This is a genomic window from Methylorubrum rhodinum (assembly GCF_014199935.1).
In the GTDB taxonomy this organism is placed as follows: Bacteria; Pseudomonadota; Alphaproteobacteria; order Rhizobiales; family Beijerinckiaceae; genus Methylobacterium; species Methylobacterium rhodinum.
Window position 1 is genome coordinate 111,962 of the sequence record NZ_JACHOP010000005.1, and the last position, 56,351, is coordinate 168,312.

A 56,351-nucleotide genomic window follows, 5' to 3' on the forward strand; every position below is an offset into this window, starting at 1 on the left:
TGGAGGGCCGCGTTCACCGTGATTGCTTCGATTTGCGCGCAATTGGTAACCAGTTGGTTAACCTTGACGGGACGGCGGAAACGGCCGCGGCGAGATCGTGACGCGCCGATGGCAGATCGGCTTCGGCGTCGTGCTGACGGCGATGGCCGGCTTCGTCGACGCGCTCGGATTCATCCGCCTCGGCGGCCTCTACACCTCGCTCATGAGCGGGAACACGACGCAGATGGCCGTGGCGCTCGGCCACGGCGAACCGATCCATGCGGTGCTGCCCGCGCTGCTGATCGCCGCCTTCCTGGTCGGCGCGGTGACCGGCGGGGCGCTCGCGGCGCTGACCCCCGCGCGATGGGTCACGCCCGCGGTGCTCGCCTTCGAGACGGTGGCGGTCACGGCGGCCCTCGTCACTGCGGTCGAGGGCGCGCGGCTCGGCATCGCCGCCCTGTTCCTGGCGCTCGCGATGGGCGGCCAGAACGCGGTGCTGGCCCACGTGCAGGGGTTTCGCGCCGGCACCACCTTCATCACCGGGGCGCTGTTCTCGTTCGGGCAGAAGGCGGCGCTGGCGCTCGCCGGCCGCGGCCCCCGCTTCGGCTGGTTCGGCGACGCCGCGGTCTGGATCGCCCTCCTCGCCGGGGCGGTTGCCGGCACGCTCGCCCATGCGCATCTGGGCGTCGCGGCGCTGGCGATCCCGGCCGCCCTGGCCGGAATGCTCTGCCTCGGCGCCGGTTTCGTCACCCTGGCGAGCCGGCCCGCCGCCGGCCCCGCCCGTCAACGGTCTCTATGAAGGAAGGTCGATCCGAATGAGCGTTTCCGCCCCAACGCTGGCCGAGCACGTCGTGCCGATCACGGCGGACGCCCACGTCACCGCCGCCCACTGGCTCGGCGACGTTTTGGCCCTGGCCCTCGGCGACGGGCAGGTGTTGCTGACCCGCGACGGCGCCTCCGAGGCGGTGGCGGCGCACCCTGAGGGCGCGATCCTGTCGGCGCTCGGCGACGGCAAGCGGCTCGTCAGCGCGGGCGACGACGGGCGCGTCGTCGCCACCGACGCGAAGGGCACGGCTGCAGAACTCGCCAGCGTCAAGGGCTGGGTCGACGCGCTCGCGCTCCACCCGGACGGTGCGGTCGCCTTTGCCAGCGGCCGCAACGTCGTCGCCCGCGATGCCAAGGGCCGCGAGAAGACGTTGGCCGCCCCCTCGACGGCGCGCGGCCTCGCCTTCGCCCCGAAGGGCTACCGGCTGGCCGTGGCGCACTACAACGGCGTCAGCCTCTGGTACCCCAACCTCGAGACCCCGCCGGAATTCATCGAGTGGAAGGGCTCGCATCTCGACGTGACGTGGTCGCACGACGGGCGCTTCGTCGTCTCGACCATGCAGGAGAACGCGCTCCACGGCTGGCGCCTCCAGCCCGACCGCGGCCACATGCGGATGTCGGGCTACCCCGCCAAGGTGCGCTCGCTGTCGTGGTCGTCCGACGGCAAGTGGCTCGCCACCAGCGGGGCGGAGGCGGCCATCGTCTGGCCGTTCGACTCGAAGGAGGGGCCGACCGGCAAGGCCCCGCGGGAATGCGGCGTGCGCCCGGCCCGGGTCTCGCAGGTGGCGTTTCATCCAAAGTCGCCCGTGCTGGCTATCGGCTACGAGGACGGCTGCGTGCTGCTGGTGCGCTTCACCGACGCCGCCGAGCTGCTGGTGCGCCCGGCGACCAAGGGCGGCGCCATCTCGGCGCTCGCCTGGGACGCGGCCGGGCGCCGCCTCGCCTTCGGCAGCGCCGGCGGGCAGGCCGGCGTGCTAACCCTCCCGGCCTGATCCGGCATGGCCCTGTTCGGACGCCGCGAGCGCCCCGACGCCCCCGCCCGCCGCCGGGTCGAGGCCTGGGCGCGGGCGGCCGGCGGCTACGGGCCGGACACGGCGATGACGGTGAGCGAGATCGTCTGCGCCGACCCGGCCTGCCCCGGCTTCGAGACGGTGATCCTGATCCTGGCACCGAACCGGCCGACGCGGGCCGTGAAGGTGGCAGGCGCCGTGGACGCGCTGGACGAGGCGAGGGTCGCGGCGGCCGTGGTGTCCGCGGGTGCATGAGCGGCTGCGCTCTCCCCGTCCGCGGCGAGTGCGCTAACTGCTCGCTCTTCGGCTCACACATCTCCGTGTAAGCAGAACGGAGCGCTCTCCTCCCCCTTGCGGGGAGGAGGTAGGAGGTGGGGGTGGTGCCGGATGAAGCTCGGCGATCCATCCTGAACCACCCCCACCCCTGACCCCTCCCCGCAAGGGGGAGGGGACCCGCGCTCGATCGGCCCTCGGTAGGGAGGTGAACTCGTGTTCCGCGTCGTCCGCACCCTCGGTCTCGCCTTCGGGCTCCTCGCCGCGGTCCTCGCGGCGCAGGGGCCGGAATTCGCGCAGCAATACGCCCAGCGCCTCGGCGGGGCGCTCGACGAGCTGCGCCGCTCCATCGCCGCCCTCGACGCCGATGCGCAGGCGACCGGCAGCAGCCGGGAGGCGGCGCTGGAGCGGCTGCGCCGGAGCCCCGACGCCTTCGCGGCCCGGCGCGGCGAGGCGGCCCGCGCCGACATCGAGCGTCTGAAGAGCCTGGAGGCGCAGAAGCAGGCGCTCGACGCGGCCCAGAGCCCGCTGGGCCGCCTCTTCGTCATCACCCGCGACCCCGACATGGGCATCGCCCGGTCAGCCTATCGCGACTACCAGCCGGCGGTGCCGACGACGACCGACGGCATCGTGGCGGGGCTGCTGGGCTTCCTCGCCGCCTGGGGCGGCTGGCGCGTCACCGCCGATTTCGGCCGCCACATGGCCCGCCGCACCCGCCGCCGGCGGCCGGAGACCACGCCGATCTGAGCCGAAGCGCTCCGAGGGCTCGCCGCAGGGGTGTTGCACGACGCCTACAGCCGCCCAACCGCGGCTGCACTAGGTAGGTTGAGGGCGAGCGCGCTGCGCGCTGTCGCCGGACCCGGTCCCCTCGCATGGCGCGCGCACCCAACACGATCGTGGATCCCGCCCTCGACGCGGCGGCCTTGCTGCGGCGCATGGGCTTCTTCGGCCTGTTCGTGGCCCTGCCGGTGGCTGCCCAGGTGTCGCGCCGCGCCACCGTGGTGCTGGCGCCCATCGCCGTGGTCCTGCTCATCACCGCGAGCGCCATCGACCGGCGCCAGCGCGCGGTCCAGCCCTCCGTGCGGCGGCTCCTGACCGCGCCCTCGTTCCTGGCCGGACTGCTGGTGGTGTTCTGGTGCGGCCTCAGCCTGGTCTGGACGCCGTTTCCGGGACCGGCGAGCGAGCGCTTCGGCAACCTGATCGCCACCGTCGCGATGACGCTGCTCGCTTATCTCGCGCTGCCCGACCGGATGCGCTCGGCCAATCTCTACCTGCTGCCGCTCGGCGTCGGCGCGGCGGCCATCGTCGCGATCCTGATCGGCCTCGTCGGCGACGCGATGCTGAGGGGCAACCCCGACGGCGACAGCGCGCTGGAGCGCGGCGGCGTGCTGCTCGCCCTGCTGGTCTGGCCCGCGGTCGCGTGGCTGCGTTCGCGGCGGCGCGACACCGAATCCCTGGTGGTGGCGGTGCTGGTCGCGGGCGCGCTGCTGACGGCGCCGGCCTCGACGCCGCTCTTCGCGCTCGCCATCGGCGCCCTCGCCTTCGCGCTCACCAACTGGCGCCTGTCGCTCGGCGTGAAGGTGACGGCGCTCGCCGCCGCCGGCCTGCTCGCGGTCGCCCCGCTGCTGCCCTTCCTGGCCCGGCCGATCGGCGCGGCCCTGTTCGGCCCGGTCTCGCCCGGCGTGCTGGCGCTGAAGGCGTGGCAGAAGCTCGTGACCCTGGAGCCGGTGCGGCTCATCACCGGCCACGGCCTGGAGACGGCCTTGCGCGGGCGCATCTACGGCATCGTGCCGGCCAACGCCCCGACCACGATGCTGTTCGAGTTCTGGTACGAACTCGGCATCGTCGGCGCCTTCGCCGCCGCCTTCGCGCTCCACGGCGGGATCCGCCGCGCCGGCCGCGACGCCACGGCGCTCGTGCCCTGCGCCATGGCGGCCTTCGCGGCGGCCTTCGCGGTCGGCTGCCTCGGCGTCGGCCTCACCTTGGTCTGGTGGCTGACGACGCTGGCGTTGACGATCCTGACCTTCGTGGCGGTCGAGCGCGGCCAGTTCCGCCACAGCCGGCCGAAGGTCGGGCTGATCCCGCGCCTGCCCGTGCGGAGCTGACCCTCAACCGTCGGTGATGGCGTCCGCCGCGGCCTCGATCTCGGCCATGTCGTCGTCGGACAGGCCGAAATGGTGGCCGATCTCGTGGACGAGGACGTGGGTGACGAGATGGCCCAGGCTCTCGTCGTGCTCGGCCCAGTAGTCGAGCAACGGCCGGCGGTAGAGCCAGACGGCGTTGGGCATCTGGCCCGTGGCGACCTCGCCGGATTGCGCCAGCCCGACGCCGCGAAAAAGCCCGAGCAGGTCGAATTCGGTGGCGCAGTCCATCTCGGTCAGCGTCTCCTCGTCGGGGAAATCGTCGACGTGGATGCGCACGCCCGCGCAGAGGTGGCGGAATTCTTCCGGCAACGCCGCGAAGGCGGCATCCGCCAAAGCCTCGATCTCGGCGAGGCTTGGGGCGCGCAACCCTGCCCAGTCGGTCGGCGTGCTCACGGCGTCGCGGCCTCGGCCACCGGCAGCACGCAGGACTGGAGAAAGCCCGCGAGATCGCTGGTGATGTGGTCGATATGCGGCTCCTTGACCGCCTCCTGCTCGAACCGCTCGCGAAAAGGATCGGGCGTCGGCGGCACGACGAGCACGGTGCCCATGCCGAGATCGTGCGGCACCGCGAGGTTGCGGGCGATGTCCTCGAACAGCACCGCGCGGCGGGGATCGACCCCGTGCCGGTCGAGGAAGCGCTCGTAGGTGACCTTCTCGGGCTTGGGCACGAAGTCGGCGGCCGCGATGTCGAACACGTCCTCGAAATGGTCGAGGATGCCGAGCTTTTCCGCCACCCGCTCGGCGTGGCGGCGCGAGCCGTTGGTGAGGATCAGCTTTCGACCCGGCAGCCGTTCGATCGCCGCGCCGAGCGCCTCGTCCAGCAGGATGGTCGAGTGGTCGATGTCGTGGGCGAAGTCGAGGAAGGCGTGCGGATCGATGCGGTCCTCCACCATCAGCGCCTTCAGGGTCGTGCCGTAGCGGTGGTAGAAGTATTTCTGGAGTGCGCGGGCCGAGAGCCCGTCCAGCCCGTAGAGCCCCATCACGAAGAGCGTGATGCGCTCGTCCACCTGCGGCCAGACCCGCGCGTCGCTCGGGTAGAGCGTGTTGTCGAGGTCGAACACCCAGGTGTCGACATGGGCGAAGCCCGGCGCATCGGGTGCGGTGAAATGGGTCGTCGGCGACAGAGGCACGAAGGGCGGAGCCTGCTCGGGAGCGGGGCGAAGGGCGCCCCCGTCTCATGATGTAGGAGGGGAAGCACGGCGGAACACCGCCGCGCTTCGTCGCGCGCAAATGCGCTCAGGTGCGCCGGATCAGGGTGCCGGCACCGAAATCGGTGAACAGCTCCAAGAGCGCGGCGTGCGCCACCTTGCCGTTGAGGATGACCACCGCCTCCACGCCCTGCTCGAGGGCGTAGATGCAGGTCTCGACCTTCGGGATCATGCCCGCCGTGATGGTGCCGTCGGCGATCAGGCGGCGGCAATCCTCCACCGTCAGCTCGGGGATCAGGTTCTTGTCCTTGTCGAGCACGCCCGGCACGTCGGTCAGCAGCAGCAGGCGCTTGGCCCTGAGCGCGCCTGCGATCGCACCGGCAAACGTGTCGGCGTTGACGTTGTAGGTCTTGCCGTCGGCGCCGTAGGCCACGGGGGCGAGCACCGGGATCAGCTCGGCCTTCAGCACCGCGTCGAGCACGCCGCGCTCGACATGCTCCGGCTCGCCGACGAGGCCGAGATCGACCTCCTGCTCGGTGTCGCTGTCGGGGTCGCGGATCGTGCGCAGCGCCCGCTTGGCGCGGACCATGTTGCCGTCCTTGCCGCACAGGCCGATGGCGCGCCCGCCCTCGGCGGCGATCCAGCCGACGATCTGCTTGTTGATCGAGCCGGCCAAGACCATCTCGACCACCTCGACGGTGGCCTCGTCGGTGACGCGAAGCCCGCCCTTGAACTCGGACTCGATGCCGAGCCGCGCCAGCATCCGGCCGATCTGCGGCCCGCCGCCGTGGACGACGATGGGCTTCAGGCCGGACTGCTCCAGCAGCACGATGTCCTCGGCGAAGTCCTCCGCCGCCGCCGGGTCGCCCATGGCGTGGCCGCCGTACTTGATGACGACGATCTCCTGATCGTAGCGCTGCATGTGGGGCAGCGCCTGGGTCAGGATTTCGGCGCGTACGTGCACGTTCGGCAGCGGATCGGTCATCGCCAGCTCGTTCGCCTCAAGTTCAGGTGCCTTTCCCGGACGCCCGCTGCGAAGGGACGCCCCGCGAGGCACGCTCGATCGGATTCGCGCCCGGCTTCTAGCCCAGCCGGCCCGCGGCGCGAAGCCGCCGGCCCCAACCGGTTGCAGGCCACGAGGTCGTGAACGCCTAAGGGCCGATTGCAACACTTCGTTAACCACGCCGCGCCGATGATCGACCCCGTCACCAGGGGGCGACACACCATGCTCAACGCCGATCTTCCGGAACCGCGTCCCAGCCTCACCCATCCCGGCCTCATCGCCCGCGTCGTCGAACGCCTCGGCCAGGGCGCCGGCTCCTCGGCCGACGTCTGGCGCAAGCTGACCGACGCCTATGCCGTCGATCTCGACGCCGTCGCCGCGCTCCTGCCCTGCGCCGAGCCCGAGCCGCTCTGGCTCACCGCCCGCGCCGCCCAGCGCCGCCGGGGTTGAGCCGGTCGGACGCCAGCGCCGTGCCGGTTGTTCGGATCGCGGCTGCAGCCGTCCTCGGCTTGTTCCTCGCGATTGCTTCCGGCTCGGCGCGGGAGGAACGGCCCACCGAGACCCCGGCCGTCCCGGCCTAGCGTGTCTTGCGCCCTTCCTCGCCGAGCGGCCCGTCGAAGCGCCCCGGCCGAGGCGACAAAGCTTTCCCGAAGTAACGGAGGCCATTGGCGCTCCCTCGCTTTACCGAGGGACGAGGCCGACAGCTGTCGTCCCGACCGACGCCGTCGACGTCCATGAGGCGCGAATCGTGGCGCAGCCAGGAGCCGAGCCCGAACTCGGGTTGACGGAGCCGTCGCCCTTGGTCCGACGTCCCGACCCCGTCATTCCGGAGCCGCTCGGCGGAACCCGGATCCGGAGGGACGCGCCGGAGGCGTGTGATCCACCCCAGATGCGCCGCTAGGGCATGAAGGCGAGGCCGGTCGCGGAGTCCGAGTTCGCCTGGGAGCGCCCCAGAATAACGGCCTGAGGGTGTTCCGGTCCGTTCCCGCTTGAGTGCGACGAGGACGGTCCGCCCGCAAGCTTCCTCGTGCAACCGGACGGTCAGAGCGGCAGGCCGCGGGCCTGCGCCTCGGTCCGGACCGTGTCCAGGAGGGCGCGGGAGGCGATCAGGCGCCGGTCGAGCATCGGATCGGTGAGGCGGTCGATGAAGATCGGCGCCGTCCTCCGGGCCTGCCGCGTGCGCCGTTCGAGATCGTGGCGCAGCACCCGCAGGTAGGGGAGCCCCATCGGGCCGAGCCGGTCGAGAGTGGGGCCGAGTTCCGTGCGGAACTCCCGGGACAGGCCGGCGAGCCCGACCTGGGCGCTCTCGTAGGCGCCGATCAGGCTGTGCGCGCGCCCGACGGCTTCCTGGGGGAACGAGGTCCGGAACATTTCTGGAATGCTCCCGATGGGACGAGGATCACGAATCGAACGCGCGGAATCCCCGCCGGTTCGAGCGCGGCCGTGGCCGTCGGCGGCTTCCCTCGTGGCGCGCGGTCTTGTGCGTTGCATTGTTGACACCCGCTGTCCGCGGTGCCAGTCCGCCGCACCTCGGACCGCCGGGCGTTCGCTCCGGAGGTCGGAAGACGACAGGGGCGACGGAGCGGCATGACGCGGGCCTTCATCTTTCCGGGGCAGGGCAGCCAAGCGGTCGGCATGGGCAAGGCGCTCGCCGAATCCTCGCACGCCGCCCGCGCGGTCTTCGCCGAGGTCGACGAGGCGCTCGGTGAGAGCCTGTCGAAGCTGATGTTCGAGGGTCCGGCGGACGCATTGACCCTCACTGCCAACGCCCAGCCGGCGCTGATGGCGGCGAGCCTCGCGGTTCTGCGCGCCTTGGAGGCCGAGCGCGGCCTCGACCTCGCCCGCGACGCGGCATACGTGGCCGGCCACTCGCTCGGCGAATATTCGGCGCTGGCGGCGGCCGGCACGTTCTCCATCGCCGACGCGGCGCGCCTGCTGCGCATCCGCGGGCAGGCGATGCAGAAGGCGGTGGCGCCGGGCGTCGGCGCCATGGCGGCCCTGCTCGGGCCCGATCTGCAGACCGCCCGCGCCATCGCCGAGGAAGCTGCCGAGGGCATGGTCTGCGGCGTGGCCAACGACAACGGTGCCGGGCAGGTCGTGCTGTCGGGCCACAAGGAGGCGGTCGAGCGGGCGATGGCGCTGGCGCAGGGCCGCGGCGTGCGCCGCGCGGTGTTGCTCAACGTCTCCGCTCCGTTCCACTGCGCCCTGATGGCGCCCGCCGCCGAGACCATGAAGGCGGCGCTGGCCGAGGTGACGCTGAATCCGCCGGTCGTGCCGGTCTACGCCAACGTCACGGCGGGCCCGCTGACCGATCCGGCGGCGATCCGCCAGGCGCTGGTCGCCCAGGTCACCGGCACCGTCCGCTGGAGCGAGAGCGTCGCCGCCATGGCCGAGGCCGGGGTCGATCGCTTCCATGAACTCGGCGCCGGCAAGGTGCTGACCGGCCTCGTCAAGCGGATCGCGCCGGGCGCCACGGCCTCCGCCGTCGGCACGCCCGACGACGTCGCCGCCTACGCGTCTTAATTCCGAGGGGACTCCATGTTCGACCTGACCGGCCGCAAGGCCCTCGTCACCGGCGCGACCGGCGGCCTCGGCGGCGCCATCGCCCGCGCGCTGCACGCCCAAGGCGCCCACGTCGCTCTCTCCGGAACGCGGAGGAGCGTGCTGGACGACCTCGCGGCCGACCTCGGCGGCGAGCGCGTCGCCGTGGTCGAGGCCAACCTCGCCGACAAGGCGGCGGTCGAGGCGCTGCTGCCGGCGGCCGAATCGGCCCTCGGCGGGCTCGATATCCTCGTCAACAACGCCGGCATCACCCGCGACAACCTCTTCATGCGGATGAAGGACGAGGAGTGGGAGGCCGTGCTCGACGTCAACCTCACCGCCGCCTTCCGGCTGTCGCGGGCGGCGCTCCGGGGCATGATGAAGCGCCGCTACGGCCGCATCATCGGCATCGGTTCGGTCGTCGGCACCACCGGCAATCCCGGCCAGGGCAATTACGCGGCGGCCAAGGCCGGCCTCGTCGGCATGACCAAGGCGCTGGCCGCGGAAGTCGCGAGCCGCAACGTCACCGTCAACTGCATCGCGCCGGGCTTCATCACCTCGGCGATGACCGACGCGCTGAACGAGAAGCAGCGCGAGACCATCCTGACCCGCGTGCCGGCCGGGCGCCTCGGCACCGGGGCCGAGATCGGCGCCGCGGCGGTCTATCTGGCATCGGAGGAAGCCGCCTACGTCACCGGCCAGACGCTCCACGTCAACGGCGGCATGGCGATGGTCTGAGCCCGTCCACAAACAAGGTTTCCAACCGGAAAACCACGCCGCTGAACGCTTTCTGAACCGCCTCTCGCCAGCACGGAAACCCTGTGTTAACACCCGGCTCAGCCGTGCAGGGGAGTTGACGGTTCAGCGGGTTGCGGCTTTCCAAACCACGCGCGATCGAACAACGGCCGACCTTGAAGAACCCCGAAGCGGGAAGGCGGCCACGGCGCTTTCGTCAAGCACAAAACCACCACGATCGAGAAGACGAGGACCAACAACGATGAGCGATATCGCCGAGCGCGTGAAGAAGATCGTCGTCGAGCACCTGGGCGTCGAGCCGGAGAAGGTCACCGAGGCCTCCAACTTCATCGACGATCTCGGCGCCGACAGCCTCGACACCGTCGAGCTGGTGATGGCGTTCGAGGAGGAGTTCAACGTCGAGATCCCGGACGACGCCGCCGAGACCATCCAGACGGTCGGCGACGCGATCAAGTTCCTGGAAAAGAACTCCGCCTGATCGGAGACGTCCTCGTGCGGGCGGGGTCGATAGACCCCGCGCGCCGTTTTATCTTTCAGTTCAATGGAGCCCCGGTCACCGGGCCGGGTCGCGGATCGATCGGGAACGTGCGATGCGTCGGGTGGTGATCACGGGTCTGGGTGCGGTCACGCCGCTGGGAGGCAGCGTCGAGCACACCTGGAGCCGGCTCATCGCCGGCGACAGCGGCGCCTCCCAGGTCACCGCGTTCCAGACCGACGACCTCGCCTGCCGCATCGCCTGCACGCTGCCCTTCGGCGACGGCAGCGACGGCACCTTCAATCCCGACACGTGGATGGAGGCGAAGGAGCAGCGCAAGGTCGATCCCTTCATCGTCTACGCCATGGCTGCGGCGGGCCAAGCGCTCGACGACGCCGACTGGCACCCGAAATCGGACCGCGACCAGGAGGCCACCGGCGTCCTGATCGGCTCCGGCATCGGCGGCATCGGCACGATCTACGACGCCTCCGTCACCCTCCACGAGAAGGGGCCGCGGCGCATCTCGCCGTTCTTCATTCCCGGCCGCATCATCAACCTCGCCTCGGGGCAGGTCTCGATCCAGCACGGGCTCAAGGGTCCGAACCACGCGGTCGTCACCGCCTGCTCCACCGGGGCGCACGCCATCGGCGACGCCTCCCGGCTGATCGCTTTGGGCGATGCCGACGTGATGGTGGCCGGCGGCACCGAGGCGCCGGTCAACCGGCTCTCGCTCGCGGGCTTCGCGGCCTGCCGCGCGCTCTCCACCGGCTTCAACGACGATCCGACCAAGGCCTCGCGCCCCTACGACCGCGACCGCGACGGCTTCGTCATGGGCGAGGGCGCCGGCATCGTCGTGCTGGAGGAATACGAGCACGCCAAAGCCCGCGGCGCCAAGATCTACGCCGAGGTAATCGGCTACGGATTGTCGGGCGACGCCTACCACATCACCTCGCCCGCGCCCGACGGCGACGGCGGCTTCCGCTGCATGAAGGCGGCGGTCAAGCGCGCGGGCATCGACCCATCCGAGATCGACTACATCAACGCCCACGGCACCTCGACGCCGCTCGGCGACGAACTGGAACTCAAGGCGGTCGAGCGGCTGCTGGGCGATAATGCCGGCAAGGCCTCGATGTCCTCCACCAAGTCCGCCATCGGGCACCTGCTGGGGGCCGCAGGCGCCGTCGAGGCGATCTTCTCCGTGCTCGCGATCCGCGACGGGGTTATGCCGCCGACGCTCAACCTCGACAACCCGTCGGTCGAGACGGCGATCGACCTGATCCCGCACGAGGCCAAGCGCAAGCGCGTCGACACCGTGCTGTCGAACTCCTTCGGCTTCGGCGGCACCAACGCCTCGCTGCTCATGCGCCGGGCGGATTGAGCGTCCACCGCGACCGTTAACGCCATTTCGCCACAAAACCGCATAAGGGTCCGGCCCGACACGCGCGGCCGGCCGTGAGCCTCGTGCTCCGGGCGTTCCGGCGACGATTCCCGCTGGGATCGTGCGCGGCTCGCCAGCAGGGTCCCGATGTTCCGCAGACGACAAGCGCCGCCCTCGCCGCCGCCCGCTCCCGAGGAGCCGTCGCTGCCCAACCGCCTGTCGCCGCGCAGCCCGAGCGAGGCGCTCAAACCCACGGTGGCGCCGCCCCCGCCCGAGAAACCCGAGCGCCGCCGCGGCGGCCTGCTCGCCGCCGTCAGCGGCTTCCTCACGCTCGCGGTGATCGTGGCGCTCGGCGCCCTCGTCGGGATCACGCTCGTCACCCGACAGGCCAGCGAGCCCGGGCCGCTCCAGGCCGACAAGGTGGTGGTGATCCCCAGCCGCAGCGGCACCTCCGAAATCGCCCAGATCCTCGCCCGCGAGGGCGTGATCGACCATCCCAACCTGTTCGAGCTCTCCGCCCGCTTCGGCGGCAAGGGCCCGCTCAAGCATGGCGAGTACGTGTTCAAGGCCCATGCCAGCGTCCGCGACGCCATCGACACGCTCGCGACCGGCCGCCAGGTCCAGCACGCCATCACCTTTCCGGAGGGCCTGACCTCGGAGCAGATCGTGGCGCGCCTGAACGAGAACGACGTGCTGTCCGGCGAGATCGCCGAGACCCCGCCCGAGGGCTCGCTCCTGCCCGACACCTACAAGTTCGAGCGCGGCGCCACCCGCCAGCAGATCGTCAACCTGATGCGGGCCAAGCAGCGCGAGGTGCTCAACCAGATCTGGCAGCGCCGCAGCCCCGAGGTGCCGGTCAAGACGCCTGCCGAGATGGTGACGCTCGCCTCCATCGTCGAGAAGGAGACGGGGCGCGCCGACGAGCGCCCGCGGGTGGCCGGCGTGTTCGTCAACCGCCTCCAGAAGCGGATGAAGCTGCAATCCGACCCGACCATCGTCTACGGCCTCGTCGGCGGGCGCGGCACGCTGGGCCGCGGCATCCTGCGCTCCGAGATCGACCGCCCGACCCCCTACAACACCTACGTGATCGAGGGCCTGCCGCCGGGGCCGATCGCCAATCCGGGCCGCGCCGCGCTCGAAGCGGTGGCCAACCCCTCGCGCACGAAGGACCTGTACTTCGTCGCCGACGGTACCGGCGGCCACGCCTTCGCCGATTCGCTGGAGGGCCACCAGCGCAACGTCACCCGCTGGCGTCAGGTCGAGCGCGCGCGCAAGGAGGCGCCGCAGCCGGAATCGGGCAGCGTCGACAAGGTCGATCCCAACACCGCCGAGCCGAACGCGACCCAGCCCGCCGGTACCCCCGGCCGCGCCTCGGCCTACGCGCCGGGCGGCGGCTCGTCGCTGGCGCTCGACGGCGCGACGATCGACGGCGCTCCCGGCCAGCGTCCGAAGGCCTTCGACGCCTCCGAGGGCACCCGCCTCGATCCCCTGCGCAACAAGACCTACGACCTCGGCTCGCCCAAGACCGTGCCGGTGCTGCGCAATCCTTGATACGCGGCATTCCGGGAGCCGTTCCTGTAGGATCGCGTCGCGACTCGGCGTCTCCGGGGATCGGCTCCGGACCCAACCGCGAGCGAAGTGCGATCGTGGATGCATGAGGATCTGATCGACCGGGCCTACGAGGCCGCCTTCTTTCCCGAGCTGTGGCCCGCGATCCTCGACGAGATCGGCGCACGCTCCGGCTCGGCGAGCGGTGCGCTCCAGATCATCAAGGCCGGCCATCCGCCGCTCTGGGCCGCGACCGACGCGATCCGCGCAACGCTCTCCGACTTCATCGCCAGCGGGCTCTGGCGGACTTGCGAGCGTCCCGCGGCGGTCGCCGTCCACGACCATGCCGGCTTCGTCCATACCCTCGATCTGCTCACGCCCGTCCAGATCGCCCGCGATCCGGTCATCCCGCGGCTGGAGCAGATCGGTCTCGGCGCCCAGCTCGCGACCCTGATCGCGATGCCGAGCGGCGAGGCGGTGGGACTCACCTTCGAGCGTCGGCTCGACAAGGGCCGTCACCCGCCGGAGGCGGTCACCGTCCTCGACGGTCTGCGTCCGCACCTCGCACGCTCGGCCCTGATCGCCGCCCGGCTCGGACTGGAGCGGGCCCGGGCGGCCGTCGCGACTCTCGAAGCGCTGGGACTGCCCGCTGCGAGTCTCGCCTTCAGCGGCCGGGTCCTGGCGACCAACGGGCTTCTCGACGAGACGCCGGAGGTGGTGCCCGCCGCCCACGGCCGTCTGGTTCTCGCCCACGCGCCTGCCGACGCCCTGCTGCGAGCCGCCCTCGACGCCTCGGAGCGCTCGGGCGCGGCCCGCTCGATCCCGGTGCCGGGCGCGCCCGAGCGCCCGCCCGCCATCGTTCACGTCGTTCCCGTGCGCGGCGCGGCCAACGATGTCTTCGGCGGGACCACGCTCCTCGTCGTGACGCCGGTCGGCATGGACGGCAACGTCCCGGATCTCGCCTTGCTGCGCGGCCTGTTCGATCTGACGCCGAAGGAGGCGCGGCTCGCCGCCGCGCTCGCAGGCGGGCGGTCCCTCAAGGAAGCGGCGGCGGGCGAATCCCTTCGCCTCAACACCGCCCGGTCCTACTTGGAGCGGATCCTGCACAAGACCGGCACGCACCAGCAGAGCCAGCTCGTCGCGTTGATCAAGGGCAGCCGCATCGCGGACATGCCCTGAGGCGACTCGGCCGCACTCAGCCGAACTGCTCCCTCAAGATCCGCTCTTCCAGGCTGTGGCCGGGATCGTGCAGCAGCACGAGGCTGGTGGCGTGGTCGAGCCATGTTTCCACCGTGCAGACCCGGCGGAACTCGGTGTGGTCGGCCACCGCCGCCACGGGGCGGTAGGTGGCGTCGATCACGTCGATGCGGATGCGGGCGTGGTTCGGCAGCAGGGCCCCGCGCCAGCGCCGGGGGCGGAAGGCCGAGATCGGGGTCAGCGCCATGAGCTGCGCGTTGAGCGGCAGGATCGGCCCGCCGACCGAGAGGTTGTAGGCGGTCGAGCCCGCGGGGGTCGCCGCCAGGATGCCGTCGGCGATGAGTTCGGGCAGGCGCACGTGGTCGTCCACCGAGACCTTGAGCTTCGCCGTCTGGTGGGTCTGGCGCAGCATGTAGACTTCGTTGATCGCCCGCGCCGTGTGGCTGCGCCCCTCCGTGTCGGTCGCCACCATGGTCATCGGGTGGATCGTCGAGCGCTTGGTCGCCTCCAGCCGCTCCGGCAGGGCATCCTCGCGGAACTCGTTCATCAGGAAGCCGACCGTGCCGCGGTTCATCCCGTAGATCGGCTTCGGGTCGTTCATGAAGCGGTGGAGCACCTGCAGCATCAGGCCGTCGCCGCCGAGCGCCACCACCACGTCGGCCTCTTCCGGCGGGACGTGGTCGTAGCGGCGCATCAGCAGGTCCGCCGCCTCCCGCGCCTCCGGCGTGGGGCTCGCCACGAAGGCGATCCGTGAAAAACGCCGCGGCATCGGTCTGTCGGCCCCGTTGACGGATACAGGCCGCACCGGCTCCACTGCCGGACCCACCTGCTTCAGGAGAGCCATAGCATGGAGCGCATGCTCCTCGTCTACACGACCTTCCCCGACGCGCCGACGGCGCTCTCCGTCGGCGAGGCGCTGGTGCGCGCCCGGCTCGCAGCTTGCGTGAACGTGCTGCCCGACATGCAGTCGGTCTATGCCTGGAAGGGCGCGGTCGAGCGATCGACCGAGGTCGTCGCCATCCTGAAGAGCCGCGAGGGGCTGGCCGAGGCGCTCGGTGCCGCCCTCAAGGCGCGCCACCCCTACGACACGCCGATCATCCTGTACCTGCCCGCGGCGGGCGCCGACCCGGACACGGCGGCCTGGATCCTGGCGGAAACGACGCCCGAGACGTGAGAAGGGCGCGGCACCCTCCGGCGCCGCGCCCTCGACGGTCCAGTGATGAGGCCGCCGGTCAGCCGGCGACCACCGTCGAGGCCGCCCGCTGCCGGGCGATGCTGGCCTCGTAGCGTTCGGCTTGCAGCCGAGTGAGGCCCGACACGAGGGCGAGCGGGCCACGGTAGACCGTGTAGGTGCCGTCCTGGGTCGGTTTCACGCGAATGTGCTCGGACATGGGACCACTCCCTGCCTTGGGCCAATCTTCGAACGCGTCGGAACGGGGCACACGTTAATCAGTCGTTCCGGTCTGGCAAGGGGAAAATCGACTTGCGTGCAGCGCATTTCATGTTGCAACGCAAGAGAAACGATTGCTTTCGCTGTGCAGCAATGCGCGCATTCCGGAGCGCCGCGCGGCACGGTTCGGCCACGCGGCACGATGGCGCGGCCGGAGCGGGGATGGACGCTAAAACCTTGTAGAAACGCATTTCCGCTAATGGCTATGAGACGGACCCATCACGAACTGCCCCATGCCGGATCAACGCAGCCAGGACGTCCCGCCTTCGTCCGCCCTCGGGGCCGCTTCGGACGACGACGCCGCTCCGGGCGGCGTCGTCCCGCGGCGCGAAGCGCGCATGGCCACCAACTGGATCGCCATGATCCGGCTGTTCGACGGCACCGAGATCCCCTGCAACGTCAAGGATATCTCGAAATCCGGGGCCAAGCTCGGCGTGCCGAGTTCCTGGGAACTGCCGGCGACCTTCATGCTCAAGATCGTCGGGCGCGATTTCGTCATGCGGGTCACGTTGGCGTGGCGCCGCGGCAATTACGCGGGCGTGCATATCGACCGGATCGCGAAACTGCCGCCCGCGGCCGAGGCGCCCTCCGAACCCTCCGCGACCGCGACCGCCGAGTACAACTCGATCGGAAGTCGCGCCCGCCGGGCCTATGAAGAGTGATGCGGAGCCGCAGGATCGACGACGTTTCGAGCGGCGTCCGATAGAGTCCGCGACTGCCGGTTCATCCTGTGATGAGATTTCTTTCAAAGAGCCGGAAGCGAATACAGGCTCATTTCACGACGGGTGCGCTTAATTTCAGTGGAAGGCTCGGCGCGCCGGTTCGCCAATGCAGTCTTTCGGCCGCCTGCCCGCCGCGGAATGCCCTTGCGGAGCGGGGCCGCCCATAGTAGGTGCGATGCGGAAGTGTGCTCTACGCAGTGCTCTGCGGCAAGCCCCTTCGCGGAACGGCATGATCGTGCGCCTCCCGAGGTCGCGTCACCGCAATCCGCCCGCCGGCGGCTCGGTGCGGCAAACCTCACGTTTCGAGGCGCTACGTTAAAGACACCGGAGAAGCGTAACGATGGTGAACGTCAATCGGTGGTTCGGGCGTCCAACCGCTTCGACACCCGCCGCCGAGTCCGAAACGCCATCGCCCGCTCCCGCAGCACCCCCGCCTCCCGCCGCCGCGGCACCCGCGCCCGCTCCCGCCGAGAAGCCGGCCGCAAAGAAGGCGCCGGCCGCGAAGCCCCGCGGCGACATCCGCCTGTTCGCCTTTCCCGACTACTCGCCGAGCAACCCCTACCAGACCGGACTCTACAGCGCGCTCGCCAAGGCCGGCGACTATTCCTACGGGACGATCCAGGAGGCGATCGCGGCGCTCGCGACCGAGACACGCCAGGTCGTCTACCACCTGCACTGGCCCGAGCCGCTCTTCGCCGGCTCGGCGGACATCCACGATTATCAGGCCAAGGCCGACGAGTTCCTCTCGGCGGTGCGTCTGTTCAAGGCCGGCGGCGGCCTGTTCGTGTGGACGATCCACAATGTGGTCTCGCACGACCGCCGGCTCGGCGACTTCGAGGTGGAGTTCTCGGCGCGTCTTTCCGAGGCGGCGAGCCTGATCCACCTCCACAGCGAGGCGGCGATCGAGGCGGTCAACGCGGTCTATCCGGTCGATCCCGCCAAGGTCGTCGTCGTCCCGCACGGCAGCTATCTCGGCTACTACCCGCCGGCCATGCCGAGGGACCGCGCCCGCTGGCTGCTCGGCGTGCCCGAGGACGCGTTCGTGTTCGCCTTCGTGGGGCAGTTGCGGCCCTACAAGGGCATCGACGTGCTGCTGGCCGCCTTCGAGGAGGTGGTCCGCAGCCATCCGAATGCCTACCTCGTCGTGGCCGGCAAGCCGGTCGCGCCGTTCTCGGCCGGCAGCGTCAAGCTGCTCGCCGACATGAACCCGAACCTGCGGGTGCTCACGGGCTTCCTGCCGCCCCACGACCTCGCCCGCATCTGCGCCGCGGCCGACGCGATCGTGCTGCCCTACCGCCAGATCCTGACCTCGGGCTCGGTGCTGCTCGCCGCCAGCTACGCCAAGCCGGTGATCGTCCCGTCGAGCCCGACCCTGCGCTTCGTCGCCGAGGAGCAGATCGGCATCGCCTACGATCCCGCCGCGCCCGACGGCCTGCGCCAGGCGATGCTCGTCGCCCTCGCGGCGCCCGAGGACGTGGCCAAGAGCGGCGTGCGATCCGCGGAATTCGCGCGCAGGAACGCCTGGAGCGTGCACGGCGAGAGCTTCCTGCAGAAGCTGCGGCAGGCCATGCCGGCCGAGCGGCTGACGATCGAGACCGACGGCCGGAAGCGCCCGATCCTCGTCCATCGCCGGACCCGCAAGGCGGCCGGCGCGATCGGCATCGCGCTCGTCAACTACTTCAGCGTCGACGACATCGAGCGCCTGACCGCCGAACTCCCCAAGAGCGTGGGGGGACGCGCGGTCCGCGTCTACGTCTACGACAACGCGGCGGGCCAGCGGCCCAACCGCAACCTGATGGAGCGGGTCGACGTCTACGCCTATGACGGGGACAACCAGGGCTATGCCGGCGGCAACAACGCCCTGCTCGAACTGATGCGGCAGGAGGGCTGCGAGTACGGCTTCATCGTCAATCCCGATGTCGCCGTGACGGCCGCCGCCCTCGACATCCTGGTCCGGAACGCCCGGCCCGACGCGGTCATCGCCCCGGCGGTGATGAACGCGGACGGACGTGTCGGCTACGGCGGCGGCGTCGCCTTCGCCGGCCCGGAGGGGGTCGTGGTCAACCAGCTCTTCGAGGGCGGGACCGCCGCCGCCCTGCCGAAGACCCCCTACGAGGTCGATGTCCTCAACGGCTGCGCCCTGTTCGTCCCGCTCGCCCTGCTGCCGAAGATCGGCCACATCCCGGAGGATTACTTCCTCTATTACGAGGAGACGCACTGGTGCCTCTCCTTCAAGGACCGCGGCGTCAAGTGCGTCGTCGTTCCCGATGCCCGGGTGTCGCACAACAAACGCTCGAAGGCGGGCGACTTCCCGGCCCTCTACTACACCTATTACCTGCTGCGGAACCGCTTCGTCTTCAGCGAGCGGTGGGGCAAGCGCTTGGGCGGCGGCTACGATGCGGCCGCCGTCGCCGCCGGGATCGAGCGGGACTTCGTCCAGCCGTGGCAGGACAAGATCCTCCAGAGCAATGCCGGCCTGCTGCGGGTGTTCGAGCGCTGCGTCGCCGCCGCCCTGGAGGACGGCGCCAAGGGCGTGAGCGGTCGCGTCGATCTCCCCAAGCGCCTGGACGATGTGACGCTGAAGGAGACCGCCGTCACCGAGGGTCGCCTCGAAGTGTTCGGCGGCGGCAACGTCCGGGGATGGGTCGCCGAGAAGGGCGAGAACGGGAAATGGGGTCCCGGCCAGGTCTGGGTGTTCCGCGACGGCTCGCCGGTCCGCGCCATCGACGTCACCGACGATCGGGCCGATGTCGAGGGCGCCGGCTTTGCCCGGAAATCCGGCTTCAGGGCGCCGGTGTCCTTCGCCTCGGAGGACGGTGAGGCGCACCAGTTCGAGCTGCGCACCCGCGGCGACGGCCGGCGGATCCTCGGCCTCGACGAGACCGCGCGGCCGCTGACGGACCTGCCGGTGCTTGAGAAGCGTCCGGTCCAGCACAAGGCGGCCTTCGGCAACGTGGTGGCCGGGCGCCTGAACGGCTGGGCCTACGACGCGGCCCATCCGGGCGTCGCGACCCTTCTCGACATCTCGGTCGGCACGGAGACGGTGGTCCGGGGCGTCCGGGCGGATATCTGGCGGGCCGACCTGGAGAAGGCCAAGATCGGCGCCGGCGACCACGCCTTCCAGGTCGCGCTGCCCAACGACGTGTTCAAGCATCTCGCCCTGGAGGCGACCGCTTGTGCCGCCGGGCGCACGGACGTCCTGGCCAAGCGGCAGATCAGCATCGTCAATCCGAGCCGGGGGTTCAGCAAGACCTTCGATTTCGAGCAGTTCCTGCGCTGGTCCTACAACGAGGAGCGGATGCCCTACGGGCAGGTCGAGGAGATCCCGGCCATCCTCGACGCGATCACGCTGGAGCGGATGCTGCGCATCGCCCGGTCCGAGAAGGCGCCCCAGACCGACCTCGTCAGCGTGGTCATGCCGGTGTTCAACCGGGAGAAGATCGTCGCCGAGGCGATCCAGTCCGTCCTCGCCCAGACCTACGCCAACTTCGAGTTCCTCATCGTCGACGACGGCAGCGCGGACGACAGCGTCGCGGTGATCAAGAGCTTCGACGATCCGCGCATCCGCCTGATCGAGCTGGCGCAGAACAGCGGCGTCTCCGCCGCGCGCAATGCCGGCCTGCGCGAGGCCCGGGGTCCGTTCATCGCCTACATCGATTCCGACAACGTCTGGAGCCCGCACTACCTCGCGGTCATGCTCGACGCGCTGCGCGGCGCGCCGGAGACGACAACGGCCTACGCCGGTCAGGAGATCTGGGAGTACCTGGCGCACTACGACCGCGACGAGTTCCGCTTCCTGCGGATGGCGCCGTTCAACCGCAGCCGCCTGGAGCGGCGCAACTTCATCGACCTCAACGTCTTCATGCACCGCCGCGAGCTTTACGACGAGCTCGGCGGCTTCAACGAGAGCATGCGGCGCCTCGTCGATTGGGAACTGATCCTGCGCTACACCGAGCGCCGCCCGCCGGTGTTCCTGCCGGTGACGCTGGGCCGCTACCGCATCGCCCGGGCCGACAACCAGATCACCTTCGTCGAGGATCACCTCGCGAACCTCGCGCTGCTGCGCCTGCCGACGCCGCTGACCGACCTGCGGGTCGCCGACGACGCGCCCGCGCCGCCGCTCGCGGTCTTCGTCCACGCCCGCGATGCCCAGGCCTACGAGCAGTGGCGGAAGGCCAACCGCGCCCTCGTCGCCGGCTGCCGACATCTCGCCGCGGCCTGGCCCAAGGGCGGCGGGGAGAGTGGCGGGGAGGGCAGTGCCGAGGGCATCGGGCCGGACGGCGAGCCGACGGCCTTCCCGAGCGTCGCGGCCGCGCTCGCCGCCCATTGCGACGGCCTGAGCGATGGGCCGCTCCTGCTCGTCGATGCCGAGTACGTCCTGTCCGGCCGCTGGAAGCAGGTCTACGCCGCGGCCTCGGCGGAGGGGCGCTTCGACGCGCTGACCGGGCGCCTCTACACCGCCCAGCCCGCTCCGGACGGCGCGATCGTGTTCGAGGACCAGATGACGCTCAAGATCGCCCACGCGATCCGGGCGTGGCAGTTCTCGCCGCGGATGCAGGGGGTCGCGGCCGCGTCGCTGCCGCCCGACTACCTGATCTTCCCGCCCGCCTCGCTGGCCCGCCTGACGGTCTGTGCCCGCCTCGAATCCGCTCTGCCGGGGGCCGTGACCCGGTTCTTCGGCTACGCGGCGGAGGGGCCGATGATCGGCCTCTACGCCCCCGACCTGTCGGCGTTCGCGATCCGCGACATCCCCTTCCAGCTCTGACGCGTCCGCATCCGGCCGGGCGAACCGCCGTCCCGGCCGGCGGCCGGGACACCGCCGGCCGGGGCTTCACCGCGCCCGATCCGTTTCGGCGAGGCCTTTGCATTCGCCCCTCCCCGGCCGATAACCCTTCGGCCAGACGCCGCGGCCGGAGGAAGCCCGCCCGCGCGAACCATGGGAGCCGACGTGGCCACCATCATTCCCGTCTCGTCCTTCGACTACGTCGTCTTCGGCGCCACCGGGGACCTGACCCAGCGCAAGCTGCTGCCCGCCCTCTACCAGCGCTTCCGCGACGGGCAGATCCCGGAATCGAGCCGCATCATCGGCGCCTCGCGCACGGAACTCGGCACGGAGGACTTCCGCGCGCGGGCCCGCGACGCGCTCCTGAGCTTCGTGCCGGCCGGCGACATCGACGAGGCGAAGCTCCGGGGCTTCCTCGACCACCTGTTCTACGTGGCGGTGGACGCGCTCGGCGAGGACGGGTGGGGGGAGCTGAAGCGGATGCTCGACGAGCGGCCCGACCGCATCCGGCCGTTCTACCTCGCCACCTCGCCCGACCTCTACGGCGCGATCTGCCGGAGCCTCGACCGACACGGCCTGATCGGCGAGAACACCCGCGTCGTGCTGGAGAAGCCGATCGGCAAGGACCTCAAATCCGCCCGCGCCATCAACGACGCCGTCGGCGCGGTCTTCCCCGAGAGCCAGATCTTCCGGATCGACCACTATCTCGGCAAGGAGACGGTGCAGAACCTCCTGGCCCTGCGCTTCGCCAACACGATCTTCGAGCGGCTGTGGAACGCCGACGTGATCGACCACGTGCAGATCACGGTCGGCGAGACCGTCGGCGTCGAGGGCCGGGCCGGCTACTACGACACCTCGGGCGCGCTGCGGGACATGGTGCAGAACCACATCCTCCAGCTCCTCTGCCTCACCGCGATGGAGAGCCCGATCTCGCTCGACGCCGATTCGGTGCGCGACGAGAAGCTGAAGGTGCTGCGCGCCCTCAAGCCCATCACCGCCGCGGACGTGCAGACCGTGACCGTGCGCGGCCAGTACGCCGCCGGCGCGGTCGGCGGCCAGCCGGTCACGGGTTACCAGACCGATCTCGGCGACCACCCGTCGAGCCGCACCGAGACCTTCGTGGCGCTCAAGCTCGAGGTGCGGACCTGGCGCTGGGCCGGCGTGCCCTTCTACGTGCGCACCGGCAAGCGCCTGCCCAAGAAGCATTCCGAGATCGTGGTGCAGTTCCGCGCCTCGCCGTTCTCGATCTTCCCATCGGAATCGTTCGGGCGCGAGCCGAACCGCCTCGTCATCCGCCTCCAGCCGGAGGAGGGCATGAAGCTCGAAGTGATGACCAAGGACCCCGGCCCCGGCGGGATGCGGCTTCGCCCGACCAACCTCGACATCTCCTTCGAGGAGGCCTTCAAGCAGCGCTACCCGGACGCCTACGAGCGCCTGCTGATGGACGTGGTGCGCGGCAACGCCACGCTGTTCATGCGCCGCGACGAGGTCGAGGTCGCTTGGGCCTGGGCCGATACGCTGCTCAAGGCCTGGGCCGAACGTCCCGAACCGCCTCGTCCCTACGCCGCCGGAAGCTGGGGCCCGACCGCGGCCATCGCCCTGATCGAGCGCGACGGCCGAACCTGGCACGAGGAACTGGCGTAGCCCATTCGCGACCGTGAAGGCGGGACGCCGCAGAGCACGGAAACCGCGAGGCGGATGCCGGTTATCAGACGGCAATGTCTGTTCCGGGATTCGAGGCACATGCCGCGGTATTACTTCGACGTCGAGAACGGCGGTCTCACGGTCGACGAGGAAGGCACGGAACTCGACGAAACCGAGGCGGTCGCCTCGCTGGCGATGCGCACGCTCCTCGACATCGCCCGCTTCGAGGTCGTCGCCCACAACGAGCGCCGGATGTCCGTCACCGCCCGCGACGCGGACGGGCTGCCGGTCTACCGCACCGAACTGACGGTCCAGGCGGGCTGGCTGGTGGGCCAGCCGGGCTGACGCTTTCTGCTCATGGCGGGGCGTTCGGTTCGGACGTCAATCCCTCGGGCGCCGACGCTCAGGGCAATCGCTTGAAGCGATGTCCCTGGTTTTGTCGACTTGCCTCAGTCGCCGGCGCCCGCCTCCGCGGGCTCAGGCTTTCGCTCCGCTCGACGCTTTTCAGGACGGATGTCCTGAAAAGCCCGCTCCGCGCGGCGCTCTTCGCGCCGCGAAGCCGCAAAGCGGCTTCGAGCGATTGCCCTGCGCCGACGCTTCGCTTCTCTCCGCCCGAGGTTGCCCGGGCCCCACCACGATCCTCTCGGTTCTTCCGCCGCATCGGTTTTTGCCGAAAGCCGGTATCCCCCTTCGGGCCGATGCTCCAGCTTGCCGATCCCGAGCAGCCCCGGGATCGCTCGGGACGGGGGCGCCTCGGTTTGGGAGATCCGCCGACCAAGAGATCAGACGAAATGCGAGATCTCCCGGCCGGGTCTGCCGGCCGCGCGGACGATGCCCGCCGGAATGGCCGCATGCGTCGTCCGGAGTGTCGCGACGATCTCGCGAACCGGCTCCGGCGCCGGGTTCGTCGCGCGGGGCCGGTCGGCTTTCCGGATCGGGTCCCGCTTCGGCCCGCCGGTTTCCCCGGCCGTAGGCCGAGGCAGGCGCACCAGCACGATCGTGCCCTGACCTTCCTCGGAGCGGATCCGTACGGACCCGCCGTGCAACTCGGCAGTGGAGCGGGCGATGGCGAGCCCGAGTCCCGAGCCCTTGTAGCTGCGCGTCAGGTTGGTCTCGACCTGCTCGAACGGCCGGCCGAGCTTGGCGATCGCGGATTTCGGGATGCCGATGCCGGTGTCGGCGACGAACAGGTGGAGGAAGCCGCCGCAGGCCCTCCCGCGCAGGCCTACCCGCCCACCCTCGGGCGTGAACTTGACCGCGTTCTGAACGATGTTGAGCAGGATCTGCTGCAGGGCGCGCTCGTCGGCGAAGACGCGCAGATGCGAAGGGACGTCCATGCGGATCGTCACCGCTTTGCCCGCGGCCTCCTTGGCGACCATCATCACGGTGGCCGAGATGGCGGCATCCAGGGCGATCTCGCGGGGCACCAGCTTCACCCGCTTCGCCTCGATCCGCGACATGTGCAGGATGTCGTCGATGACCGAGAGCAGGTAGGTGCCGCTCTGCTGGATGTCGCGGCAGTAATCGGCGTAGCGGGGCGAGCCGAGGGTTCCGTAGACCTCGCTCTCCATCAGCTCGGCGAAGCCCATGATGGCGTTGAGCGGCGTGCGCAGCTCGTGGCTCATGTTGGCCAGGAACTCGGACTTCGCTTGGTTGGCGATCTCGGCCCGCGCCTTCTGGTCGTGATGGCGCTCGGCCAGATCGGCGAGCTGCTGGGTCTGGAGTTCCAGGGCGCGGCGGGAGCGCTTGAGGTCCTTGACCGTCTCGATCAGCTCGCGCTCGGAGGCGACGAGCTGTTCCTGATGGCGCTTGAGGCTGGTGATGTCGGTGCCGACCGAGACGTAGCCGCCGTCCTTGGTGCGCCGCTCGCTCACCTGCAGCCAGCGGCCGTCGGTCAGTTCCAGCTCGAAGGTGCGGGCCGGCCCGCGCTCGGGTCCGGGGATGTCCCGGCGCACCGGGGGCAGCGCGCCCTGACCCATGATCTCGTCGTAGCGCCGGCCCGGCACCGCGTCGTGGCTGGTGAGCGCGTAGAGGTCGCGGAACTTCGAGTTGCACAGGACCAGCCGGTTGCCGGCATCCCACAACACGAAGGCCTCGGAGACCGCCTCGACCGCGTCCCGCAGGCGCATGTCGGCGGTGGCGTTGGTCTCGGCCAGGCGCCGTTGCTCGGTCACGTCCATGGCGATGCCGATGAGGTGGCGGCTGCCGTCGGAGGGGTCCTCGACGATCTCGGCGCGGGTGCGCAGCCAGATCCAGGCGCCCGAGGCGTCGCGGATCCGGAACTCGTGGTCGAGGGTGGCGTGGCTCGCGGCGAGCTGGCGGGCGAGGCCGTAGAGGTCGCCGTCCTCGGCATGGAGCAGTGCGTTGACGTCGCCGAAGGAGAGCAGGTCCTTCTCCGGCGTGTAGCCGAGCAGGGCGTACATCGAGTCGGTCCAGAAGATCGTCCCGCGGGCGATGTCCCAGTCCCACAGGCCGCAGCGCCCGCGTCCGAGCGCGGTGTCGAGGCGCTGCTTGACGAGGTCGCAGACCTCGTCCGCCGAGCGCGCCCGGCGCGTCTGAATCATGTAGGCGGCGGCGATCCCGCCCATCATCAGGGCGATGGCGCAGAGGACGACCGCGTGGCTCCAGAACAGGCGCCACCACTCGGCGTCGATCGGCGCCAGCGGCCGGATCACCGCGACCTGCAGGGCGCTGCCGGGCCGGCGCATCACGGCCGCGACGGCCTGCCCGCCTCCGTGCAGGCCGACCGTCATCGCTCCGGCGCTCTCGCCGAGAATGGCGAGCGGCTCGCCGCCGGCCAGGAACGCGCCGAACGAATCGGTCCCGCTCGGCAGGGCCGGATGGGCGGCGCGGATCGCGCCGGCGCCGTCGATCACCAGCACGCGACCGCCGCTCGGCAGGAGATGCAGCGGCAGCACCCGATCCAGCCCGATCGCGGCCTCGTCCGCCGGAAGGACGGAGGCGGCCAGCCGCGCGACGGTCTCGACCTCCCGCCGAGTCGACTCCAACGCCGCCTCGTAGCGCCCGCGTAGCTGCAGCGCCGAGACGGCGGCGAGGCCGAGCAGGAAGACCGCGAGGAGCGCCGGCAGGGCGTAGCGCAGCCAAGCCTCCGCCCGAACGAGGCGGGTCTGCGCGGTGCCGCTCGGACGCTGGACGCCGAGAATCGTATCCGCGCGCGCACGTGCGGACAGGGACGCGGAAACCGCCCCCGGCATATCGGAACCTCGCAATGGTGGATAAGTCCGACCCGGCCGGTGCCACACCGGCTGTTTTCGAATCGTATTCATATTGAGCATCGTGACGGCCGCTTTGTCCACGCCCTTTTTGAGGGGGAGCGTTGACGAAACGCGCGATCGGAGTCCGTGCCGGGACCCGCCCGATTCTCGAAAGGTGAGCCGTCTCAGGCAGTTACCGATTCGCGAGGCTTCGCCCGGCGATATCGGTGACGTCGCGGGAGAGACCGGGCGTGGCAAGGATGCGACGCAGGGCCGACTCCGCCGCGGCGCGTCGCACCGGCTCCAGGCGGCGCCAGGATCCGAAGGCCGTCATCAGGCGGGCGGCGACCTGCGGATTGGTCCGGTCGAGGGCGAGCACCGTTTCGGCGGTGAGGGCGAAGCCCGCCCCGTCGGCCCGGTTGAACTGGGTCGGGTTGGCGAGCGCGAAGCTGCCGACCAGCGCGCGCACCCGGTTCGGGTTGGTCATCGCGAAGGCCGGATGCGTCTGGAGCCGGCGCACCCGCTCGATCGTGCCGTCCTCGGGGATCGTCGCCTGGATCGCGAACCACTTGTCGAGCACGAGGGGCTCGTCGACGTAGCACTCGGCGAAAGCGGCGAACTCCGCCTCGCGGGCCGAGCCGGGCAGGAGCGCGAGGGTGGACAGGCCGGCGAGCCGGTCGGTCATGTTGGTGGCGGCGGCGATCTGCGCCCGCGCCAGGGCGGTGCCGTCCGCCGGATCGGCGGCGGCGATCAGATCGAGCGCGGCGCTCCGCAGTGACCGCCGTCCGGCCGAGGCGGCGTCCGGCGAGAACGGCGTGCCCGCGGGCTCGGCCAGCGCGTCCCGCAGGGCGCGCAGGCGCGGGTTCAAGCTGGCCCCGATCCGGACCCGCAGCGCCCGGCGGGCGGAACAGATCGCATCCGGGTCGATCTCGGCACCGATCTCGTCGGCGAGGTCGTTCTCGCTCGGAAGCGCCAGCACCAGGGCGGCGAAGGCCGGATCGTCGAGCGCCCGCGCGTCGAGGAAGGCGCCGAGCGCCGCCGCGAAGGCATCCGCCCCGGCGTCGGTCGCGGCGCCTCGGAGCGCCCCGATCATGAGGCGGGCGGCGACGCGCTGGGCCGCCTCCCAGCGGTTGAAGCCGTCGGAATCGTGCCGCAGCAGGGTGAGCCGGTCGGCATCGTCCATCGCCATGTCGACCCGCACCGGCGCCGAGAAGCCGCGAAACAGCGAGGGCACCGGCGGCGCGGTCACGTCGTCGAAGGTCAGCGCGGCCTCGAACGCGTCGAGCACGAACACGCCGTCCTCGACCTGCGGGCATGTCGCCTCCCCGAGAGGACCGTCCGGACCGACCAGTCCGAGCCGGACCGGGATGACGAGGGGCGGCGCGTCGTCCCCGGCGCCGGGGCGCGTCTGGCGGAAATCCAGGCGGTAGGTCCGTTCCGCCGCGTCGTAGGTGCCGGTGACGGCGACCCGCGGCGTGCCGGGGCGCTCGTACCATTCGGCGAAGCGGGCGAGGTCGCGACCCGACTCCGCCTCGAAGGCCACCAGGAAATCCTCGACGGTCGCGGCCCGGCCGTCGTTGTCGGAAAAATAGCGGTCCATGCCGGCGCGGAAGGCGCTCTCGCCGACCAGCGTGCGCAGCATCCTGACGATCTCGGCGCCCTTCTCGTAGACGGTGGCCGTGTAGAAGTTGTTGATCTCGGCGTATTGCCGCGGCCGGACCGGGTGGGCCAGGGGGCCGGCATCCTCCGGGAACTGGCGGGCGCGCAGGGTCCGCACCTCGCCGATGCGGTGGACGTCGCGCGAGCGCATGTCGGACGAGAATTCCTGATCGCGGAAGACCGTCAGGCCTTCCTTCAGGCAGAGCTGGAACCAGTCGCGGCAGGTGACGCGGTTGCCCGACCAGTTGTGGAAATACTCGTGGGCGATGATCGCCTCGATCGCCGCGTAGTCGGCGTCGGTCGCGGTCTCGGGGGAGGCCAGCACGAACTTGTCGTTGAAGATGTTGAGGCCCTTGTTCTCCATCGCGCCCATGTTGAAGTCGGACACGGCGACGACGTTGAACACGTCGAGATCGTAGGCACGGCCGAACGCCCGCTCGTCCCAGACCATGGAGCGCTCGACGGCGTCGAGCGCGTAGGCCGCGCGCTCGGCCTTGCCCGGCTCGACATGGACCGCGAGTTCGACGGTGCGGCCTTCCCTGGTGTCGAAGCTCTTCGCCACCCGGTCGAGGCAACCGCCGACGAGGGCGAAGAGATAGGCGGGCTTCGGATGCGGATCGTGCCAGACCGCGAAGTGGCGTCCCGTCCCCTCGATCCTGCCCGATTCGACCGGGTTGCCGTTGCCGAGCAGCACCGGCGCTTGCGCCTCCTCGGCCTCGATCCGCGTGGTGTAGACGGCCATCACGTCCGGCCGGTCGAGGAAGTAGGTGATCCGCCGGAAGCCGTCGGCCTCGCATTGGGTGCAGTAGACGCCGTTGGAGCGGTAGAGCCCCATCAGCTTCGTGTTGGCGCTCGGGTCGATCCGCGTCTCGATCGTCAGCGTGAAGGGCCGCCCCGGCGGCTCCGGCAGGGTCAGCGCCGAGGGGGCAACCCGGAAGGCGGCGGGCGCCAGCGGCTGCCCGTCGAGGTCGAGCGCCAAGAGCCGCAGGTCGTCGCCGTCGAGGACGAGGGGCGCGCCCGGACGCCCCGCCGGGTTCGGACGGATCGCGAGGCGGGCGGTGACGCGGGTGTCGTGGGGATCGAGCCGGACATCGAGCTCGACCCGGTCGATCAGGTGATCGCTCGGGCGGTAATCCTCGAGGCGGACGGTCGGCGGCGTCTCGGTGCGCATGGTGTGATCGGGGCTCGCCTGCGGCTTTCCCCGACTTCTAGAGGTTTTCGCCGACGACGGAACCTCGTCGGCCCGGACTGCGGGGCGATGCGAGGGTCGCGTGCCGTCAGCCCCGGTAGAGCGCGTCCGCTCCCATCGCCCGCAGGGCGAGCCGATAGGTCAGGTCCGATTGGGCGAGGCTGTCGGCGATGAAGCGATCGAAGGCCGTGGTCCAGCGCGGGGTCAGGCGGATGAACGCGTTGCGGGGCCCCGAGCGGGTGAGGAAGCCCCGCTCCCGGGCGACGGCCAGGATGTTGCGGATATGCGTGCGCGACACGCCGAAGCGCGGCGCGAGATGCGCGAGGTCGGATTCGCGGATGCGGCTTTCGGGATCGGCCCCGCCCATCTCGAAGAACGACAGCAGGATGATGAGCGCGCTCGTGGCGCTGAGGAAGAACACGATCTCCAGGTTGCTCCAGGTCATCGCGATGATGGCGTCGAAGGCCGCCAGCGCCGCGCCCGCGTGGACGGCCTGGAAGGCGGGATCGCGCCGTCCGGGCGGGCCGTAGCCCGGATCGGGATAAAGGAGGTCGAGGGGGGCGAAATGCGCCGCCATCCACTCCCGGTCCCAGGCGAGCAGGCGCTCGGTGGGCTTGAGCAGGCGCACCCGGCTGTCCTCGGGCTGGCGCTCCATCGCGACGTAGCCGGTCTGGCCGAGGCGGGCGACGAAGTCGTCGATCAGCCGGGGGCTGGCGAAGCCGAACCGGGCCACCCGGTCCTTGAGACGGTTGAGCGTCGGCCAGGTCGCGCGATCCGCCGGATCGTAGGCGGCATGCAGGCAGACGATGATGGCGAGCGTCGTCACGCGGCCGATATCGGCGCCGAGCTGCGCCGGGAAGGTGCCGGCCTCGTAGACCTTGGCGTGCTCCGCGACGAACAGGGCGCGCGCGGCCGGGAAGTCGGGATGGGCCAGGATCTCCTCGACCGATCGGTGAGCCGGCAGCGTCCCGGCCATTGCAGCGTTTCCGCTGTCCGGGCGCAGGCCCGATGCGGCGGGCGTCAGGCGTTCGGCGGATGAGGTCATCAGCAGTCGGCGTCGTTCCTCGAGGGCGGCCGGCGTTCTAGCCTGTCGAAGGCGGGTCGCAACGCGGCGGCACCGCCGCCTGCGTCAAAAAGATTTGACCGCATCGTCGATCGACGCCGGGCGAGGCAGGGGGGCCTCGCGAGAGGGAAACCTGTCTCGGCGGTGGCCGGGGCGGCGCGCGGGCCGCGTCACACGACGAAGAAGTCGGCCGCCGTCAGCACCGCCTTGGTGTCGATGAGGGCGACCTGCACCATCGCGGCCTTCGTCCCGCTGCCGTCGGCATCGTAGGACAGGACGCCCGTCGTCCGGTCGTAGACGATGCGGTCGCTGGCATCGAGCTTGGCACCGGCCACGCCGAGATCCTTGAAGCGGTCCGAGGCCAGTTCGCCCGCCCCGAGCGCGGTGGAGATCGCGTTCTCCAGCCGGATCGTGTCGGCGGGCGCGGAGAAATCGGTGATGCGATCCACGTTGCCGGCCCCGAGAGCGGTGTCGAAGACGAAGGTGTCGGCCCCGCCCCGTCCGGTCAGGACGTCCTGGCCCAGGTCTCCGTTCAGGACGTTGGCGCCGTTGTTGCCGACCACCGTCTGTCCGTACGCGTTGCCGGTCAGGTTGATCGCCGCTTTGCCCGCGGCGTCGATCGTCCGCAAAACCTCGATGTTCTCGCCGGCCTTGAGCGCGTAGCCGACCGACGCCACCACCGTGTCGGTGACGGCGTCGCTGCCCCTGACCCTGACTTCGACGGTCCGGTCGCCCGCGTTGTCGACATGGAACGTGTCGCTGCCGCCGTAGCCGGTCATCACGTCCGCACCGGCCCGGCCGTCGAGAACGTTGGCGCCCCCATTGCCGTCGCGGTGTGACGGGCGGCACCGCTGCCCGGTCCGCTCTTCCGTAAGATCATCGGCGCCATGACCCCCACCGCCGCCGCCTTCCGCCGCCGCGCCGAGCAGTGCCGGCGCTTCGCCGATCAGCTCGATCTCAGCGCCGACCCGTCCGTGCCGGCCCTGCGCGACATGGCGGCCGAATACGAGGCGGCGGCCCGCGCCCTTGAGACGCCGGTGCCGCGCTTCATCGACGGCCCGTTGACGCTTCGCGACCGCGAGCCAGATAGGCGCTCGACCCTTCGCTGACGTTGTTCGGGACTGCCATGGAATACCTGCACACGATGGTCCGCGTGGCCGATCTCGACCGCGCGCTCGCCTTCTACGTCGACGCCTTCGGCCTCCAGGAGGTTCGGCGCGTCGAGAACGAGAAGGGCCGCTTCACTCTCGTCTTCCTCGCCGCCCCCGGCGACGTCGATCGCGCCAGGTCGGAAAAGTCGCCGATGGTCGAGCTGACCTACAACTGGGACCCGGAGGAATATTCGGGAGGGCGCAATTTCGGTCACCTCGCCTATCGGGTCGAGGACATCTACGCCTTCTGCGCCAAGCTGAGGGACACCGGCATCACCATCAATCGCCCTCCACGCGACGGCTACATGGCCTTCGTCCGCTCGCCGGACGGCATCTCGATCGAGATCCTGCAGAAGGGCCCCGCCCAGCCGCCGCAGGAGCCCTGGGCTTCGATGGAGAATACGGGGACGTGGTAGGGCGTCCGGACTCGCGATGAAGGGCGCGTTCGCTCGAGGCGACGCGAACGCTGGCCGGAAAAGCTCGACGCCCCGCGACCGTCGAGGATCGAAGACTTCAAAGGTCGCGGGGGGAGTAGAACAGGGCACGCGCCTCCCCTTGTGAGGAGGTGGGGCGGTTCAGGAGGGCTCGCCGAGCCCCGTCCGGCACCGCCCCCACCGTTGCACCCGGTCCGAGCGCCGCGATCACGCCTCGATCTTCGGCGTGATCCCGAGTTCCGCGAGCTTGGCGCTTACGGCTTCCACCGGGCGTTTGAGCCTCAGGCTGATGACCGAGACCGGCATGCCCTCGCGGGCGAGGCTGCGCAGGGTCTGGACGGCGTCGAGGCTCCAGTTCGTTTCGATCGACATCGGTTTCCTCCTGTCGTTCGCGGGGGCGCGGCTCAGGGGCCGCGGCCCGCCTCTTCGACGTGGATCGGCGCGGGGCGGCCGGCAACGCTCACGCCGAACATCCGTGCATGCCCGCGAAACGGGCAGGGCGCCCGGCCAGAGCGCGGTGTGCGCCGGTGCCGCCGCCGCGGACGGTCGACATGCGGCGTGCCGTCCGTTCCACCTTCAACAGGATGTTGGAGCCGCCCACGAGGGCGCCGGTCTCGTCGCGCAGCGGCGTCGGATAGGGCATGAAGGCCGCTCGGCTGCCGTCCGGCCGCTCCAGCACCGCCTGCGCCCCGCGCACGGCCGCGCCCTCGCGCAGGGTCACCGCCATCGGGCAGAGGTCGTGCGGCAACGCCGATCCGTCCGGGTTGTAGAGCCGCCACGCGCCGCACCAGCGCGCCTTGCCGATCACGGGGCGGAAGCCCCACAGCTCGGCCGCCGCGTCGTTGTAATAGGTGAGCCAGCCCTCGGCATCGGTGGTGTAGAGCGGCGCGGCGATCTGCCGGAACAGCTCGGCCCGCGACGGCTCGTAGTTCCAGTCCGAGTCGGGCGCGTCGAAGTCGTAGGCGAAAGAATCTCTGTCCATCATGCTCCCCACGACGCGGGCGTTCGAAATGCCCGCTGCCAGCATTCCGTGCCCCCCTCTGTCATGGGTTCCTGGGGGCCCGCCGGCACGTGTGCCGGCCACGCGAGCCCTTCGGAGCGGCGCGCGACACGCCACCCTCCAGATCGTCCAACCCCACGAAATTGTGCCGCGAAGCTTCCGGGGGCGGTCGCTCCTCGGCGCCATGAACGGCACGGTGGCCGGACTGGGCTCTTCCGCGGGGTCTGATGCGGACGGGAAGTACAGAGCACGCCGCGCCGGGTGAAGCAAGCGCTTTCGCGGCTTTTCTCGGGACCGATCGAGATGTGCCGCCCGGTGCGATTGATCATTTTGCGATGCAAAACAATTCCAGTGTGGGATGATACACTGCAGCATGGGCGGGCGGGACGATCCGGCAGTGCAGACGGCATTGCAAACGTCACGAATTGTGCCGATCGTGCCCGCAGGAGCGGCGATCCTCTTGCGTGCCATCGTGATGGCGCCGAACGGCCGCGCCGTGCTCGCCGGCCGGCATGCGCTTACGCCCGGGGGCGGAACTCTGTATAGGTTCGCCCGTGCCACGCCCCCGCCCGGTTGCCTCGTCCGTCCCGTCCCCGCGTGCCGCGTCCCGTCGCCTGCGGAGGGCCGGCCGGTGACCGATCCCTCCGAGCCGCCAGCCCAGCTCGCGTTCCTGGCCGAGGCCGGGCAGACGGGGCGCGAGATCCTGGCCCACGACTGGTCCGGCCATCCCCTCGGGCCCCCGACCGGCTGGCCGGTCTCGCTGCGCAGCACGCTCGCCACGATGCTGGCCTGCCCCGCGGCGATGTTCCTGTCCTGGGGGCCGGACGGCATCGTCTTCTTCAACGATGCCTACCGCCCGATCTTCGGCGACCGGCTCGACCGGGCACTGGGTGCCCGATTCCGTGAGATCTGGGCCGATCTCTGGGACGATATCGGCCCGCTGGTCGAGACGGCCCTGTCCGGCCGCAGCGTCTCCCAGCGCGATCGGCTGCTGATGATGGATCGCCACGGCGTGCCCGAGGAATCGTGGTGGAGCTTCACCTACTCGCCGGTGCGCGACGACGACGGCGCCATCGCCGGCATGCTCTGCATCACCGCCGAGACCACCGCCGAGGTGCTGGCCGAGCGCGCCCGCCAGCGCAGCGAGGAGCGGCTCGACATGGCGCTGGCGGCCGGCGGCAGCATCGGGGTGTGGGACTGGGACGTGACCGCCGACCGCGTCACCGCCGATGCCCGCTTCGCCCGGCTCTACGGGGTCGATCCCGAACTGGCCGAGGCGGGCGCGCCGATCGGCACCTTCTTCGGCGGCATCCACCCCGACGACCTGCCCGAGGTCCGGCGGCGGATCGAGGCGGCGCTCGCCGACGGCGCCCCGTTCGCCGCCGAGTACCGGCTGGTCCAGGCCGACGGTTCGGTGCGCTGGGCCGCCGCCGAAGGGCGCTGTACCCTCGACGCGGCGGGGCGCCCGATCCGGTTCCCCGGCGTCAGCTTCGACGTCACCGAGCGCAAGCGCACCGAGGCGGCGCTCCGGGAGAGCGAGGACCGACTCCGCGGCATCACCGACACCGTCGAGCAGATGATCTGGTCGACCCGCGCCGACGGCTTCCACGACTACTACAACGCCCGCTGGTACGAATATACCGGCGTGCCCGCCGGCTCGACCGACGGCGAGGCCTGGAACGGCATGTTCCATCCCGAGGATCAGGAGCGCGCCTGGGAGGTCTGGCGCCGGTGCCTCGCCACCGGCGAAACCTACCGGATCGAGTACCGCCTCCGGCACCGCTCGGGCCGGTATCGCTGGGTGCTCGGCCTCGCCAAGCCCCTGCACGACGGCACCGGGCGGATCCGTCGCTGGTTCGGCACCTGCACCGACATCCACGACCGCAAGATGGCGGAAGAGCGGCAGGCCTTCCTCCTGGCCCTCAACGATCTCCTGCGCGAGGCACCCGACCCGCCCACCGCGACGCGCGCCGCCGCCGCCGCCCTCGGCACGCGGCTGAACGCCGCCCGCGCCGGCTACGGCGAGATCGACGAGACCGGCGAGGTCGTGCGGGTCGAGCGCGACTGGACCCGCGACGCCGCGACGGCGAGCCTCGCGGGGGAATCGCGCATCCTCGACGGGTTCGGGCCGGCGGTGATCGCGGAGCTGCGCGCCGGGCGCACCCTGGTGGTCGAGGATTGCTACAGCGACCCCCGCGCCGGCCGGCACTTCGCCGCGGTCTGGGACTCGATCGGCTGCCGGGCGCTCGTCGTCGTGCCGCTGATCCGCGAGGGGCGGCTGCGGGCGGTCGTCTACCTGCACGAGCCGGCGCCGCGGTCCTGGTCGGGCGAGGAAGTCGGCCTCGTCGAGGACGTGGCGCAGCGGGTCTGGCACGCCGCCGAGCGCGCGCGGGCCGAACTCGCCGAGCGCGCCCATGCCCGCGAACTGCGCCTGATCGCCGATTCGCTGCCCGTCCTGATCGCCTTCTTCGATCCCGCCGGTCGCTGCCGCTTCGCCAACGCCGCCGGGGCCGACTGGTTCGGGCCCTCCGGCGCCGCGCCGGACGGGCGCGGCCTCGCCGAGCTGATCGGCGACGCCCACGCCGCCGACCGGTCCCGTTTCGAGGGCGCCCTCGCCGGACGCGAGGCGCGGTTCGAGCGTTCCTGGCCGCACCGGGACGGGCGCCGCCGCATCGCCGAGATTCGCTACCGGCCGCGCCTCGCGCCGGACGGCGCCGCCGACGGCGCCTACCTGTTCGCCCTCGACGTGACCGACCGCAAGCGCGTGGAGGAGGGACTCTCGCGCGAGGTCGACGCGCGCACCCGCGAGCGCGACCGGCTGTGGCAGACCACCAACGACCTGATGGGCACCGCCGGGCTCGACGGATACCTCCGCAGCGTCAACCCGGCCTGGACGCGGCTCCTCGGCTGGAGCGAGGCCGAGATCCTCGCCCGCCCCTTCCTCGACCTCATCGACCCGGCCGACCATGCCGAGACCGGCGCGGTGCTGCGCCGGCTCGGGAGCCACGAATCCGTCACCGACTTCGTCGACCGTGTCCTGCGCAAGGATGGGCAGCGGCTCACGGTGATGTGGACGGCGGTGCCGGAGGGCGACCGCTTCCACATCGTCGGCCGCGACATCTCCCAGCAGCGCCTCGCCGAGGAGCAGCTGCGTCAGGCGCAGAAGATGGAGGCGGTCGGCCAGCTCACCGGCGGCATCGCCCACGACTTCAACAACCTGCTCACCGGCATCGTCGGCTCGCTCGACCTGATGCGCACCCGCATCGGGCAGGGCCGCGTCGACGCCCTCGACCGCTACGTCGAGGCCGCCCTGTCCTCGGCCCATCGGGCGGCGGCGCTGACCCATCGTCTCCTCGCCTTCGCCCGGCGCCAGCCGTTGGAGCAGAAGCCGGTGGACGTCGGCGCGCTGATGGCCGGCATGGAGGAATTGCTGCGCAGCACGCTCACCGAGAATGTGCGCGTCGCCATCACCGCCGGCCCGGATCTCTGGCCGACCCTGTGCGATCCCAACCAGCTCGAGAACGCCGTCCTCAACCTCGCCATCAATGCCCGCGATGCCATGCCGGAGGGCGGGGACCTCCTGATCGAGGCCGCCAACGCCCGCCTCGACGGGGCCGATGCCCGGCTCCACCCGGAGATCGCCGCCGGGGATTACGTCGCCTTGAGCGTCACCGATACCGGCCTCGGCATGTCCCCCGAGGTCGCGGCGCGGGCGTTCGAGCCGTTCTTCACGACGAAGCCGCTGGGCACGGGCACCGGCCTCGGCCTGTCGATGATCTACGGCTTCGCGCGCCAGTCCGGCGGCCATGTCCGGCTCGAATCCGTGCCGGGTCGCGGCACCGCCGTGCGGCTCATCCTGCCGCGCCATCACGGCGAGGCGGCGGCCGCGCCACCCCTCGCGCCGCCGCTCGCGCCGCCCGGGCCGCCGCCCGCGGGCCGGGGCGAGACCGTGCTGGTGGTCGAGGACGAGCCGGTGGTGCGCGACCTCGTCGTCGAGACCCTGCGCGAACTCGGCTACCGCACCGTCGCGGCGGCGGACGGCCCGTCCGGCCTGCACGTCCTGCGCTCGGAGGCCCGGATCGACCTCCTCGTCACCGATGTCGGCCTCCCCGGCCTCGACGGACGCCAGCTCGCCGAACAGGCCCGGGCCGGGCGGCCCGACCTCAAGGTGCTGTTCATCACGGGCTATGCCGAGAACGCCCTGTTCGGCGGCGCCCGGCTCGATCCCGGCATGCAGATGATCACCAAGCCGTTCCCGGTGGAGGCGCTCGCCGCCCGCGTCCGGACGATGATCGAGCTATCGTGAAGCTGGGCCGCGCTTCGCAACGGCGGGTCCGGTCTATTCTCGCGGCCGAGTTTGGTCGACTTGTGGACAGGCCGGAACGGCCCCACGCGGCATACGTTGACCGGCGCAGATGCGCGAGAACGGCGCGGTCGAGGCGTCACGGCAGAGCGAACGAACAGCGGATGGCAGCGGACATACCAGCGGAGGCGAAGGGAGGGCCGGACGCGTTCGACCTCGGCGACGGCTTCCGTCGCTTCGCCGACCATGTGCCGCTGATGATGTGGCGCACCGACGATCGCGGCCGCATCGTCCACCACAACGAGTGCTGGCTGCGGTTCACCGGCCGCTCGCTGTCCGAGGAGATCGAGGGCGGCTGGCGCTGCGGCCTGCACCCGGACGATTTCGAGCGCCATGCCCGCATCGTCGCCGAGGCCTTCGCGGCGCAGGAATCCTTCACCATCGAGTACCGCCTGCGCCGCCACGACGGCGCCTATCGCTGGCTCCTCGACACCGGTCGCCCGCTTCAGGAGAACGGCGCCTTCCACGGCTATCTCGGCTCCTGCTTCGACATCACCGACCGCAAGAACGCCGAGGAGGAATCCGCCCGCGCGCTCATCGAGAAGGAGACGCTGCTCGCCGAGATCTATCACCGGGTGCGCAACAACCTTCAGGTGATGGTGAGCCTGATCGGCCTCTACGGACGGGCCGCCCCCGAGCCCTGCCGCGGCAGCTTCGACGCGCTCGGCCAGCGGGTGCGGGCGATCGCGCTGGTGCAGCAGCACCTGCACGAGGCGCCCCACATCGCCTCGATCGACCTGCAGGACTATCTCCGCAGACTCGCCTCGGGGCTCGGCAACCTGCGCCGGCCCGGACGCATCGGCGTGATCGTGGACGGGATCGGCAACGGCCTCGTCGAGCCGCGCACCGCCAACGCGCTGGGCATGATCGTCGCCGAGGTCGTGGCCGAATGCCTCGACGCCACCGCCGAGACGGTGAGCTGCAGCATCGCCATCACCATCGATGCGAGCGTCGGCGCCCCGGTCCGCCTGTCGATCGTCTCGGGCAGCGGCGAGGCCGCCGCGGCGGGCAAGCCCGGCGTGCCGATGCTCGGCCCCCGGCTGATCGCGGCCTACGCCGCCCAGGCCGAGATCGAGGTGAGCGGCACAGCCACCGCCGCCGACCCGCTGCTGCTCCAACTCCCCGAGGTCCGGCCCGCCTTCCGCCCCGCCGCGCCCTGACGGCGCTGGGCTCCGGCGCCCATCCTCCCTATATCGGGCGCGTCACCCCACAGCGTCCGTGAGCCATGCTGCCGAACCTCGACACGATCATCGAGAACTTCGAAATCCTCGACGATCCGATGGACCGCTACGAGTACGTGATCGAACTCGGCAAGACGCTGCCGGCCCTGCCCGCCGAGCGGCATGTCGAGGCGAACCGCGTCCACGGCTGCGAGAGCCAGGTCTGGCTCGACGTGTCCCTCGATCGCGCGGCGGACGCTCCGCGCCTCGCGCTCGCGGGCGACAGCGACAGCCACATCGTCAAGGGGTTCGTCGCCCTGATGGTCGCCCTCTACAGCGGCCGGACGCCGGAGGAAGCCCTGAAGGCCGACGGGTTCGACCTCCTCAAGCGCCTCGAATTCGGCGCCCACATCACCTCGAAGCGCTCGAACGGCGTCCGCTCGATGGTGGAGCGCATCCATCGCGACGCCGGGCGGCTGGCCGCGGCATAGACCGAAATCCAACCCGTCTCGCAATGACGGCGTGAGGCGGCTTTCGGGGTGGTGCCTCCTGCACCACCCTCCGGATGTTCCTTGCAAGTGGTTCGAGTTTTTGTGCCGCATCGGCTTTTCCCGAAAGCCGGCATCCACCTTTCGGGCCGATGCTCGAGGCGGCGCGCCCTCAGCCCTGCCCTTCGCCCGACCGCCACAGCCGCGTCCGCCCTCGATCCGGCCCGCGCGCCTCCGGCTCGATCCCGTAATGCTCGGCGAGCCGCCCGAGGGCGATCCGGGCCACCACCTTGGCGGAGCGGGCCGGCCATTTGCGCTCGGACTCGATCCGCTCCAGACCTTTCAGGAAGCCGCACAGGTCGATCAGCAAGCCCGACAGATCGGAGCCGACCGCCGCCAACGCCTGTTCGACCCGCTGACGCGCAGCAACAGTCCGGTCGGTGGCCGCGGACGGGTCGCGCGGGCCGCCGCCGTCGACCCGCTGCGCCGTCCAGTCGGCGGTGACGCTCGGCAGCATCCGCGCCGCCGCGAGGTCGTGGCGCAGGCGCTCGCCCGCCGCGAACGCAGCCGCGTCGATCATCGGCTCGCCGTCGCGGCCGCGCCGCCGCGCCATCCAGGCGAGCGGACTCTCGGAGGCGTCGCGCAGACGCTCGTCCGCGCCCGAGCCCTCCCTGACGGGGTCGAGATGCTGCATCCGAAAGCTGTCGTCGCGGGGTTCCATCGCCCGCCGCAGCCGTGCGCGCCCGGCCGCCCCGATCACGAGGCGGTTGCGGCGCCCGTCGTCGCGGGACGCGAGGTCGGCGGCGACCAGCGCCTCGCCGGCCCGCACCGGGAAGCGTCCGGCCCCGAGCGAGACGCCACGCCCGCCGCCGCGCACGATCAGCGTGTCGGGCGAAGACGGGTCCGGAAAGGCGTAGGCTCCGTCCGGGGCGAGCGCCGCCAGCAACCGCTCCGCCTCGCGGCCGAGCCCGCCGCCCGCCGCACCGCCACTCTGTTTGTTCGTGTTTTGTTCTTTCGACATCGCGCTACCTGAAAGCCGCCAACGCGTAAAGGCTAAAGGACAATGATCCTAATACAAGCCTTGACAGTCCGCTGTGCGCCTTGAAGTTGCAGCGTCACGCTGGCGAATTTTACCTCAGGTGGCTCTTAGAGACGACCGCTCGGGCCACCCGCGGGGCTCGATGGTGCCACTCCTGGGCGAAGGCGCACGGAGCGGTCGGACCCGGCCCCGGCAAAGCATCACGCGGCCCGAAACGCCTGGCTCCCGGGAGCGCCCGAGGTATCTGTTGATAACTTGATTCGCAGGCGAGAACGAAACGGCCCGCCGCCCCGAATGCCGGGACGGCGGGCCGTTTCGAGACCTGGGCGCGCCGTTCGGTGCCGCGCCTGCCGGTCGTCTCAGGAGCCTCAGGCGGCTTCGTCGTAATTGCCCGGACGGGGCTGGCCGAGGCCGATCGCCTTGGCGAGGTCGGAGCGGGCCTTGGCGTAGCTCGGAGCGACCATCGGGTACTCGGGCGGCAGGCCCCACTTGGCGCGGTACTGCTCCGGCGAGAGGTTGTACTTCGCGCGCAGGTGCCGCTTGAGCGACTTGAAGGTGCGCCCATCCTCCAGGCAGACGATGTAGTCGGGCTGGACCGACTTCTTGATCGGCACCGCCGGCTGCTGCGGCTCGGCGGGCTCGACCTTGGGGGCCACGCGGCCGGTGCCGACCTGAAGCAGGGCGCCGTGGACGGCGCCGATCAGGTGGCCGAGCTCGCCCGCCGGAACGGGATTCTTGGTGACGTAGGCAGCGACGATGTCGGCGGTGAGGACGACATAGTCGACCGGCGTCTCGGTTTCGTTCATGATAGGATATCTGTCCCTTGATGCGGTGCCCCGCACACGGTCCGGCGATCGCCTCCTTGAAGGAGCGAAGCGAGGATCGAGCAGGAAAGGGCGGCTCAGTGCGCGCGGCCCGCACGTTATCGGTTGAGTGTGACGCCCCCGCAATCACGTGCTCTACCTAGATGAATCAGATTAGACCTGCAAGACAGGGCGGGTATGCAGGACGTCTCCTGCCCGTAGTTCCCTCAACACCATCATGGTCGCGGCGGCGAGGCGGTTCATCGGCATTCGCCTGAACCGCGTGATTCGGTTTCCGTTTTTCGAAGGCCCGATCATTTCCGGTTCGTCCCGATTCCCCCCGCGACGGCTGGCGCCTTGCGGGCGCGCCGCTCCCGCGGCACATCCGGCGCAAACGACGCTGGAGCCCCGGCCATGAGATCTCTGCCATGACGCTCTCTCACCCCGCCTTCTCCCCGCCCGCCGACGCTCCCGAAGCGGAAGCGCGCCCCCACGCCTTCACCCTGCACGGCCGGCATATCGAGGACCCGTTCGCGTGGCTGAAGGCGCCGAACTGGCGCGAGGTGCTGAAGGACCCCGCCGCGTTGCCCGCCGACATCCGGGCCTACCTCGAGGCCGAGAACGCCTATGCCGAGGCTGCGCTCGCAGAGGCCGGCGACCTGCGAAAGACCCTGGTGGCGGAGATGCGCGGGCGCATCCGCGAGGACGACGGCTCGGTGCCCGATCCCGATGGGCCGTTCGCCTACTACACCCGCCATCGCGAGGGCGGGCAGCACCCGCTGGTCTGCCGCCGCCCGCGCACGGTCCACCGCATCGCGGAGGAGGCGGGCGAGGCCGAGACCGGCGAGGAGATCCTGCTCGACGGCGACCGGGAAGGGGAGGGGCTCGCCTTCTTCGAGATCGCGGGCGCGACGCATTCCGACGACCACCGCCTGCTCGCCTGGGGCGCCGACACCAAGGGCTCGGAACTCCACACCCTGCGGGTGCGCGACCTCGACACCGGCATCGACCGCGACGAGCGGGTCGAGAACAGTACGGGCGAGGCCGTGTGGAACGCCACCGGCACCGCCTTCTTCTACGTCGCCCTCGACGAGAACCACCGCCCGGCCCGCGTCATGCGCCACCGCCTCGGCACTGCGCAGGCCGACGACACCGTGGTTTACGAGGAGGCGGACGCGGGCTTCTTCGTGCATATCGGCCGCACCCAGTCCGGCACCTACCTGACGGTGACGGCGAGCGACCACGAGACCGCGGAGGTCCATCTCCTCGACCGCGCGGCCGACGAGGGCCCGCTCACGGTCGTGTCGCCGCGCGAGCCGCAACTGATCTACTCGGTCGAGCACTGGGCCTCGCACCTCGTCATCCTGACGAACGCGGATGGCGCGGTCGATTTCAAGATTGTCACCTGCCCCCTCGACGCGCCGGCCCGCGAAAACTGGGTCGATGCCGTGCCCTACCGCCCCGGCGTGATGATCCGGCACCTGCACGTGCTCGGGAACCACCTCGTGCGGCTCGAACTGGAGAACGCCCTGCCGCGCATCGTCGTGCGCGACCTGAAGGGCGAGGAGCACACGGTGGCCTTCGCCGAGGAAGCCTATTCGCTGGGTCTCCTGCCGGGCTACGAGTTCGAGACCGCGCGCATCCGCTTCGTCTATTCCTCGATGACGACGCCGTCGGAGACCTACGACTACGATTGCGTCACCCGCGCCCGTATCCTGCGCAAGCGCCAGAGCGTGCCGAGCGGCCACGAGCCCGCCGACTACGTCACCCGCCGCCTGTTCGCGACCGCGCCGGACGGCGAGACGGTGCCGGTCTCGCTGATCCACCGCCGGGACATCGCGCTCGACGGCACCGCGCCGCTGCTGCTCTACGGCTACGGCTCCTACGGCACGCTCATGCCGGCCTCGTTCCGCACCAATCTCCTGAGCCTCGTCGACCGCGGCTTCGTCTACGCCATCGCCCATGTCCGCGGCGGCACCGAGAAGGGCTGGAACTGGTATCTCGAGGGCAAGCGCGAGAAGAAGCCCAACACCTTCTCGGACTTTTGCGCCTGCGGGCGCGCCTTGATCGAGGCGGGCTACACATCCGAGGGCCGCATCGTGGCCCATGGCGGCAGCGCGGGCGGGATGCTGATGGGGGCTGCCGCCAACCTCGCGCCGGAGCTGTTCGCCGGCATCGTCGCCGACGTGCCCTTCGTCGACGTGCTCAACACCATGCTCGATGCCGAGCTTCCGCTCACCCCGCCGGAATGGCCCGAATGGGGCAACCCGGCCGAGAGCGAGGCGGCGTTCGCGACGATCCTGTCCTACTCGCCCTACGACAACGTCGCGGCCAAGACCTATCCTGCGATCCTGGCGCTTGGGGGCCTCACCGACCCGCGCGTCACCTACTGGGAGCCGGCCAAGTGGGTCGCGCGGCTGCGCGCCACCATGACCGGGGGCGGCCCGATCCTCTGCCGCATCAACATGGAAGCCGGCCACGGCGGCGCCGCCGGCCGCTTCGACCGGCTGGAGGAGGTCGGGCTGATCTACGCCTTCGCGCTGATGGCGGCCGAGCGGGCGAAGGCGACGGGCTGAATGGAGCGGCTCCGTCACCGGACGGAGATGGCCGTCACCGGTGAACGGCACCTTCCTGAAAGTCTCCCTCCGCCGTCGTTCCGGGGCGCCGCGGGCGAACCCGGAACCCACGATTGATCTCGACGGAATGCACACCCGCGCATCACGGGTGGGTTCCGGGTTCCGCTGCGCGGCCCCGGAACGACGGCGAGTGGCTGACATGCGCAGCTCGAAGACGCTCGGACCCGGCTGTGCAGATCGATCTTCGCCTTCGACCTGCTCTGACACGCCTCGTCCGAGCGGAAATCCTGAAAGATTTCTGCTATTGTTCGGCGGTTGAAAATAAAAGCGGAATAATAAGTCCGCGCTGAGAGAGGAAGCACCGATGATGTATCGCGCCTTCGCCGCAGCCGTCCTGTTCGCGCTGCCGCTGGCGGCGGGCGCCCAGGAAGCGCCGAAAGAGGCCCCGAAGGAGGCTCCCGCGGCCGCGCCGGAGGCGCAGAAGCCCGAACCGGATCGCCAGCACGCCAGCGCGGCCAAGCTCGCCGGGCTGATCCGCTTCGTCGGCGAGTCCTGCCAGGAGGTGCGGCCCGATTACGAGCGCTTCAAGGCGGTCGTTGCCGCGATGGGCGTCGACATCGACGCGATCTCGAAGGGCGAGTTGCTGATGCGCAGCATGAGCTACACCGAGGCCTACCGGAAGAACGTCGACGAAAGCTGCCGCAAGGCGGCCGAGCTGTTCGGCGAGAAGGGCACCAGCATTCCCGGCCTCGTCCTGCGCAAGGCCTCCTGAAGGTTCTACACTGCCTCAATCGCCGGCGCCCGCCTCCGCGGGCTTGGCTTCCGCTCCGCTCAATGCCTCGGCTCACGCCGAGGCCCGCTGCGCGCGGCGCTCTTCGCGCCGCGAAGCCGTTAGCACGGCTTCGGATACGGACCTTGACGGGTTTTTCTGTCCTTAAGCGCCCATTCACCGCGTTGGGCGAGAGTGCCCGGCACGAGTGGCGTTCGGCGGCGTGGATCCTGAGGGGTCGGCGCTTCCGCGAGTGTGGGCGGGGGCGATGGAGGGACGGTCCGGTCGGGCGCCGGGTCTTCGGCCGGGCAAGGCGGTCCTCAAGGCGGTCCTGCGGGCCGGGATCGCGCTCGGCCTGTGCCTCGCCGCCGCCGGCGCCGAAGCCGCGAAGCTCGTCTCCGCCAAGGGCAGCCAGGCGGAAGGCTACGGCCGCATCGTCCTCACCTTCGACGTGCCGGTCGCGGTCAAGGCCAGGCAATCCGGGGCGGTGCTGGTGCTCGGCTTCGGCGAGGCGGTCTCCGCCGGGCCGGAGCGGATCGCCGCCGGCATGCCCGACTACGTCTCCGCCGTGCGGCGCGACCCCGACGGCGCCGCCCTGCGGCTCGCGCTCCAGCGCGGCTACCGGATCCACGTCCAGGACGCCGCCGAGCAGGTCTTCGTCGATCTCCTGCCCGAGAGCTGGAGCGGCTACCCGCCGCCGCTGCCGCCGGAGGTGGTCGCCGACCTCGCCCGCCGCGCCGCCGCCGCGGAGGCCGAACTCAAGGCCCGCGTGCCGGCCCCGGTGCGTCGCCCGCTGACGCTCGAACTGTCGCACAATCCCCAGCGCACCCGCCTGAGCCTGACCCTGCCGGAGGGCGCCGCGGCGGCCTTCACCCCGCAAGGCTCCGGCACGCGGCTGACGCTGCCCGGTGCGTGGCGCATCGACGACCGCAGCCTGCGCGGTCGCTTCGATCCGGCGCTCGGCCGCGTCGCCGTCGAGGCCGAGGACGGGGAGGCGCGCCTCCTCGCGACGCCCGCCGAGGGCGTCACCGTCTCGACCGCCCGCGACGGCGATGTCCTCACCCTCGATTTCCTGACGAAGCCGATCAAGGCCGCCGAACTCCCGGCACCGCCCCCGCCGCCGGTGACGACACCCGTGGCTGCGCCCACCGCCCCGACCTCGGGACCGGCAAAGGTCGTGGAGGCGGCACCGAGCCCGGTATCGGCCCGCCCGGCTGAGCCCGCCCTCGCCAAGGCCGGCGCCGGCCTCGTCTTCCCGTTCCCCAAGCGGGTGCCCGCGGCCCTGTTCGAGCGCGGCGGCGTCATCACCCTGGTCTTCGCCACGACCGAGCCGGTCGTGCTGCCGGCCAGGATCCCGGCCGACCTCGTCGCCCTCGGCGGCCCGACCCGGAGCGGCGGCTTCAGCGTCCTGCGCTTCGCCAAGCCCGCCGGCCGCCTCGTCGATCTCCTCCCGGTGACCGAGCCGGACGGGTGGGAACTCGTCGCGGGCGAGGGCACGGTGGCCAGCGAGAGCCTGACCGCGCAGCGCCGCCAGGGCCAGCGCGAGCGCATCGGCATCACCCTGCGCCTGCCCGGTGCGGGTCCGGCGGGCTGGCTCGACCTCGACGGCGAGCGCATCGCCGTCGTCACCGCCGACGGCCTCAAGCGGGCGGCGGTCGCCAAGGCCCAGCGCTTCGTCGAGTTCGAGCTGATCCCGAGCCGGGTCGGGCTCGCGGTGCTGGCGCTCGCCGACGACCTGACGGTCCAGCCCGACCTCGACGGCGTCGCGATCGGCCGCGAGGCCGGCATGGCGGTGTCCGGCAGCGAGAGCGTCGCGGCGGCCTCCGGTCCCTATCGCCCCGCCGACCCGTCGGTCGGCGCCGTGTCCGACCTCGTGATCGACACCGAGGCCTGGGAGCGGGCCGGGCGCGGCGACGTGCGCACGACCCTGCGCGAGGCCTTCGCCCGGGTGACGGAGGCGAGCCGCCGCGACCGGGGCGCCGCCCACGTCGCCCTCGCCAGGGCCCTGATGGCCAACGGCCTCGACGCCGAGGCGCTCGGCGCGCTCGCTGTGGCCGCGGCCGACGACGTGGTGGTCGAAGGCGAGACCGCGACGGGGTTGATGCGCGGCATCCTGCTGGCCCGGATGGGACGCTTCGCGGAGGCCCGCCCGCTGCTCACCGCCAATCCGCTCTCCGCCAATCCCGAAGCGCGGCTGTGGCGCGGCCTCCTCGACGCCGAGGCCGGGCGCTGGAGCGAGGCGCGGGCCGCGTTCCAGGCCGGAAGCGGCGTCCTGCGGGGCTACCCCGACACGGTCGCCGCCCGCTTCAACATTCTGGCCGCCGAGGCCGCGGTGGAACTCGGCGACTGGGAGGAGGCGTCCCGTGCCCTGTCGGCCGCCGGCCGCGGGGCGAGCGACGCGATCCGCGACCGGATCGCCCTGCTGCGCGCCCGCATCGACGAGGCGACCGGCCGCGGCACCGCCGCGCTCGCTTCCTACGAGACGCTGAGCGGTCAGGCCGTCTGGCCGGTGGCGGCGGCGGCGACCCTGCGGGCGACCTCGCTCGGCCACACCCTCGGCAAGACGACGCTGCCCGACGCCATCGACCGCCTTGAGGGGCTGCAGCTCACGTGGCACGGCGGGCCGACCGAGATCGGCACGCTCGCGGCCCTGGGCGGCCTCTACGAGGAGGCCGGGCGCTGGCGCAAGCTGTTCGCGACCGCACGGCGCGGCACCGCCCTTGCGCCGGAGGCTCCGGCGATCCGCACCCTCCACGACCGGGCCCAGAGCGCGTTCGAGGACCTGTTCCTCGGCAGCCGCGGCGAGAAGCTCGGCGGCATCGAGGTGCTGTCGCTCTATTTCGACTTCAAGGATTTCGCGCCGCCGGGGCGGCGGGGGGACGAGATCGTGCGCCGCCTCGCCGACCGCCTCGTCGCCCTCGACCTCCTCGATTCGGCCGACGAGCTGCTGCAGTACCAGATCGAGCACCGCCTGAGCGGCCCGGCCCGGTCCTCGGTCTCGGCGCGCCTCGCCACGATCCGGCTGATGGAGGGCAAACCCCTGGAGGCGCTCGCGACCCTCGACGCCACCCACCTGCCCGGCCTGCCCGAGGACGTGCGCCGCGCCCGTACCCTCCTGCGCGCCCGGGCGCTATCCGACCTGTCGCGCACCGATCTCGCGCTGGAGACCGTCGAGGGCGAGACCGGCACCGATTCCGAGCGGCTGCGCGCCGACATCCTGTGGGCGGCCCGGCGTTGGCGCGAGGCCGGCGAGGCGCACGAACTCCTGGTCGGGCCGGCTTGGCGTGGTGGCAAGCCCCTCGAGGAGGCGGCGCAGGGGGACGTGATCCGCGCGGCCATCGCCTACGGGCTGGCGGGCGAGGGCTTGGGGCTGGAGCGGTTGAAGGCGAAGTTCTCCGACCGCATGGCCGAGAGCGCAGATGCCCGCACCTTCGCCATGCTGACCCGCCCCGATGCCGCCCGCAGCCCGGCCTTCCGCGACGCGGCGCTCAAGGCGACCAAGGCCGAGACGCTCGCCGCCTTCCTCGCCGAGTACCGCAAGCGCTATCCCGACACCGCGGTGCCGGAACGCGGCAGCGAGACACCGGGCAGCCGTGCCGAGGCGCCGGGGGCGTCGCCGCCGGGGTGAGTCAAGGTTCGTCGCTGCGGGTGCTCTCCTCCCCCTTGCGGGGAGGAGCCGGAGGTGGGGGTGGTGCCGGATCGGACTCGGCGGTGCCTTCTGCGCGACCCCCACCCCTGACCTCTCCCCGCAAGGGGGAGGGGAACGCGGCCTGCCTCAGTACCGACCGCGCGCCCGCTGCGCGTCGACGCTCCACGGCCCCGGACCGGCGAAGACGATGTAGAGGAAGACGAAGCAGTAGAGGATCGCCGCGTCGCCCCCGTTCAGCGCCGGGTAGAGGCTCTTGGGCGCGTGGGCGATGAAGTAGGCGAAGGCCATTTCGCCGGAGAGGATGAAGGCCACGGGACGGCTGAACAGGCCGATCAGGAGCAGCGCGCCGCCGACGAGTTCGAGCACGCCCGCAATCCACGACAGGCTGAACATCGCCGGGTTCATGGCGCTCGGCGGGAAGCCGAGAATCTTCTGCGTGCCGTGCGCCATGAAGATCAGCGCCGAGATGATCCGCAGGACGCTCAGCATCTGCGGGGCCCAGCGGGCGGTGGTGGTCGTCAGGTCCATCGTCTCTCTCACGGTTGTATCACCTCGTTCAGCTTCCGTAGCTCTGAACGAGCGAACCCGCCACCAGCGTCCATCCGTCGACCAGCACGAAGAAGATCAGCTTGAACGGCAGGGCCACGGTCGCGGGCGGCAGCATCATCATGCCCATCGCCATCAGCACCGAGGCGACGACGAGGTCGATGATCAGGAAGGGGATGAACAGGAGGAAGCCGATCTCGAAGGCACGGCGCAGCTCCGAGATCATGAAGGCCGGCGTCACGATCTCCAGCCCGATCGCCTCCGGCCCGGCCGGCGCCGGCTGCTTGGCCATGTCGAGGAAGAGCTTGAGGTCCTTCTCGCGCGTGTTGCGCAGCATGAAGGTCTTGAAGGGGGCGGACGCCCGCTCGAAGGCCTGCGACTGGGTAATCCGGTTGGCCATCAGCGGCTCGATCCCGGCCGTGTAGGCCTCGCGGGCCGTCGGCGCCATCACGAAGGCGGTCAGGAACAGGGCGAGGCTGGTGATGACGGCGTTGGGCGGGGCCGTCTGGGTGCCGAGCGCCGAGCGCAGGATCGACAGCACGACGACGATGCGGGTGAAGGCGGTGGCCATCACCAGCACCGAGGGCGCCAGCGCCAGGACGGTGACGAGGGCGACGAGCTGCAGCGCCCGCTCCGTCGTGCCGCCCGCGCCGAGATCGAGGGTGACGCTCTGGGCGAAGGCCGCGCCGCCGGTCCCCGCGACGAGCGGGAGGGCGAGCCAGAGGGGCCGGAAACGATTCGGGAGGGTCATCGCGGGCCGCACCCTGGGACGCGGCTCCATTCCGCACAAGCGATGCGCTCAGATCTCGCCGTCGCCGACGACGCCGGCCTCGTCCTGCGCCTGCAGCACGGCGGGGCGCGGCATCGAGATGATGTTGTAGCCCGAATCCACGAAGTGGACCTCGCCGGTCACGCCCCCCGAGAGGTCGGAGAGGAGGTAGAGGGCGGAGTTGCCGATGTCGTCCAGCGTCACCGTGCGCCGCAGGGGCGCATGCGCCTTCTGGTGATTGTACATGAGGCGGGCATCCGCGATGCCGGCGCCCGCGAGCGTCCGCATCGGGCCGGCCGACAGCGCGTTCACCCGCACGCCGTCGGGGCCGAGATCGGTGGCGAGATAGCGCACCGAGGCCTCCAGCGCCGCCTTGGCCACGCCCATCACGTTGTAGTTCGGCATGACGCGGGTGGAGCCCGCATAGGTCAGCGTCAGCAGGGCGCCGCCGCGGGGCATGCGCGCGGCGGCGCGCTGGGCGATCTCGGTGAAGGAGAAGCACGAGATCGTCATGGTCCGCGAAAAATTCGCGCGCGTCGTCACATCGACGTAGCGGCCCTTGAGCTGCGACTTGTCGGAGAAGCCGATGGCGTGGACGATGAAGTCGATCCCGTCGGGGAAGCGCGCGTCGAGGGCGGCGAAGGTGGAATCGACGGAGGCGATGTCCTCGACGTCGCAGGGCAGAACGATGTCGGAGCCGACCGAGGCCGCGAGCGGCGTCACCCGCTTGCCGAGCGCCTCGCCCTGATAGGTGAAGGCGAGTTCGGCGCCGTGGCGGTGGAGCGTCCGGGCGATGCCCCAGGCGATCGAGTGATCGTTGGCGACGCCCATGATCAGGCCGCGCTTGCCCGCCATCAACCCTGTCATTCGCTTCCTACCCGTACGCGTTTCATGTGGGCGCCGAGGCACCGTCCCGACGCTTAGCGCGCCGCGGGCAGGCCTGTCCACGCGGGAGCGGACACACCAAGGCCCTGCCCGCGCGAGCGGGACAGGGCCTTCGGGTTGGATCGGATGAAATCAGAAGTAGCCGCGGGTGCCGGATTGCGCGTCGTTGATCAGGGTCTGCTTCGCACGCCACGCGACACTCGCGACGACCGCGACGCCGGTGACACAGAGGAAAGCGAGGAAACCGATCATGATGTGATCCTGGACACGTCCCAGTTAACGCCACTTTAACGGCAGGGTTCCGCGACCTCTTCAGTCGACATGCGAGCCTAAGCTCGGCCATATTGTTCGCAGATGCGAAGTCTAACCTGGGCGGTGCGGGAAGAAGCTTCGCCGTTCAGGCGTCCGGATGCTTGAGCACGAGGGTCGCGTTGGTGCCGCCGAAGCCGAACGAGTTCGACATGACGTGGCCGAGCTTGGCCCCGTCGCGGCGCTCCCGCAGGATCGGCATGTCGGCGAACGCCGGGTCGAGTTCGTCGATATGCGCGCTCTCGCAGATGAAGCCGTTGTTCATCATCAGGAGCGAGTAGATCGCCTCCTGCACGCCGGTCGCGCCCATGGAGTGGCCGGTGAGCGACTTGGTGGCCGAGATCGGCGGACAGGCGTCGCCCGCGCCGAACACCTCGCGGATCGCCTCGATCTCCTTGTCGTCGCCGACCGGCGTCGAGGTGGCGTGCGGGTTGATGTAATCGATCCGCGCGCCCTTCAGGCTCTCCATGGCCTGGCGCATGCACCGCACCGCACCCTCGCCGGAGGGGGCGACCATGTCGTGCCCGTCCGACGTCGCGCCGTAGCCGGCGATCTCGCCGTAGATGCGTGCCCCGCGGGCACGCGCATGCTCCAGTTCCTCCAGCACCAGCACGCCCGCGCCGCCGGCGATGACGAAGCCGTCGCGGTTGGCGTCGTAGGCGCGCGAGGCCCGGGCCGGGGTGTCGTTGTAGCGCGAGGACATGGCGCCCATGGCGTCGAACAGGACGGAGAGCGTCCAGTCAAGTTCCTCGCAGCCGCCCGCGAAGATCACGTCCTGTCGGCCGCCGCGGATGACCTCGGCGGCGTTGCCGATGCAGTGGTTCGAGGTCGCGCAGGCCGACGAGATCGAGTAGTTCACGCCGCGGATCTTGAACCACGTCGCGAGCGTGGCGGAGGCCGTCGAGCACATCGCCTTCGGCACGGCGAACGGGCCGACGCGCTTGGGACCCTTGTCTCGGGCGATCGCGGCCGACTCGACGATGGCGCGGGTGGAAGGACCGCCCGAGCCCATGATGATGCCGGTGCGCTCGTTCGAGATCTCGTTCGCCTCCAGCCCCGCGTCGCGGATCGCCTGATCCATGGCGACGTGGTTCCAGGCGGTGCCGCCGCCGTGGAAGCGCATGGCGCGGCGGTCCACCGCCTCCTCGGCCACGAGGGTCGGCGCCCCCGCGACCTGGCTGCGGAAGCCGTGCTCGGCCTGCGACGCCGAGCGCGCGATCCCGGAGCGGGCCTCGCGCAGGGAGGCCAGCACCTCCTGGGTGTTGTTGCCGATGGACGAGACGATGCCCATCCCGGTGATGACGACGCGCCGCATGGTGGCCCGGGCTTGCTGCGCCGCGGGTGCGCGGCACTTCCTTGACGGGTCAACTAGGATGCCGCGCGTTCAATCTCAACTGCTGTATTTTTTATGGCCTCAAGCACCGGCGGCCGCATCCGCGGCCGTGGCTTCCGCTTCGCCGGACGCCTCCGCTTGCGCCGGGGCCGTTGCGCGGGACGCTCTTCGCGCCCGGCTCAGCGGAGCTGCCGCTCGCTTCAACCGGAAGCGGCGGCTGGTCTCGTTCTTGAGGACTACGAGCGGAACAGCGCCACGCGCAGGTCGCTCGCCTCGTAGATGCGGCGACCGTCGGCCTCCAGCCAACCGTCGGCGATGCCGAGCACCAGCTTGCCCTGGCGGACGCGCTTGATGTCGATGCCGTAGACGACCTGCTTCACCGTCGGCAGCACTTGGTCCGAAAACTTCACCTCGCCGACGCCGAGAGCGCGCCCGCGGCCCGGGGCGCCGAGCCAGCCGAGATGGAAGCCGACGAGCTGCCACAGGGCGTCGAGGCCGAGGCAGCCCGGCATCACCGGATCGCCCTTGAAGTGGCACGGGAAGAACCAGAGGTCGGGGCGGATGTCGAACTCGGCCAGCACGTGGCCCTTGCCGTGGGCGCCGCCCTCGGCACCGATCGAGGTGATGCGGTCGAACATCAGCATCGGCGGCAGGGGCAGCTGGGCGTTGCCGACACCGAAGAGCTCGCCGCGTCCGCAGGCCAGCAGCTCCTCGTAGGAGTAGTTCGAGGCCCGCTGCGGGGTCGCGGTGTCGGTCTGCGGGTCGGAAGAAGCCATGGAGGGGTGCGTCCTCGTTGACGGACGAGTCCGATCGGTCGCCGGACAGGAAATGACGGGATCGGCGCCTCGTTAGCACAGGCGCCGTACGCGCTCAAAGCATTGTCGGATCGGGCACGGCCATGCCGGGACGGCAGAGAGCCATGCATCCCGCGGGGGAACCCACCCGCGTCGCCATGCTTCGGGTTGCCGCAGGACGGCCCGATCCGTATACTTCCGACTTCGTTATCCGTTCCGTAGGTGGGAATCACTCCCCGCGATGTCCGATCTGACGCCCCTCCAGGCCGTGCTGAACGCGCGGAGCCCATTGTCGGCCGACGGCTCCGTCCCGCGCCGCGGCTGCCCGCTGTCCGATCTGCGCGACCGCCTGCGTCGCGCCGGCCTGCGGCCGACCCGCCAGCGCCTGTCGCTCGGCTGGCTTCTGTTCGGGCGCGGCGACCGCCACCTGACCGCGGAAATGCTCTACGACGAGGCCATGCGCGCCAAGGTGCCGGTCTCGCTCGCGACCGTCTACAACACGCTGCACCAGTTCACCGAGGCGGGCCTGCTGCGCCAGCTGGCGCTCGACGGGTCGAAGGCCTATTTCGACACCAACCCGAGCGAGCACCATCACTTCTTCCTGGAGGAGGAGGGCGAGGTGCTCGACATGCCGGAATGCGGCATCTCGGTTGATTCGCTCCCCGATGCCCCCGAGGGCATGGAGATCGCTGGTGTCGAGGTTATCGTGCGCCTGCGTCGCCGCCCGGTTTCCGGCCGCGGCTGATCTTTTCGGATTTCCGAGACGTCGAAGGGCCCGGTTCGCCGGGCCCTTTCTCTTTGCTCAATCGATCTTCTCGTCCGGGTAGACGCCCCAGAGGCGGTCCTGGCGGATATAGCCGTCGACGTCGCCCTGCTTCTGCGGCAGCACCACGACGAGGCGGCACCACTGGCCGGTGCAGGTCTTCACGCTGCCGATGACGCCGGGCTGGAGCCGCGCCTCCTCGCCGGAGCCGTCGTCGGCGCGCGCCTTCAGCGGCACCGTGGTCTTGGCCGCATCCGCCTTCTCGCCCGAGGGCGGGATCACGACCGCGGTGCGTCGGCCCGACAGCAGCGAGTGCAGCACCCAGCCCTCGGTCCCCTCCGAATCGCGGATGCGCCGCCACGTCTCGAACTCGGCGACGATCTCGATCGGCAGACCGGCCCGCTGGAACACCCACAGGGTGCGGTGGTCCTTGGAGGGGCCCTCGCGCAGGTTGACGCGGTCGGTCTTGAGGCTGGCGTAGCGCGGCAGCGGCAGCTTCGTGACCGGTCCCTTGCCGACCTCGGAGGCCGCGGGCGCGGCCGGTGCCGCCCGCGCGGTCAGCGGCGCGATGAGGGCCAGCACCGCCGCCAGGATCGCGAGGCGGGCGGGATTCACCAGGGGAAGGGCAGGCGGGCGCATCGTCCTCGTCTCCGAACCGTGATTCCTCGCACAACCGAACCGGATTCGATCCGCTGAGCCTGCGAACCGGTCCGCATTGTGTTCCCCGACCTCTCTGATAGAGAGGCCAGACGTCCTGCGGCGCGGCCGGAGGCCGGCCGGGCACGACCGGCTCCATCTGGCCGCGTCGTGGTTAAGGGAGCGTAAGCCGGACCGAAACCGGGCCGGCGCTGCCGGGAGGGATCATGTCGTCATTGAAGCGCAAGCCGCTCGTGGTCGTCACCCGGCGTCTGCCGGACGCGGTCGAGACGCGCATGCGCGAATTGTTCGACACGCGCCTCAACCACGACGACGCACCGCTCTCGCCCGAAGCTTTGGCCGCCGCGATTCGCGAGGCCGACGTGCTGGTCCCGACCGTCACCGACGAGATCGGCGCGGGCCTGCTGGCCCAGGCCGGCCCGAACCTGCGGCTCATCGCGAATTTCGGCAACGGCGTCGATCACATCGACGTCGGCGCCGCGCTGGAGCGCGGCATCACCGTCACCAACACGCCCGGCGTGCTGACGGAGGACACCGCCGACATGACCATGGCGCTGATCCTGGCGGTCGCCCGCCGGATCGCCGAGGGCGCGCGCATCATCCCCGACGACGACTGGACCACCGGCTGGTCGCCGACCTGGATGCTCGGGCGCCGCATCACGGGAAAACGCCTCGGCATCGTCGGCATGGGCCGCATCGGCCAGGCGCTGGCCCGCCGCGCTAAGGCCTTCGGCCTGTCGATCCACTACCACAACCGCCGCCGCGTCCCGACGGCGATCGAGGAATCGCTCGACGCGACCTACTGGGAATCGCTCGACCAGATGCTGGCGCGCGTCGACATCGTCTCGACCAACTGCCCGCACACGCCCGCGACCTACCACCTGCTCTCGGCCCGCCGCCTCAAGCTGCTCAAGCCCGAGGCGATCGTGGTCAACACCGCCCGCGGCGAGGTGATCGACGAGAACGCGCTCGCGCGGCTGATCGAGGCGGGCGAGATCTCGGCGGCCGGCCTCGACGTATTCGAGCAGGAGCCCGCGGTGAGCCCGCGCCTCGTGCGGCTCGCCCGCACCGGCAAGGTCGTGCTGCTGCCGCATATGGGTTCGGCGACCCACGAGAGCCGCACCGACATGGGCGAGAAGGTCATCATCAACATCAAGACCTTCATGGACGGCCACCGCCCGCCGGACCGGATTCTGCCGAGCATGCTGTAGGGCGGGCGAGCCCCCTCTCCCACCCGAACCCCTCCTTCGAGGCCTCCGTTTCGCTGCGGCACCTCAGGGCGAGGGTCGGAACGAGCGGGAGCGCAGGGATCTCACCCCAGCATCGACGCCACCGCATCGCCCTGGATCGCCGCCTTCGCCCGCGCCGAATCCACGTCCATCTGCGCGATCAGCGCCTCGGCGCTCGAAAACTTCTCCTCGCCGCGCAGGAAGGCGAGCAGTTCGACCGCGATCTCCTGACCGTAGAGGTCGCCCGAGTAATCGAACAGATGGACTTCGAGCAGCGGCGCGCCGTCGTCGAAGGTCGGGCGGCGGCCGTAGCTCGCCACGCCCGGCACGAGGCGGCCGTCGGGCAGGCGCACCCGCACGGCGTAGATGCCGTGGGCGAGCCCGCAGGAATCGAGGGCGAGGTTGGCGGTGGGGTAGCCGAGCGTGCGCCCGCGCTTGTCGCCGTGGCGCACCTTCGCCATCACGAACCAGCGATAGCCCAGAAGCGCGTTGGCCCGCGCCATGTCGCCCGCGGCGAGCGCTGCGCGGATCGCGCTCGACGAGATCGGCGCGCCGCCCGGCCCCCCGGCGACCGCCGGCACGATCCGGCAACTGATCCCGGCCTCCCGGCACAGGTCGGCCAGGATCGCGGGCGTGCCGGCGCGGCCCCGCCCGAAATGGAAGTCGTGGCCGATGACGACGCCCGCCAGTCCGAGATCGTCGCGCAGCCAGCCCTCGACGAAGCCGCGGGGGCTCGTCGCCGCAAGCGTGCCGTCGAAGCGGCGCACGAACAGGCCGTCGAGCCCGAGGCGGCCGAACACGATCTCCTTGGCCGTCGGCCCGGTGAGGCGGAACATCGGCTGATCGGGGGCGAAGAAGGCGCGCGGATGCGGCTCGAAGGTCAGCACGGCGGCGGGCCGCGCGCCGGCCTGTCGGTTCACGGCGTCTTGCCGCACCGCCTCGATCAGCGCCCGATGGCCGCGATGCACGCCGTCGAAATTGCCGAGCGCCGCCACGGCGCCCCGGAGCGCGGGCGGCACGGGGTCGTCCGGCCCGCAGACCGTGAAGGGACGGACACCGGAGGTTTGGCCGGGCTCGGTGGGAAAATCGCCTGACGGCATCGGCTCCTGCGGGGGCATGACGGCGGACCGGAGGCGGACGGCGCCTGAGAGCGCCCAGGAACGCCCAAGAACGCCCACGCCGCACGGGGCGGCTTGGCGAAAACCGTCTGTCCGGTCAAGCGAGGCGGTGGCGTGGCGGAGCCGCACCACGCGCACTGGCGTGGCGGGTCATGAAGACCAGACCTCGGCAGTTAAACTTTTCGAAATCCGCCGGTGTCTATTGTCGCGAGGACGGGAGGCTCCTCCGCGCTCGGGCCGCCGTCCTGTTCGCCCGAGTGAGCCGCCAGCACCGACATCAGGGACAACGGAGCACGATTCACATGGCCCTCGACCTCAGCATGCCGATCCTGGTGGTCGACGACTACCAGACCATGGTGCGCATCATCCGCAACCTCCTGAAGCAGCTCGGCTTCGAGGATGTGGATGAGGCCTCCGACGGGACCGCCGCGCTCGCCCGCCTCAAGGGCCGCAAGTACGGCCTCGTCATCTCCGACTGGAACATGGAGCCGATGACGGGCTACGAGCTGCTTCG

The 56,351-nt window shown here is 70.9% G+C and carries 49 protein-coding genes (1 of these 49 cut by a window edge); 28 read left to right on the forward strand and 21 right to left on the reverse strand.

The window, feature by feature from the left end:
* The first annotated feature begins 97 nt into the window (after nt 1-97).
* The 5 genes from HNR00_RS08205 to HNR00_RS08225 all read left to right on the forward strand — a co-directional run bounded on the left by HNR00_RS08205 (nt 98) and on the right by HNR00_RS08225 (nt 4,192).
* Nucleotides 98-778: a YoaK family protein gene (locus HNR00_RS08205; RefSeq protein ID WP_183567697.1), complete on the forward strand. Its 681-nt coding sequence runs from the start codon at nt 98-100 to the stop codon at nt 776-778.
* 16 nt (nt 779-794) lie between these two features.
* Entirely contained in the window at nt 795-1,796 is a 1,002-nt protein-coding gene (locus HNR00_RS08210) for a WD40 repeat domain-containing protein (RefSeq protein ID WP_183567700.1), read from the forward strand.
* A gap of 6 nt (nt 1,797-1,802) precedes the next feature.
* Nucleotides 1,803-2,069, forward strand: a complete 267-nt coding sequence (locus tag HNR00_RS08215) for a hypothetical protein (RefSeq protein WP_183567703.1) — start codon at nt 1,803-1,805, stop codon at nt 2,067-2,069.
* 234 nt (nt 2,070-2,303) lie between these two features.
* Complete coding sequence (locus HNR00_RS08220; RefSeq protein ID WP_183567706.1) at nt 2,304-2,834, forward strand: DUF2937 family protein; 531 nt, start codon at nt 2,304-2,306, stop codon at nt 2,832-2,834.
* Between the two features lie 125 nt (nt 2,835-2,959).
* Entirely contained in the window at nt 2,960-4,192 is a 1,233-nt protein-coding gene (locus HNR00_RS08225) for a peptide ABC transporter permease (RefSeq protein WP_183567708.1), read from the forward strand.
* A gap of 3 nt (nt 4,193-4,195) precedes the next feature.
* Here the strand turns inward: HNR00_RS08225 and HNR00_RS08230 are convergent, their stop codons facing one another.
* The 3 genes from HNR00_RS08230 to argB form a co-directional block, all read right to left on the reverse strand.
* The gene (locus HNR00_RS08230; protein ID WP_183567711.1) at nt 4,196-4,624 is read right to left on the reverse strand and encodes a metallopeptidase family protein; all 429 of its coding nucleotides are present in this window, start codon (nt 4,622-4,624) and stop codon (nt 4,196-4,198) included.
* Nucleotides 4,621-5,361 (reverse strand): pyrimidine 5'-nucleotidase, encoded by a 741-nt coding sequence (locus tag HNR00_RS08235; RefSeq protein WP_183567714.1) that lies wholly within the window; start codon nt 5,359-5,361, stop codon nt 4,621-4,623. Before HNR00_RS08235 ends, HNR00_RS08230 begins: the two co-directional genes overlap by 4 nt.
* Nucleotides 5,362-5,467: 106 nt before the next feature.
* Nucleotides 5,468-6,364 carry an acetylglutamate kinase gene (argB, locus tag HNR00_RS08240; protein WP_183567717.1) on the reverse strand — a complete coding sequence of 299 codons (897 nt, stop codon included), beginning with the start codon at nt 6,362-6,364 and terminating at the stop codon, nt 5,468-5,470.
* 240 nt (nt 6,365-6,604) lie between these two features.
* Here argB and HNR00_RS08245 point away from each other — a divergent pair, with 240 nt between their 5' ends.
* Nucleotides 6,605-6,832 carry a hypothetical protein gene (locus HNR00_RS08245; RefSeq protein ID WP_183567720.1) on the forward strand — a complete coding sequence of 76 codons (228 nt, stop codon included), beginning with the start codon at nt 6,605-6,607 and terminating at the stop codon, nt 6,830-6,832.
* A 591-nt stretch (nt 6,833-7,423) separates the two neighbouring features.
* Here HNR00_RS08245 and HNR00_RS08250 read toward each other — a convergent pair.
* Nucleotides 7,424-7,753, reverse strand: a complete 330-nt coding sequence (locus tag HNR00_RS08250) for a hypothetical protein (protein WP_183567723.1) — start codon at nt 7,751-7,753, stop codon at nt 7,424-7,426.
* Between the two features lie 216 nt (nt 7,754-7,969).
* Between HNR00_RS08250 and fabD the strand changes: the two genes are divergently transcribed.
* The 6 genes from fabD (at nt 7,970) to HNR00_RS08280 (ending at nt 14,259) form a co-directional block, all read left to right on the forward strand.
* Complete coding sequence (gene fabD, locus HNR00_RS08255; protein ID WP_183567726.1) at nt 7,970-8,905, forward strand: ACP S-malonyltransferase; 936 nt, start codon at nt 7,970-7,972, stop codon at nt 8,903-8,905.
* A gap of 15 nt (nt 8,906-8,920) precedes the next feature.
* Nucleotides 8,921-9,661 carry a 3-oxoacyl-[acyl-carrier-protein] reductase gene (gene fabG, locus HNR00_RS08260; protein ID WP_183567729.1) on the forward strand — a complete coding sequence of 247 codons (741 nt, stop codon included), beginning with the start codon at nt 8,921-8,923 and terminating at the stop codon, nt 9,659-9,661.
* Between the two features lie 259 nt (nt 9,662-9,920).
* A complete protein-coding gene (locus HNR00_RS08265; RefSeq protein ID WP_003599981.1) occupies nt 9,921-10,157 on the forward strand; it encodes an acyl carrier protein in 237 nt (78 codons plus the stop codon).
* A 112-nt stretch (nt 10,158-10,269) separates the two neighbouring features.
* A complete protein-coding gene (fabF, locus tag HNR00_RS08270; protein WP_183567732.1) occupies nt 10,270-11,532 on the forward strand; it encodes a beta-ketoacyl-ACP synthase II in 1,263 nt (420 codons plus the stop codon).
* Between the two features lie 147 nt (nt 11,533-11,679).
* Complete coding sequence (gene mltG, locus HNR00_RS08275; protein WP_183567735.1) at nt 11,680-13,083, forward strand: endolytic transglycosylase MltG; 1,404 nt, start codon at nt 11,680-11,682, stop codon at nt 13,081-13,083.
* 99 nt (nt 13,084-13,182) lie between these two features.
* Nucleotides 13,183-14,259 (forward strand): helix-turn-helix transcriptional regulator, encoded by a 1,077-nt coding sequence (locus HNR00_RS08280; protein ID WP_183567739.1) that lies wholly within the window; start codon nt 13,183-13,185, stop codon nt 14,257-14,259.
* Between the two features lie 16 nt (nt 14,260-14,275).
* Here HNR00_RS08280 and HNR00_RS08285 read toward each other — a convergent pair whose 3' ends face one another.
* On the reverse strand, nt 14,276-15,046 hold the full coding sequence (locus HNR00_RS08285) for an NAD kinase (RefSeq protein WP_183567742.1): 771 nt from the start codon (nt 15,044-15,046) through the stop codon (nt 14,276-14,278).
* A 78-nt stretch (nt 15,047-15,124) separates the two neighbouring features.
* On the opposite strand from HNR00_RS08285, the gene cutA reads away from it, so the two are divergent.
* Nucleotides 15,125-15,451, forward strand: a complete 327-nt coding sequence (gene cutA / locus HNR00_RS08290; RefSeq protein ID WP_183567745.1) for a divalent-cation tolerance protein CutA — start codon at nt 15,125-15,127, stop codon at nt 15,449-15,451.
* 58 nt (nt 15,452-15,509) lie between these two features.
* Here cutA and HNR00_RS08295 read toward each other — a convergent pair whose 3' ends face one another.
* Complete coding sequence (locus HNR00_RS08295) at nt 15,510-15,668, reverse strand: hypothetical protein (RefSeq protein WP_183567749.1); 159 nt, start codon at nt 15,666-15,668, stop codon at nt 15,510-15,512.
* 292 nt (nt 15,669-15,960) lie between these two features.
* Here HNR00_RS08295 and HNR00_RS08300 point away from each other — a divergent pair, with 292 nt between their 5' ends.
* The 4 genes from HNR00_RS08300 (at nt 15,961) to HNR00_RS08315 (ending at nt 23,221) form a co-directional block, all read left to right on the forward strand.
* Nucleotides 15,961-16,389, forward strand: a complete 429-nt coding sequence (locus HNR00_RS08300) for a PilZ domain-containing protein (RefSeq protein WP_183567752.1) — start codon at nt 15,961-15,963, stop codon at nt 16,387-16,389.
* 400 nt (nt 16,390-16,789) lie between these two features.
* Nucleotides 16,790-21,214: a glycosyltransferase gene (locus tag HNR00_RS08305; RefSeq protein WP_183567755.1), complete on the forward strand. Its 4,425-nt coding sequence runs from the start codon at nt 16,790-16,792 to the stop codon at nt 21,212-21,214.
* A 183-nt stretch (nt 21,215-21,397) separates the two neighbouring features.
* Nucleotides 21,398-22,876, forward strand: a complete 1,479-nt coding sequence (gene zwf / locus HNR00_RS08310; RefSeq protein ID WP_183567758.1) for a glucose-6-phosphate dehydrogenase — start codon at nt 21,398-21,400, stop codon at nt 22,874-22,876.
* 99 nt (nt 22,877-22,975) lie between these two features.
* On the forward strand, nt 22,976-23,221 hold the full coding sequence (locus HNR00_RS08315) for a DUF6894 family protein (protein ID WP_183567760.1): 246 nt from the start codon (nt 22,976-22,978) through the stop codon (nt 23,219-23,221).
* 437 nt (nt 23,222-23,658) lie between these two features.
* Here the strand turns inward: HNR00_RS08315 and HNR00_RS08320 are convergent, their stop codons facing one another.
* The 4 genes from HNR00_RS08320 to HNR00_RS08335 form a co-directional block, all read right to left on the reverse strand.
* The gene (locus HNR00_RS08320; protein ID WP_246390431.1) at nt 23,659-26,091 is read right to left on the reverse strand and encodes a PAS domain-containing sensor histidine kinase; all 2,433 of its coding nucleotides are present in this window, start codon (nt 26,089-26,091) and stop codon (nt 23,659-23,661) included.
* 193 nt (nt 26,092-26,284) lie between these two features.
* On the reverse strand, nt 26,285-28,921 hold the full coding sequence (pepN, locus tag HNR00_RS08325) for an aminopeptidase N (protein WP_183567763.1): 2,637 nt from the start codon (nt 28,919-28,921) through the stop codon (nt 26,285-26,287).
* A gap of 106 nt (nt 28,922-29,027) precedes the next feature.
* On the reverse strand, nt 29,028-29,915 hold the full coding sequence (locus HNR00_RS08330) for a hypothetical protein (RefSeq protein ID WP_183568229.1): 888 nt from the start codon (nt 29,913-29,915) through the stop codon (nt 29,028-29,030).
* A gap of 257 nt (nt 29,916-30,172) precedes the next feature.
* Complete coding sequence (locus tag HNR00_RS08335) at nt 30,173-30,958, reverse strand: calcium-binding protein (RefSeq protein WP_312886023.1); 786 nt, start codon at nt 30,956-30,958, stop codon at nt 30,173-30,175.
* Here HNR00_RS08335 and HNR00_RS08340 point away from each other — a divergent pair.
* Both HNR00_RS08340 and HNR00_RS08345 read left to right on the forward strand, forming a co-directional pair.
* On the forward strand, nt 30,890-31,111 hold the full coding sequence (locus HNR00_RS08340; RefSeq protein ID WP_183567771.1) for a hypothetical protein: 222 nt from the start codon (nt 30,890-30,892) through the stop codon (nt 31,109-31,111). The two genes, HNR00_RS08335 and HNR00_RS08340, sit on opposite strands and share 69 nt — an antisense overlap.
* A gap of 17 nt (nt 31,112-31,128) precedes the next feature.
* Nucleotides 31,129-31,569, forward strand: a complete 441-nt coding sequence (locus HNR00_RS08345) for a VOC family protein (RefSeq protein ID WP_183567774.1) — start codon at nt 31,129-31,131, stop codon at nt 31,567-31,569.
* A gap of 225 nt (nt 31,570-31,794) precedes the next feature.
* Here HNR00_RS08345 and HNR00_RS08350 read toward each other — a convergent pair whose 3' ends face one another.
* Entirely contained in the window at nt 31,795-31,959 is a 165-nt protein-coding gene (locus HNR00_RS08350) for a hypothetical protein (protein WP_183567777.1), read from the reverse strand.
* 88 nt (nt 31,960-32,047) lie between these two features.
* The gene (locus HNR00_RS08355) at nt 32,048-32,569 is read right to left on the reverse strand and encodes a hypothetical protein (RefSeq protein WP_183567780.1); all 522 of its coding nucleotides are present in this window, start codon (nt 32,567-32,569) and stop codon (nt 32,048-32,050) included.
* Nucleotides 32,570-33,218: 649 nt separating this feature from the next.
* On the opposite strand from HNR00_RS08355, the gene HNR00_RS08360 reads away from it, so the two are divergent.
* The 3 genes from HNR00_RS08360 to HNR00_RS08370 all read left to right on the forward strand — a co-directional run bounded on the left by HNR00_RS08360 (nt 33,219) and on the right by HNR00_RS08370 (nt 38,601).
* A complete protein-coding gene (locus HNR00_RS08360; protein WP_312886017.1) occupies nt 33,219-36,893 on the forward strand; it encodes a PAS domain S-box protein in 3,675 nt (1,224 codons plus the stop codon).
* A gap of 161 nt (nt 36,894-37,054) precedes the next feature.
* Nucleotides 37,055-38,110, forward strand: a complete 1,056-nt coding sequence (locus HNR00_RS08365) for a PAS domain S-box protein (RefSeq protein ID WP_183567782.1) — start codon at nt 37,055-37,057, stop codon at nt 38,108-38,110.
* Nucleotides 38,111-38,175: 65 nt separating this feature from the next.
* Entirely contained in the window at nt 38,176-38,601 is a 426-nt protein-coding gene (locus HNR00_RS08370; RefSeq protein WP_183567785.1) for a SufE family protein, read from the forward strand.
* Between the two features lie 169 nt (nt 38,602-38,770).
* On the opposite strand, the gene HNR00_RS08375 is transcribed toward HNR00_RS08370, so the two are convergent.
* Both HNR00_RS08375 and HNR00_RS08380 read right to left on the reverse strand, forming a co-directional pair.
* Complete coding sequence (locus tag HNR00_RS08375; protein WP_183567788.1) at nt 38,771-39,619, reverse strand: DUF6456 domain-containing protein; 849 nt, start codon at nt 39,617-39,619, stop codon at nt 38,771-38,773.
* Between the two features lie 386 nt (nt 39,620-40,005).
* A complete protein-coding gene (locus tag HNR00_RS08380) occupies nt 40,006-40,443 on the reverse strand; it encodes a Ros/MucR family transcriptional regulator (protein WP_183567791.1) in 438 nt (145 codons plus the stop codon).
* 425 nt (nt 40,444-40,868) lie between these two features.
* Here HNR00_RS08380 and HNR00_RS08385 point away from each other — a divergent pair, with 425 nt between their 5' ends.
* The 3 genes from HNR00_RS08385 to HNR00_RS08395 all read left to right on the forward strand — a co-directional run bounded on the left by HNR00_RS08385 (nt 40,869) and on the right by HNR00_RS08395 (nt 47,413).
* Nucleotides 40,869-43,016 carry a S9 family peptidase gene (locus HNR00_RS08385; RefSeq protein WP_183567794.1) on the forward strand — a complete coding sequence of 716 codons (2,148 nt, stop codon included), beginning with the start codon at nt 40,869-40,871 and terminating at the stop codon, nt 43,014-43,016.
* A gap of 364 nt (nt 43,017-43,380) precedes the next feature.
* Complete coding sequence (locus tag HNR00_RS08390) at nt 43,381-43,788, forward strand: hypothetical protein (protein ID WP_183567798.1); 408 nt, start codon at nt 43,381-43,383, stop codon at nt 43,786-43,788.
* Nucleotides 43,789-44,053: 265 nt separating this feature from the next.
* The gene (locus tag HNR00_RS08395; RefSeq protein WP_183567801.1) at nt 44,054-47,413 is read left to right on the forward strand and encodes a hypothetical protein; all 3,360 of its coding nucleotides are present in this window, start codon (nt 44,054-44,056) and stop codon (nt 47,411-47,413) included.
* Nucleotides 47,414-47,560: 147 nt separating this feature from the next.
* Here HNR00_RS08395 and HNR00_RS08400 read toward each other — a convergent pair whose 3' ends face one another.
* The 5 genes from HNR00_RS08400 to fabA form a co-directional block, all read right to left on the reverse strand.
* The gene (locus HNR00_RS08400; protein WP_183567804.1) at nt 47,561-47,962 is read right to left on the reverse strand and encodes a DoxX family protein; all 402 of its coding nucleotides are present in this window, start codon (nt 47,960-47,962) and stop codon (nt 47,561-47,563) included.
* 28 nt (nt 47,963-47,990) lie between these two features.
* The gene (gene fliP, locus HNR00_RS08405) at nt 47,991-48,731 is read right to left on the reverse strand and encodes a flagellar type III secretion system pore protein FliP (protein WP_376770362.1); all 741 of its coding nucleotides are present in this window, start codon (nt 48,729-48,731) and stop codon (nt 47,991-47,993) included.
* A gap of 48 nt (nt 48,732-48,779) precedes the next feature.
* Entirely contained in the window at nt 48,780-49,616 is an 837-nt protein-coding gene (gene fabI, locus HNR00_RS08410) for an enoyl-ACP reductase FabI (protein ID WP_183567810.1), read from the reverse strand.
* 415 nt (nt 49,617-50,031) lie between these two features.
* On the reverse strand, nt 50,032-51,258 hold the full coding sequence (gene fabB / locus HNR00_RS08415; RefSeq protein ID WP_183567813.1) for a beta-ketoacyl-ACP synthase I: 1,227 nt from the start codon (nt 51,256-51,258) through the stop codon (nt 50,032-50,034).
* 254 nt (nt 51,259-51,512) lie between these two features.
* On the reverse strand, nt 51,513-52,052 hold the full coding sequence (fabA, locus tag HNR00_RS08420; RefSeq protein ID WP_183567816.1) for a 3-hydroxyacyl-[acyl-carrier-protein] dehydratase FabA: 540 nt from the start codon (nt 52,050-52,052) through the stop codon (nt 51,513-51,515).
* Between the two features lie 259 nt (nt 52,053-52,311).
* Between fabA and irr the strand changes: the two genes are divergently transcribed.
* Complete coding sequence (gene irr, locus HNR00_RS08425) at nt 52,312-52,815, forward strand: Fur family transcriptional regulator Irr (RefSeq protein ID WP_183567819.1); 504 nt, start codon at nt 52,312-52,314, stop codon at nt 52,813-52,815.
* A gap of 57 nt (nt 52,816-52,872) precedes the next feature.
* Here the strand turns inward: irr and HNR00_RS08430 are convergent, their stop codons facing one another.
* The gene (locus HNR00_RS08430; RefSeq protein WP_183567822.1) at nt 52,873-53,472 is read right to left on the reverse strand and encodes an SH3 domain-containing protein; all 600 of its coding nucleotides are present in this window, start codon (nt 53,470-53,472) and stop codon (nt 52,873-52,875) included.
* Between the two features lie 224 nt (nt 53,473-53,696).
* Between HNR00_RS08430 and HNR00_RS08435 the strand changes: the two genes are divergently transcribed.
* Nucleotides 53,697-54,701, forward strand: coding sequence for a 2-hydroxyacid dehydrogenase (locus HNR00_RS08435; protein WP_183567825.1), 1,005 nt, complete (start codon nt 53,697-53,699; stop codon nt 54,699-54,701).
* Between the two features lie 101 nt (nt 54,702-54,802).
* Here the strand turns inward: HNR00_RS08435 and HNR00_RS08440 are convergent, their stop codons facing one another.
* Entirely contained in the window at nt 54,803-55,819 is a 1,017-nt protein-coding gene (locus HNR00_RS08440) for a bifunctional riboflavin kinase/FAD synthetase (protein WP_183567828.1), read from the reverse strand.
* Between the two features lie 320 nt (nt 55,820-56,139).
* On the opposite strand from HNR00_RS08440, the gene HNR00_RS08445 reads away from it, so the two are divergent.
* Nucleotides 56,140-56,351 carry the 5' portion of a response regulator gene (locus tag HNR00_RS08445; protein ID WP_056243882.1) on the forward strand. It continues 172 nt past the right edge of the window, so only the first 212 of its 384 coding nucleotides appear in the window; the start codon lies at nt 56,140-56,142; the stop codon falls past the right edge of the window.

Bases quoted from the DNA above. Each gene is read 5' to 3' on its own strand.
- HNR00_RS08320 (WP_246390431.1), bottom strand. From the start codon at position 26,091: ATGCCGGGGGCGGTTTCCGCGTCCCTGTCCGCACGTGCGCGCGCGGAT.
- HNR00_RS08390 (WP_183567798.1), top strand. From the start codon at position 43,381: ATGATGTATCGCGCCTTCGCCGCAGCCGTCCTGTTCGCGCTGCCGCTG.
- HNR00_RS08350 (WP_183567777.1), bottom strand. From the start codon at position 31,959: ATGTCGATCGAAACGAACTGGAGCCTCGACGCCGTCCAGACCCTGCGC.
- irr (WP_183567819.1), top strand. From the start codon at position 52,312: ATGTCCGATCTGACGCCCCTCCAGGCCGTGCTGAACGCGCGGAGCCCA.
- fabG (WP_183567729.1), top strand. From the start codon at position 8,921: ATGTTCGACCTGACCGGCCGCAAGGCCCTCGTCACCGGCGCGACCGGC.
- fabA (WP_183567816.1), bottom strand. From the start codon at position 52,052: ATGGCTTCTTCCGACCCGCAGACCGACACCGCGACCCCGCAGCGGGCC.
- fabD (WP_183567726.1), top strand. From the start codon at position 7,970: ATGACGCGGGCCTTCATCTTTCCGGGGCAGGGCAGCCAAGCGGTCGGC.
- HNR00_RS08295 (WP_183567749.1), bottom strand. From the start codon at position 15,668: ATGTCCGAGCACATTCGCGTGAAACCGACCCAGGACGGCACCTACACG.
- HNR00_RS08305 (WP_183567755.1), top strand. From the start codon at position 16,790: ATGGTGAACGTCAATCGGTGGTTCGGGCGTCCAACCGCTTCGACACCC.
- argB (WP_183567717.1), bottom strand. From the start codon at position 6,364: ATGACCGATCCGCTGCCGAACGTGCACGTACGCGCCGAAATCCTGACC.
- HNR00_RS08225 (WP_183567708.1), top strand. From the start codon at position 2,960: ATGGCGCGCGCACCCAACACGATCGTGGATCCCGCCCTCGACGCGGCG.
- HNR00_RS08430 (WP_183567822.1), bottom strand. From the start codon at position 53,472: ATGCGCCCGCCTGCCCTTCCCCTGGTGAATCCCGCCCGCCTCGCGATC.
- mltG (WP_183567735.1), top strand. From the start codon at position 11,680: ATGTTCCGCAGACGACAAGCGCCGCCCTCGCCGCCGCCCGCTCCCGAG.
- HNR00_RS08435 (WP_183567825.1), top strand. From the start codon at position 53,697: ATGTCGTCATTGAAGCGCAAGCCGCTCGTGGTCGTCACCCGGCGTCTG.
- HNR00_RS08285 (WP_183567742.1), bottom strand. From the start codon at position 15,046: ATGCCGCGGCGTTTTTCACGGATCGCCTTCGTGGCGAGCCCCACGCCG.
- HNR00_RS08340 (WP_183567771.1), top strand. From the start codon at position 30,890: ATGACCCCCACCGCCGCCGCCTTCCGCCGCCGCGCCGAGCAGTGCCGG.
- HNR00_RS08245 (WP_183567720.1), top strand. From the start codon at position 6,605: ATGCTCAACGCCGATCTTCCGGAACCGCGTCCCAGCCTCACCCATCCC.
- HNR00_RS08400 (WP_183567804.1), bottom strand. From the start codon at position 47,962: ATGGACCTGACGACCACCACCGCCCGCTGGGCCCCGCAGATGCTGAGC.
- HNR00_RS08345 (WP_183567774.1), top strand. From the start codon at position 31,129: ATGGAATACCTGCACACGATGGTCCGCGTGGCCGATCTCGACCGCGCG.
- HNR00_RS08280 (WP_183567739.1), top strand. From the start codon at position 13,183: ATGCATGAGGATCTGATCGACCGGGCCTACGAGGCCGCCTTCTTTCCC.
- HNR00_RS08265 (WP_003599981.1), top strand. From the start codon at position 9,921: ATGAGCGATATCGCCGAGCGCGTGAAGAAGATCGTCGTCGAGCACCTG.
- pepN (WP_183567763.1), bottom strand. From the start codon at position 28,921: ATGCGCACCGAGACGCCGCCGACCGTCCGCCTCGAGGATTACCGCCCG.
- fliP (WP_376770362.1), bottom strand. From the start codon at position 48,731: ATGACCCTCCCGAATCGTTTCCGGCCCCTCTGGCTCGCCCTCCCGCTC.
- HNR00_RS08355 (WP_183567780.1), bottom strand. From the start codon at position 32,569: ATGGACAGAGATTCTTTCGCCTACGACTTCGACGCGCCCGACTCGGAC.
- HNR00_RS08370 (WP_183567785.1), top strand. From the start codon at position 38,176: ATGCTGCCGAACCTCGACACGATCATCGAGAACTTCGAAATCCTCGAC.
- HNR00_RS08330 (WP_183568229.1), bottom strand. From the start codon at position 29,915: ATGGCCGGGACGCTGCCGGCTCACCGATCGGTCGAGGAGATCCTGGCC.
- HNR00_RS08385 (WP_183567794.1), top strand. From the start codon at position 40,869: ATGACGCTCTCTCACCCCGCCTTCTCCCCGCCCGCCGACGCTCCCGAA.
- HNR00_RS08250 (WP_183567723.1), bottom strand. From the start codon at position 7,753: ATGTTCCGGACCTCGTTCCCCCAGGAAGCCGTCGGGCGCGCGCACAGC.
- HNR00_RS08395 (WP_183567801.1), top strand. From the start codon at position 44,054: ATGGAGGGACGGTCCGGTCGGGCGCCGGGTCTTCGGCCGGGCAAGGCG.
- HNR00_RS08210 (WP_183567700.1), top strand. From the start codon at position 795: ATGAGCGTTTCCGCCCCAACGCTGGCCGAGCACGTCGTGCCGATCACG.
- HNR00_RS08315 (WP_183567760.1), top strand. From the start codon at position 22,976: ATGCCGCGGTATTACTTCGACGTCGAGAACGGCGGTCTCACGGTCGAC.
- HNR00_RS08375 (WP_183567788.1), bottom strand. From the start codon at position 39,619: ATGTCGAAAGAACAAAACACGAACAAACAGAGTGGCGGTGCGGCGGGC.
- HNR00_RS08365 (WP_183567782.1), top strand. From the start codon at position 37,055: ATGGCAGCGGACATACCAGCGGAGGCGAAGGGAGGGCCGGACGCGTTC.
- cutA (WP_183567745.1), top strand. From the start codon at position 15,125: ATGGAGCGCATGCTCCTCGTCTACACGACCTTCCCCGACGCGCCGACG.
- fabI (WP_183567810.1), bottom strand. From the start codon at position 49,616: ATGACAGGGTTGATGGCGGGCAAGCGCGGCCTGATCATGGGCGTCGCC.
- fabF (WP_183567732.1), top strand. From the start codon at position 10,270: ATGCGTCGGGTGGTGATCACGGGTCTGGGTGCGGTCACGCCGCTGGGA.
- HNR00_RS08440 (WP_183567828.1), bottom strand. From the start codon at position 55,819: ATGCCGTCAGGCGATTTTCCCACCGAGCCCGGCCAAACCTCCGGTGTC.
- HNR00_RS08380 (WP_183567791.1), bottom strand. From the start codon at position 40,443: ATGAACGAAACCGAGACGCCGGTCGACTATGTCGTCCTCACCGCCGAC.
- HNR00_RS08215 (WP_183567703.1), top strand. From the start codon at position 1,803: ATGGCCCTGTTCGGACGCCGCGAGCGCCCCGACGCCCCCGCCCGCCGC.
- HNR00_RS08300 (WP_183567752.1), top strand. From the start codon at position 15,961: ATGCCGGATCAACGCAGCCAGGACGTCCCGCCTTCGTCCGCCCTCGGG.
- fabB (WP_183567813.1), bottom strand. From the start codon at position 51,258: ATGCGGCGCGTCGTCATCACCGGGATGGGCATCGTCTCGTCCATCGGC.